This is a genomic window from Bradyrhizobium sp. AUGA SZCCT0182, from assembly GCF_018130185.1.
In the GTDB taxonomy this organism is placed as follows: domain Bacteria; phylum Pseudomonadota; class Alphaproteobacteria; order Rhizobiales; family Xanthobacteraceae; genus Bradyrhizobium.
Genome location: NZ_JAFCLY010000061.1, coordinates 1 through 51,680, shown reverse-complemented (window position 1 = coordinate 51,680; position 51,680 = coordinate 1). Strand labels below are relative to the sequence as shown.

Here is a 51,680-nt window from a genome sequence, read left to right as displayed (position 1 = left end):
CTTCAAGACGGGACGGCGAGTGAGAAAGGGAAGGGCAACAAGTTCCAGAACTGCGACCCGATGTCCGCTTTGGGTCATCAACGGACCAGAAGGTCCCGAAATCCGACTTCTGTTCTACCCCCACGAGCGGACATGCCCGTGAACGGCAGCTTTGCGCCAAAAGCTGCCTATCGAAAAACACGGCCGCAGTTTTTCGGTCGTTCGTTCATAAAGCGTATTCGAAGCCTCTTAAAATGAGGGAGGATTCCCGCTTCTTCGACGCGCAATCCAAGGTGATCAAAACCTTCCTGCCAGTGTCAGCCGCACGGCTAACGGCTCCGCCGGATGCACATGGCGATCGGCAACACCGCCGATCGGCTCACCCGGCAGCCGCGACAGATAATAATATTCGATCTGGTTGGTCTGCGCGTCGAACAGGTTGAGCACGTCGAGCTGCAGCCGTAGCCCATTGTCGAATTTGTAGCCGGCCCGCGCATTGAAGATCAGCGATCCCTGCGAACGTGCGCTGTCGTCCTCGATCAGGGGACGCGGCCCGAAATAGCGCGCGCGCAACGCGCCGAACCAGCCGTTGTCGCCGCCGAACGTCACGCCGCCGCTCGCGACCAGCGCCGGCGCACCGGGAATGCGATTGCCGACGGCATCGAAATCGGTGAAGCGGGCGCGGGTGTAAGCGAAATCGAAATCCAGCGTCATCCACGGCAGTATCTTGTACTGGTTGGTCCATTCGACACCGACGCGCCGGCTGGGGCGGCTCGGCTCGGTGGTGCCGGCGTCGCCGACGAACAGCAATTCCGAATTGAAATCCAGCACGAACACCGCCAGCGAACTGGTGAGGCCTTCGATCGCCTTGGTCCGAAACCCGATCTCGGCACCCTTCGACCGCACCAGCAGCGGCACCCGATCCAGCGGCGTCACCTTGTCGTTGGGATCGACCGTAATCGTCGCGCCCCTGATATCGTTGGAGTGCAGGCCGTAACCGGCATTGCCGTAGAATTCGGTCTTGAACCAGGGACCGAGAACGATGCCTGCTTTTGGGCTGGTCATTGACGCCTGCGCGCTCCCGGAATTGGCCGGCGCGTCGCTGACGACGCGGCCGGCGAAATAATCCTCGCGGATGCCGACCGTGGTGCGCAGCCAGTCGGTCCACCGCGCCGTTGTATCGGCCCACAGGCCGACATTGCCTTGCCTGACATTGTCTTCGCGTACGGTCGAGAGCAGCTCACGCTGCAACGTTTTGAACAGCCCGACCTGAATGTCGTCGCCACGCGTCTGCAGGCCGACGCGGGTCTGGGTCTCGATCCCGGCAAGGCGGACATCGAAAGCGTGGCTGGCGTTGAGCCCATAGACGGTGCGCTTATCGAGCTGGCTGAACTGGTCGCCATTGACGGGATCATCGAGGAAGTAGGTGAAATTATTGAACAGGGTGAGCTGCGAGCGGATCACATGGGCATTGATCTTGCTCTGGCCGTACGCGCTCGATTGCGCCCAATTGCCCGAGAGCGACAAACGGCTCGACGTTCCGCCATCGGTCGGATCGAGCGAGCCGAGCCGACCGATGACGCCCTGATCGATGGCGCGCTGCGCCACCTGATCTGTTGAATTCCAGCCGTTGGAATAGGCCATCCCCGACAGCGTAAAGCCGTCCGTGGCGGTGCCCTGGCTGTAGCGCAGCACGCCATTCAGCTTGCGGACATGATCAGGCACATCCCACGGCCCGTTATACTTGTTGGCCTCGACGGCCGCGAGCAGCGTGCCCTCGCCGACCGCGGTCGATCCTGCCGCGAGCCCGCGCCGGTAGCCGTAACTGCCGACGGTGATTTCGGCGAGATTCTTCGGCAGCTTGTTGAGATAGTCGATCCCGACAGCGCCGGCGGAGGCAAAATCGCCCTGGTCGGCGAAATACGGTCCCTTGCGGACGTTGACCGACTGCACCAGTTCCGGAATCAGAAAATTGATATCGGCGTAGCCCTGTCCGTGGCCGTGGGTCGGCATGTTGACCGGCATGCCGTCGACGGAGATCGCCAGATCCGTGCCGTGATCAAGATTAAAACCGCGCAAAAAATACTGGTTGGCTTTGCCCTCGCCGGAATGCTGGGTCACGATCAGCCCAGGCACGATTTCCAGCAATTCGCCGACCCGCGACGCCGGCCGCGCGTTGAACTGCTCGCCGGTAACGCGAATTTCGCTGGCGGCGGTGGGCTGAAGGTCCGCCGAACCCAAGGTCGCAGACCCGGACGTTACGCTGGCAGGCGGCGGCGCAGGCTGGCTATTTTGAACGGTTGAACCGTTTCGCGCGTCCCGCTCGCGCGGCGGCTGCCTGACCCGCTTTTGGGATCTCGTTTCCGGCGCTGTAACTGTCACCGGCGGAAGCTGGCCCGGCGGAAGGGCTGCCAGGCTCTGTGCCTCCGCAGCTTCAGTCAGAATCAGGAGCGATACGACGGCAAGCCCGAGACACCGGCGATGCCCTTCCGCAATACGCGAACCTCGCCGCGCGGCAGCGGAATTCCTCCCTGATGGATCTATCGGCCTTCCGTTACGCATCGGTCGCTTTCACCGCAATTCGAAAATTCCGCGATGCCCAGAAAGGGACGTCACTAAAATCAGCCCGACCTGACGGCGACGCCGTAATCTTTCTTCACTTCATACAAAAAAAGCGGAGGTCCTTTCGATCAGCCAATAGGCGGCAATTGAACCGATCACGTAAGTCGCGCACATGTCGAGGCCACTTGTAATTCGTTGTACTCGAGCGGGCTCGAACCGGACGGCCGCGGCCCAGTGGAGCACCAAGCCTGCTGCCAACACCGCACCAACAAAAGCTAATTGTCCAATTTCCACGCCCAGATTGAAGAACAGAAGCGCGATCGGAATGGCGTGATGCGGCAATCCCACCTCTGCCAAAGCTCCGGCAAAGCCGAAGCCGTGCAATAACCCGAAGCAAAATGCGACCAGCCAAGGCCATCGCGCCGCAAACGACGGAGTTCCGCGCCGATCATTGATGATCTCGACGGCAACCAGCACGATGCTCAGCGCAATCGCGGCTTCAATAGGCGGACCGGGTACGCTCACGAAGCCCAGTGTTGCCGCCGCAAGCGTGAGGCTGTGTGCCAACGTAAATGCAGTGACGGTCAGGAAGACACGGCGCCAGTCGCGAACCAGAATCACCAGCGCCAGTACAAACAGCAAGTGATCGAAGCCGAAAAGAATGTGCTCGACGCCCAGCACCAGATACGTCGCGGCCACTTCTCCCGGACCCGGCACGGCTTGAAGCACGAACGACGTTTTTGTCGGAGAAAGCCGTTCGGTCTGGATTGCGCCTTCGAGGGTTTCGACCCGAACGAGCACATCCGTCGATGTTGCCGACAGGCCCTCAATCGATATTGCCTGCCCGGCGAGTCCGGCTTCCCGCCGAATGCTACGACGTTCGATATAGGCCCCGTCGCTGAACGACGCTCGCGGCAGTCCTACGTCTTGAGTACCTTCCGGCAGTTTGACGTAGATCGCGAGCCGCAAATCTTCTCCCCGCGCGGGGATTTTGAAAAGCAGATTATAGGCGCTGGGGCTAGTCTGGCGCATCTCAAGATAGCCCGGCCGAAGCTCGTCCGAGACCGCGGGTTGCGCCAGTAACACCGCCAAAACAACGAAAAACCAGCGGAAACGATTCATTGACCGGCGGCCTCCGCCGCCTTTGCCCGAGGCGCCTCTACGACAATATCGTAACGCTCCCGAAGCGAGGCGTAGAGTTTCTGTTCCGCCTCCCGGCGGCGAGCGTTCTCCCACTCCCGGCGAACGGCTGGCCGGACGTCATCGAGCGGCGGCAGATTTCCAGAATTTAGTTCGCTGACGAAGACGAAATGCTGCCCGAAGCCAGAAGAAATCGGTCCCTGCCATTTGCCTTGCGCCATGCCGGAAATCTGTTTTGCGAAGCTTTCACCAAATATACTCGATAGCTTGCTTGGCGAAACGCGGCGGAACTCTTCCCCAAGCAGGAACGGATCGCCGAGCGCTGCGGTCGGCACGTTGCTATCGGCGCGAGCAAGAACATTCGCAATCTGTCTGCTGTCGCTCTCGATGGTGTTCGCGCGCCGCGTGGCGCTCAAGAAGACCTGATGGAATGTGATTTGATCTTCGATACGAAATTGCTCCGGATTGGAAGCGAGATAAGAAGAAAGCTGCTCGTCAGTCGGCTCTGGTGCGGACATTGCCTCAGCCAGAAATTCCATCTTCTGCCGCACACGCCGGCGTATGATGACGTCGTCGCGGTCCAAGCCGGCCGCTCTGCCCTCACGGTAGAACACTTCGTCTCGAACATAGTCCTCGATCAGGCCCTGCAATTCCTGCTCGCTCGGAGGCCGCTGCCACGTCCGCGCGAATCCCTCACCCAGGTTGGCGATCCGCGAAGCGGAAACCACGATTTTCTCGGGGGCTTCCGCGCTGCGCTTTCCGACGAGCCCGTGAAGCGCGAACAGGATCGTACCAAGGGCTAGAAACTGGAGTAACGGCTCTCTGAGCAACCGCGAGATCAAGGTGTGTACCAGATCGGTGAGGTATACGCGCGTTCAGTGGTCGTCATCGTGACTTCCGCCGGCATCTTGATGTCAAAGTATTTTGCATCGTATGCCGTCCAGCGCGGCGTCGGGATTTCAATCACGCGACCGTAGTAGAATGCGCGCAACGCTGGATCGAAATCAGGGTCCTTCCACACACTGATCAGTTCGGGTGATCCAATTGTATTGGTCCAGTTGGCATTGGCTACATCGACCGAGCTGCCGACTGACGGCAGCTTTCCGTCAGTTCCCGGTTTGCGGTCGCCCGACCATGCGACGTCGTAAACCTTTTCGTTCAGTTTACCATCTGCTGAGATCCAGCCCTTGACGATTTGATAGCGATCCAGGTTAGCCCCGATTGGGTCCTTGAGCGCGGCGACCAGAAAGGTAGGGACCTTGCCGGCTGGCGCGCTACGTAGATCACCACCCATCGGCACTCCACGCGTGTACCCCGTCACCGCGGGGCTCCGCGTCTGAGCATCCTTGGCCTCGAATTCCCATCCACCAAAGAAGCGAACGATCATGCGCGGTCCCGTGGTTCCGTAGGTCTCCTTGCGTTGCATGGCATCGAACAGCGCCTCGCGGGTGTTGTCGGTCGCCCAGACAGCCGCGTATCCAGAGGCTGTCATTTCCCAAGCCGTCAGTTTTCCCGCTTTGCCACTCAGGAAGGCGTGCTCCCAGCGCGATTTGTTGGGTTCATAAGGTGTGGCCTTGCCGAAGAAATTGTCGTCATCGGCGGTTGCAAGTCCCGTATGTGAATCGGTACTTCCCACCATTCCAAATTTATATGGATTTACGCCGAGTTCCTTCTCTAGCTTGAGGCCGTTCTTCAAGGCTGAACGCGCATACTCGAATTCGAGCATCTCCGGCCGTTTGGCCTCGCTCATGTCTAGATTACCTTTGTCCCACCGTTCGAAGCGCGAAAATTCGTCGGTAGGCGACAGCACTGGATGCGCTTCGCCATCGCCCTTCATTTGCGTTGCTTCGTAAAGAACTTCCCATTTAGCGCGCTGCTCGGAATATTCGCGATCGACAGGGCGCCCATTGAACGACTCAATGATTGGAAACATCGTTCCATTTGATAGATTGCCGTTATGCGCTATCGCGAGCAAGCTGCCGCCCGTCTTGTCCTCGTAAGCGGCCATCCACTTCCAAAGATCCCGGGGATTTGGGCTACCGAGGGGAGGAACGGTGGTATACGGCTCAATTCGCAGAGCCTTGTCACCACCATCGCGGAAGATCACATTGCGATGCAGGTTATTGCCTTTATCAAGTGACGTCCATTCAAAGCCGATAAACGCGGTGAACCGACCGGGTTCGTTAGCCTCCTCGGCCGCTTTCACGATCTGTTGCCAAGTCGAACGATAACCCGGCGTGCCAGGCAGATAAGTTAGCGCTTTTGGAAACTTCCCTTGCGAGAAAGTGCCAATTAGCTCCAGAGCCGCGTCACCGGCTTTGCCAGCCTGAATCATGTCGTACCATTTTCGGCCCAGCGGGTCTGCGAGGATGTTTGGCTTTCCTGCGAACAGATCGGTCACAAACCCCATATTGTCGGAATGGTCCGCGACAACCAAAAAATCCAGCGGTCGCGACAGCTTGGCCGGCTGTCCGCTGGAGGCCATCACTTCCTCGCCACGTGCAAAACGATAGGCTTCTCTCGGGCCGACCCGAGCACCGGCTGCACCGGCATCGAAAGAGAGTGACGTGTGCAGGTGCGTGTCGCCGAAGAACGGTCGCGTAGGGAAGGTGCGCCCGGCATACGGCGAGTACGCCCTCTTAGGCATAACCCGATCGGCCGTGGCCTTGTCCATGACGCCAATATCGGTGTGAACCGCATCCTGCGCCAGCGCGAAGCTGGAAAGTCCCGCCGTCAGCAACGCAGCAAGCGCAAATCTGGAGACAGGGGCGTTACTAGAAGTGTTCATGGTCGCTCCTCCAGCGGGGATGCATCAGAAAGCGGCTACAACCTTGCCGCCGCCTCATAACGAGGTTGTCATGGTTTAGGCCAACTACTCTATCCTCACGCCCGCGCGTCATGAATGTAGTCGACGTCAGGGAGTGTACCAAATCGGAGAGGTATAAGCGCGTTCGGTAGTCGTCATCCTGACTTCCGCCGGCAACTTGATGCCGAAGTATTTTGCGTCATACGCCGTCCAGCGCGGCGTCGGAATTTCGATCACGCGTACATAGTAGAAGGCGCGCAACGCCGGATCGAATTCGGGGTCTTTCCAGACCGTGATCATCTCGCCCGCGCCGATCGTGTTCGTCCATGTCGCATTCGTGACATCGACGGTGCTGCCGACCGAGGTTCGGCTGCGGCCGTCGGCGTCAATCTTGCGGTCTCCAGATACTGCGACGTCGTAAACTCGTTCCTGCGCCTGGCCATCTTTTCCGACCCAGCCTTTGATGACCTGGATCCGGTCCAAGTTCGCGCCGATCGGATCCTTCAAGGCGGCGACAAGAAATGAAGGCGACTTTCCGTTTGGCGCGTTGCTCAAGTCTCCGCCCATCGGCACGCCCTTGGCATAGCCAATTCGGGCCGGCGTGCGGTTGTTAGCGTCGACAGCCTCAAAATCCCAGCCGCCGAAGAAGCGAACGGCCATGCGCGGGCCGGTGGTTGCGTAGGTCTCGCGCCGCTTCATGGCGTCGAAGATCGCCTCGCGGGTGTTTTCCGTTGCCCATACCGCGGCGTAGCCGGCCGCCGTCGTCTCCCAGCCCATGAATACCGCCTTGTCAGTCTTGACGAAAGGATGCATCGCGCGACCGGCATTTGGTTCGGAAGAAGATGTCTTGCCGAAAAAATTGTCCTCCTCGACCGCCGAGAGTCCGGTATGCGAATCGGTACTGCCGACCAGGCCGAACTTGTAGGGATTTACGCCGAGTTCGGCCTCCATCTTGAGGCCGTTCTTGTATGCCGAACGGACGTACTCGAATTCAAGCATCTCCGGCTTTTTCACCACTGTTAGATCAAGGTTGCCTTTGTCCCAGCGCTCATGGTTCGCGAACTCGTCGTTGGGCGAAAGAAATGGGTGGGTCTCGCCGTCGCCTTTGATCTGGGTTGCCTCATAAAGCGGCTCCCATCTCATGCGGTTCTCCGCATATTCGCGGTCGATCCGCTTGCCGTTGAACGACTCGATGATCGGAAACATGCGGCCGTTGCTTAAATTGCCGTTGTGCGCAAGCGCAAGAATTTCTGCGCCAGTTTTTTCCTCAACCATCGCCATCCACTTCCAGAGATCTCGAGGATTTGGACTGCCCAACGGCGGCAACGTGGTGTAGGGCTCAACGAGACTGGCCTTTGCTCCACTATCTCGCCAAATGATATTGCGATGAAGATTGTTGCCGCCCTCACCCGAGGTCCACTCATAGCCAATGAAAGCAGTGAAGCGGCCGGGATCGTTGGCTTCCTCCGCCGCCTTGATCGTTTCGCGCCAGGCGCTGCGATAGGCCGGCGTTCCCGGCGTGGGGAAGCCCTTGGGCATTAGCCCTTTGCCGAAGCTGGTGATGATATCAATGGCGGCCGCCGCGCCTTTGCCGGAATTGATCTCATCGTACCACTTCCGGCCCTGTGTCGTCGCGAGCAGGCCAGGATCGCCTCCCATCAGTTGCGGGAAAAAGCCCATGCCATCCGAATGGTCCGAGACCACCAGGAAATCCAGGGGACGTGAAAGTTTGGCGCGTTGCCCACTGGAAGCGATAACTTCCTCGCCCTTGGCGAAACGATAGGCGTCCTTCGGGCCGAGCCTGGCACCGAACGCGCCGGCGTCCATCGAGTAAGAGGTGTGGAGGTGCGTGTCGCCGAAAAGCGGCCGTGTCGGGAAATTGCGACCGGCATATGGCGAGTACGCCGGCTTGGTGGGGAACGCCTTATCGGCGGTCTCCTTGTCGAGCGTGCCTATGTCCGTGGTTTGGTCTTCCGCAGCGACGACGGTGGCAAACACGCAAGCACAAACGCCGGCGAGCGCGGCAGCGGAAATGTAAGACAGACGAATCATCATTTGACACCTGTGACGTCAGTAAAGAATATAGTAAGCTCAGAGTTGTGGTGATGTTAGGCTTCCTCGAAACGGCTTGGAAGACCACAGCGCAAAATCGAATTCGACAGCCCCGCTCCCCTTTTTAATCGTGCCGTATGTCGTAGCAGGCGTACCTCGTCTCTTAACGCACGCTCAGAAAATCGCACTCTTTTGATAGCGTCACTTCGTCGCGATTCGACGCGTTGGCGCCACGGTGCTGGCGGGCGCCATCGGCGAGATGGAGAATGTCAGCCAGGTATTCCATCCCGATGGCCGATTGGCGGCCTCGAATTCGCCGTAGCCCTTGAGATTGAGATAACCCTGCATGTCGCCTACCGGAAACAAGAATCCAATCTGCGGCCCGATTCCCAGAACACGCGACCGGAATCCACCCAGAAGGGGGTGTTGACCGAAGTCGTCGGTGATTTGTTGATATCCGTACCCAACAAGTCCGACGAACACCTGCTTCGACAGAAACTTGGAAGCACCCCAGTCGATGTGGAAATCGATGCCGTTCTGATAGTTCGTATCCTTGTTCTTGAAATTATAGGTAAAGCCCGCGACCGCCGAGAATTCGTGCCCGGTTGCCGGATTGAAGTAGGTGTAGCCGCCGCCGCCATCGATCGCGGCATGGCCGATGCCGAGGTTGGCGAGGCGGCTGGAATCGTAGGCGCCAACGGGAATGTCACCGGTCACATAGGTCATGAAGTTGTGCACGCCGGCGTTCCACTTCAACGTCGCCTGCGGATAGAGGTCGCCGACGGAAGTGATTGAATCTCCCAGGAAGCCTGTGCGGGTTACCGCAAAGGAGCCAACCGCCGCCGTCAGCGTCCCGTCAATACTGGCGCTCGACCGTCCAAACAGGCCGGTCACCCCAATGGCGAGCTGTCCACCGAGCACAGGCGTCGCGAAAGTATAGGTGGGATTGAGCAAGATGAGATCAGCCTGCGCATTCAGATTAAGGTTCAAGCTAACGTTGACTGACGCCGGAATCCTGCCGATTTGAATTTCTCTCGCCGCCGCTGTAGCGCCCGACGCCGCTAGGGTGGTGTGATAATACACCTCGGCCATGGACCAGCCCGGGACGGTGGGTGCGGCTGCGAGGCTGCCGAAGCGGCCGGGGAGCCAGTACGATACGCCGGCTTCGTCGGCATGAACCGGCCCGGACAGCATGCCGAACGCAAGCACAGTGACGCTAATGCTGGCCTGAACGAGCCGGCAACCATTCCTTCGTTTAGAGATAGCGCGCCTCATTCCCGCCCCCCCGATATCGTCGACCCTCGGTACATCTGAGAGCAACGCAAAAGCAAGCTTGCGGGAAAAATCTCACTTTGCTGTTGCACTAAGGCCTCAAAGCCGTGGCTCAAAACGATCCATGCCATGATCACTTTTTCATCTTGATTCCCTGATCGCTCCGGTAATCCTTGAAAACGACATCGATCGCCTCAATGACCTTCTTGCCCGGATTGGCTTTGCAATGAACGATGACCTCGTGTTGCAACGCTTTGGCGCGGGAAACCTGCATCATGTGCTTCTTGGCAAGGCCGTTGTACCAACCGCTATACCAGGCGGCGAGATAATCTGCGTCTTCCTGAAATGTGCCTGCCAATTGTGCGCAGGTCAGCTTCTGGACGTCGAGATAGCCATCACGGTTCGCATAGGTCTTGAGTTCGACCTGGGCAAAGGCCGGTCCCGCAATCATAATACCGGCGCAACAGAATATGAGTTTCTTTACAGACATTTGATTTTCTCCATGAATATCTGACCCCTGAGGCGCGCGACCGCTCGGCGCGCCCTGATCGCCTCACACCTATTTAAAACGGACCGTTACGCCGCCCACTGCTGCCGACACTTCAGCGCCGACTTTCGGGCCGCTGAGCTGCAGGATCACGCCATTGGCATTCTGCAACTGAACGCCTGCAGCCCCGGCCGCAATCGCACCGCCGGCTCCGATCGCGCTGTAACTGCCTTCAAACGAAGCCGGACTATTCAGATTGACGGCCCGTCCGACCAGCTTGGTTGTCGAGGCTCCGATCGTGAAGCCGATATTCATGCCCGAAACGGTAAATGGATAGCGCTTGCCTTTGAAGGTAAGCACACCTTCACCACCGCCGACCCCGACGATGAATCCGCCTTTCGTGAACACGACGGCAACCTGACCGGTTTCGGCTCGCGATGGCGTGCTATAACCAGCTACACCTGCGAGCAAAGCAACCAGAGCGAAGCTTATGCCGAACTTTTTCATGACTTTTTCCCTAATGAGACGCAATGAGACGCCAACCTGTTTTCAAGCATGGCGTCTTACCTGAAGATCAGCGTCGGCCTACGCGATTGACGGGACCGCCGCGATTCATCGGCGTTCCCACCCGACCGACGCCGGGGGCCACCACGGCGCGCGCGACCGGCCGCGCCACCAGCCGCACGCCGGGTCTTACAACGCAACCGGCCGGATAAGAGATGTACTGGCAGTAGACCACGGCACTGGCCGGTTCACTGCTTGCGACCGTGAACCCTGCGATTAGCAGCGCTGACAATGAAATCGATAGCTTCATCTTTGCCTCCTCCGTTCGGAAACTCGGAATGTTTTCCGTTGAGCCGAATGCTGGTCAGGAAGCCGCAGCGCTCCGGAGCGTTGCGGCTTCTGTCTCATCGTTTAGAAAACGTCTTACCGGCAGACTGTGACGATCCGTCCGTAAGCATCAGCGACTTGCGTGCATGCGGGCGCAACCACCATCGGTGCTGCCACGACCGCTGCTCCACCTACTGCCACCGCGCCGACCGCCACGGCCCGGCGCGTGGTCCGCCGCGCAACGCCGGCGTAACTCATTGGCGTTAGCGGACGGCCGATCCTGGCTTCGGCGGACGACACCATCGATGACTGTCCGTCGAGGGGCAGTTGACCTCCCCATAAAAGGGCGCCGGCGCCGAGGACGGTTGCGAACGACAGACGGAATAATGTTGTTCGGATCATTTCTTGTCTCCTGTCTTGGTGGTGCCCTGCGGGACTTCGTCGATATCGGAGAGATCGCCGAGCGCGATCTTCTTGAAGGATGGATCCGCCTTGAACGCAAAGGCGTCGGCCGCCACGTCGGTCTTCCATTCCTTGATCCGCAGGGTGTATTGCGGCGCTTCGCCGATGCCCTTGCTGGTAATCACGTACTTGCGCGGGATCGGCTTGGCACCGGATTCAATCCATATTTGCCAGTCTGTTTCTACGCTACGGAATGCGAGGTGGTCGCACTCTACGCCGTCGATGACCCCTTTGCCGATGACTGCGGCCTCAATCACGTCAGTCATCATGACATTGAAGACGTTGGTAAGGAGCAGGTCGGCGCCGGGCGCGACGACACCATGCTTTTCCCGGAGCACATCAATCAATTCCTCGGCGGTGCCGGCGGCCTCGATCTGGGCGTAATCCTTGCCGTCCTTGTTGTTGACGGTCAGCATCTTACCGTCGAACACGATCTCAACGTCGCGGTAGCCGCCCGTGCGGGTGGCCCGAAGCTTGTCCGGGCGGCTCAATTGCACCTGCCCAGAGCTAGTAAACTGGATTTTCTGCAGTTTTGACGTAATAACCTCGATATCGGAGTCGTACGTCACCGCGAGCGTTTTTTGGCTGGAAACATAGTCCGCCATACCCTTGAGCAGCTTTTCGGCGTCGCCGTTCTGTGCATTCGCAGCGGGGTTCAAGGAAACGGTCATCATGAGCGCTGCTCCGATCAAAATGCCGCATCGTGGTATTACTCGCTTCATCGCTTTCTCCCTTGGATACGTCAGCATCGGTGGCATTCATTATCGACAGTAGTCGGCGCCTTACGTCTACGCCAGTGATGTCACAGCGGGCGATGCGACTATCCGAATTCTGCAAAACGACCGACGAACTATCCGCTTTCTGCAAAATCTCGTGTAAGCTGGGTCCATACTTCAAGGTATTTGCATCATGTCGATTTCCCCCCCAAGGCCAACCTCCGGGCCTCAATTCGTCCGAGGGCGTTTCGATGATATCGACGCAATGGCGGCGAGCCCGCTCGCATGGAATCTGGAATACGAGCAGATTGGGCGTGGCCGCTTTCAGGGACAATTGACTCAACTGCTGATGGACCAGTTGCAATTGGCCCGTATCAGCTGGTCGCCCGGAGTACTGCAGAGCGGCAGTGCGCCCGCGGGTACTTGGGTTTTCGGACTGCCAATTTCAGCCGGGGGCTCATTGCACGTCAGACGCCGACCGGCGCGCGCTGGTGAACTTCTGGCTGCAACATCGCGCGACGATGTCGGCTTCACCGCAACGGGTCCAACCGAGATGATGGTCATCGTGCTGCCGACGCCGATGATTGATCGCTGGATCCAGACTCGGCGGGGAATCGACAGGTTCGATGTCAATCTTCCTTCGCCAAGGTGGCAAGTGACTGCTGCTGAGATGACCCGACGCGCGGGTTCGCTTGCCAGTCTCTTGCAAAGACTCCAGATGCAGCCGAACAGCTATCTTGGCGGACAAGGGTTGTCCCACGTAGAGTCTTGTATTCTTGACGTTGTCCTCAACATGATTCCGTCGGCGGAAATCATTGAGCCCTTGCACAGTCGCGCTCGCGTCGCGAGAGCGGTCCTCAAAATTTTTCATGAGCGGCTCGACGATCCGCCGACTATCACCGAACTTTGCCTGGCAGTCGGTTCAAAGGAGCGGACGCTTCATTTAAGTTGCGCGGAGGCTTTCGGGCGCCCGCCTGCAGCGTTGCTGGCCGAACTTCGGCTCAACGCCGCCCACCGCGCTTTATCGCGTCCAGGACAAGAGACAAACGTAACTGATGTGGCGGGGCTTTATGGCTTCACGCATCTCGGCCGGTTCGCGGAAATCTATCGCCGTCAATTCGCAGAGCTGCCCTCCGCAACACTATCCAGGACGCGAGGTGTCTAACCACGTCGCTTTGGGCCATTCGCGTCGTTTTGGCCGCCCGCAGATTAGTACCGGTCCAGCCTGTAGACATTTTCGGACTCGGTCGGCATGTCGCAAGCGTGCCGAACCGGACCTTGCCGGCCTCGGCTCGGGCTCAATCGTGGTTTGCGGCACGACCGCTTCGGTACAGCGTTCTTTTTCAGCCCGGCATCGCTTGTTCTCGGACATAAATCGCCCCCATTCCGGCAGGCCGCCCCCGATGGGAAAGCGGCCCGAAGTTTTGCGAAGAACCGCTAGTTAGATCTGGAGGTGCAGGGATATCCTGATACAAGCGAGGCTCGTCGATAAATGTCTTCGCCAATTGAAGGGTCACGCTGATGGGTACGAATGCCGGTGTCGGGATGAGCCATCATCGAAATCCGAAGGTAGCCGGACGCGAGGCCGCCGAGAGAGCATTGGCGGCGGCCGGGATCGACCGGCCCGACTTCGTCTTCATGTTTGCTTCCGTCGGATATGAACAGCGCGCACTCTTAGACGCCGTCCGCGCCGCCACCGGTAGTGCTCCACTCGCCGGCGGGTCCGGCGGGGGAGTCATCGCAGGTGTCGAAGCCGACGAGTCGAACTTCTCAGTAGCCGTGATGACCATCAGCTCCGATGAATTAAGTTTCAAAAACGCAATCGCCTCCGGCCTCAAGACCGATTCGGAAGCCGCGGGAAGGACCATCGCCCAGAACTTGGCTTGCGAGGTGCAGCCTGACACGCTTGGGCTGATCATGCTCGGAGACGGCTTGACCCTAAATTTTGACCGGTTCGCTGCAGGCCTAAAGAGTGAATTGCAGCTTGATCGTCACCTGCCTTTGTTTGGAGGTACGTCGGCCGATAACATGGAGTTTAAACAAACTTATCAATACTGCGACGATCAGATCACATCCGATGGTGTCGTGTGCGTTCTGCTGTCGGGATCAGCCCGGCTTGCTTGGTCGGTTAACCACGGCTGCCTCCCCATCGGCGGCGAACGTAAGGTGACTCGCTGCTCCGGCAACGTCATCTACGAGATCGACGGTATGCCAGTTCTCGACGTCCTAAAGGAATATCTCGTCGGTGATGAGATCGACAACTGGAGCAAGGCGGTCCTCAGTCTCTGCATGGCATTCAAAGCGCCCGAACAAATCAAGGGCTACGACGACTATTTGATCCGCTTCATGCCGACAAAAGATGACAAGGCGGGGTCAATCACAATTCCGACCGAAGTTGAAGAGGGTACGAGCATCTGGATGAGCCGGCGCGACCACGAAAAGATATCGGCTGGCGTCGAACGCATTGGCGAAGAAATCAAGTCGACTTTAGGAAATAGCGCGGCGAAAATGGTGTTTCAGTTCGACTGCATAGGCCGCGGGAAAGCCGTGTTCCGCGACCAGCAAAAAAGCCAAATACTGGAAAAGCTTCAGCAAAAAATTGGGCCCACCGTGCCATGGATAGGTCTCTACACCTATGGAGAGATTGGTCCGATAGGAGGACACGACTATTTCCACAACTACACCGCCGTAGTATTAGCAGTGTACTGAGTAGCCAATGTCCAGTACCGCTATAACTCCCGCGTCTCATGGAAAAACCGGTAGCGTGAGTGAGATTGATCGGCTCCGGATTGAAAACCAGCGCCTCTCTGATGAGGTCAAGCGCTTGGTGACAACCGAGGTTCAGCTCTACGAAGTGCAAGAGCATCTCGACGGTCAGATGAGCGCGTATCGCCAGCTCTACGAGCTTGGAAAGAAATTCAACTCAACCGTCGACCTTACTACGATCCTGCAGCTGGCCGCTCAATTCGTTTTATACGAACTAAATTTCGAGCGATGCCTCTTTCTTCTGAAGCAATCCGACGCGAACATCTTCTCCATCGAGACGATAGATGGATACTATGACGATGCAGAGAGTACCAGCATTGCCAAGCTGATACTCCCCACCGCCTCATTGGCGCTCGCACCACTTTATGCCGGCGTTGATCGGGTACTGTGTTTGCCCGATTGCCGCCGCAGCGAGCTGACCTCGCTGCGACGTCTCATCGGTATGGACGAGTACGTCGTCTTGCCGTTGGGCGGGGAACCGAAGAACCCAATTCGCTTGCTGGTCGCGGGAAATACGGCGGGGCAAGCGCCTTATCAGTGCCGGGTTGTCCAAGACGGTGAGGCCCTACTCGGACTAGCCAACCTAGTAAGCCAGACCTCTACCGCAATCAACAACGCGAGCTTCTACCAAGCGCTTGAATGGGAACGGGAGTCTCTCGAAGAGAAAGTCCGCGAACGTACGCGGGAACTCTCGCGATCGCTGGACGAATTGCGCACTGCGCAGGATCGGCTAATCCAAACCGAAAAGCTTGCCTCGCTAGGCCAACTCACCGCTGGCATCGCCCACGAAATCAAGAACCCGCTTAATTTCATCAATAATTTCTCCGCCTTGTCGGCGGAGCTGGTCGATGAACTAGGCGAGGTCCTCAAGCCCGCGCCATTGAACGACCTGATGCGCCAAGAAACTGACGAAATCGCAAAGCTGCTGAAGGGCAATCTTGAAAAAGTAGTGCAGCACGGCAAGCGCGCCGACTCTATCGTTAGGAATATGCTCATGCACTCGCGCGATGGCTCGGGTGAGCGGCGCGCTGTCGACATCAATACGCTTGTTGGCGAGAGCCTCAACCTCGCCTACCACGGCGCCCGCGTCGAGAAGCAGGGTTTTCAGATCAGGCTGGAAAAGGATTTCGATCCGGCCGCCGGCGAAGCCGAGCTGCTGTCGCAGGAGATCACGCGCGTGCTGCTCAACCTGATCTCGAACGGTTTCTATGCGGCAATGAAACGCAAGGCGGAAGATGGCGTCGCTTATGAGCCTGCGATTACCGCCGCGACCAGAAGCCTCGGTGACAGCGTCGAAATCCGGATTCGCGACAACGGCGCGGGCATTCCACCCGAGGTGAGGGAGAAAATGTTCAACCCATTCTTCACTACCAAACCGCCGGGCGAAGGCACCGGTCTCGGGCTGTCGTTGAGCTTCGACATCGTTGTCAAGCAACATGCCGGATTGATTGAGGTTGACACTCAACTCGGCAAATTCACGGAATTCAGGGTCGTCCTTCCGCGCTCCGCCCCCGCGGGCAAAGCTGAGGCTCATACGTGAATCCCGTTATACTCGTGGTCGATGATGAACCCGACGTCGAAGACCTGTTTCGCCAGCAATTTAGGCGCGACATCCGTGCCGGCCGCTTTACAATGGAGTTTGTGGGGTCGGGAGATAGCGCCCTTCAAAAAATCCGTGATGCCAATGCGGTGCCTTTGATCCTGATTTTGTCCGACATCAATATGCCCGGTATGAGCGGGCTTGAACTCCTGCCAAAAGCGAGAGCGTCACGACCGGATGTCCCGGTGATCATGATCACCGCCTACGGCGATAGCGACACCAGACGAAGAGCCTTGGAAGGAGGTGCAGAGGCCTTATTGACCAAACCAATCGACTTTACTGCGCTCCGTAGCGAAATAGATGGCCGTCTCAAGTCTGAACAGTAGTTCGATGTCCGCTTTGGGCGGGTCAAAAACGAAAGTATTCCCTCTCGAGCCGCATGTCCGTTCGACTCTCAGAGCAGGCATCGTCCAGGCTATACGCCCAGGTCTAGTTCGTGCCGTTAAAGCTTCGTGGTTGCAACCCGGCGCCTGAACGGCCGCTTTGCGCCAAAACGGAAAAACTGCGGCTGCTTCCTAAATAACTCCCCAGCTGCTCCCCGAAAGAACCTCGAAGGCAGTTTGCGCAGCAATTCAACAACTGTTTATGTGCGGGCTTAAACTTGAGAGGGTTCTCACCATTCGATGCGCTCGCGAGACCGACAGCCGGGCAAAAAACCGTACGGCCATCTTAAGCCAATTATTCCACTACCTTGGATAAATCACTTACCCGAACCAGGCCATCTTGGCTGGTGAATGTCAGCGTTTGGTCGGTGCTTTGTGCTTGGGCGATGCCGAAGATGCGATGGCTGCCGGTATCATAAATCTGGACGCGGCCATTATCGTTGATCACCAGTCGCCTATGAAACACGGCGTACCTTAAATCATTTTGTCCGCCGACTGCACTAGGCGTTCCCATACCTGCAGGCCACCAATCTGAATGCTTAGACCGGTAACTAGCCTCTACGGCTTCGCGGTTCCGGCCCCGAGACGCGGATGGTGCCTCTGCCACGACATAGGCCGCCAATTCCGTGCAGACGGCATCAAGCTTTGATTTGAGGGCATTGTTGAACATGTCGCCCACCATCGTCATACCGGGCGACCACTGCGACATACCGCCAAAGTCTGAATGTGAAAATTGCGCCATGCTGCCGCCGCTTGAACGAAGAGCGCGCAGGATTGTTCTGACGGCATCCGGCGAGATTGAGTGCCGGAGGGTAACTCGTGAGACAAAACTGTCTTCGTTCAACGACACGGCGGTTTCCTAAGTCCAACTCAAAGAATTAAGGCCATAAGGGCGTTACACCGGATGGCCTTCATTGGGACTGCCGGGGGTTCGATGCCGTCACCACGAAACTAATGCACCTAACCAATCGCGCGTTCCGGCTGTCCGCAAATATTTCAAGATGGTTGTCGCGTGTGTCAGCATCATTGGCCGAGAAAGCCACTGGCAAAGTGGTATTCTGAGAAACGACCGAGCCTGAATGTGCAAAGCGCAAGAAATTCGCTCTCTCAGGTGGGCAACTTGGGCTCTCGTGGCCGCTAACCCGCGGAAGTCGCGCGAGAAAACTTGATACGAAGTTTTCTCTCGTAATATCAATGACTTGCTGGCGGAGGAAGGGGGATTCGAACTTTTGATAGGGAAGTGAATTCGTGCCCCGCCGAGCAACTATCTTGCTCAGAATTGACTGGCTTTCGGCCGCGATCGGAGCGTTGCTGTGGCGACTTGGAGCGGCTCAGGCGCGCTTCGGGGTCTTGCCCTGCCGGCGGTTAGCTTAGGTGGGGCTGAGGTGGTGCGGCCCATGGCGTCGCGCAAACCTCGGAGGATCCCATGACGAAAGCCAAATCCAAGCCCAAAGCTGTTACCCGGTCGGCTGCGCGTAAAACCGCCAAGTCCAAGATGCGCGCCCGAGCCCCCGCCGCGCCTCCCAAGGCTGCAGGCCGGCCTGACACCAAGCACGCGCGCATCATCGCGATGCTGCGGGCACCCGCTGGTGCGACGATTGCTGCCATAGTGGCTACGACCGATTGGCAGCCGCATTCGGTGCGCGGCTTTCTCGCGGGTATTGTTCGCAAAAAGCTGCTCCTCAATCTGGTTGCCGAACAGACCGACAAAGGCCGGGTCTACCGCATCAAGGATGGAAAGGCTTCGTCCGTGGCTGCCGAGCGCGCGAAGCAGGCGGCGTGACTCAATGGGAGTGAATCGTCACAACGGTCGTACCTCGACCAAGGTTTCCATTGAAGACGAGATCGCGCATCTGCGCGGTCTCGATCTCAAAGTGCTCCGTTTACGGTGGCTAAGCGAATTTCAGAGACCGGCGGCCACACATCTGCCGCGGCATTTGCTTTTTACGATCATCGCTTATCGCATTCAGGTCGCTCGCCTCGGCGATCTAGATTCCGCAACCAAACAAGTGCTGGATCGGACCGAGCCGAAGGAGAGCGGAGCCGTTATGTCTGCGCGCCTTGTCAGTTTCGATCAAAAGCGGACCGAACTTACACCGGGTACCGTATTGACCCGGGAATGGGATCGTCGGTCGCAGCGGGTAATGGTGATGGCTGACGGTTTTGCCTGGAATGGTCAGACCTATGACAGTCTTTCCAAGGTGGCCTTCGCGATCACCGGGACAAGATGGAATGGTCCGCGTTTTTTTGGCTTAAGGGATAAAGAAGATCGGACGGCCGTAGGGGCTCGATCATGAAGTCTCCTTCGGTCAAGCCTGTCCGTTGTGCCATTTACACCCGCGTGTCCACGGAACAGGGACTGGATCAGGAGTTTAATTCGCTGGACGCTCAATACGAGGCGGCGTCAGCCTATATAGAAAGCCAAGCCCATGCGGGCTGGACTCTAATCCGGTCACGCTACGACGACGGCGGATATTCCGGTGGCTCGACCGATCGCCCCGACCTGCAACGGCTGCTGGACGATATTCGATCTCGGAAGGTCGACGTGATCGTCGTCTACAAGGTGGATCGCTTAACGAGGTCACTGGCGGACTTCGCGAAGCTGGTCGAACTGTTTGACGTGCACGGGGTGTCATTCGTCTCGGTTACTCAGCAATTCAACACCACAACTTCGATGGGTCGATTGACGCTCAACGTGCTTCTGTCCTTTGCCCAGTTCGAGCGAGAAGTCACGTCCGAACGCATCCGCGACAAGATCGCCGCCTCCAAACGAAAGGGGCTTTGGGTAGGTGGTCCCCTCCCCCTCGGCTACCAGATGAAAGATGGTAAGATCGCAGTCGTCGAGGACGAGGCTGAACGGGTCCGACTGATCTTCCGGCGTTACCTGGAACTCGGCGGTGTCAATGCCTTGGTGCGGGACCTTCGGGAGCGGAATATCCGCACGAAAACCCGCCTCCTGGCAACAGGCGCAACTCGTGGCGGCGTCCTCTTCGGCCGCGGCTCCCTGTTTTATCTACTGCGCAATCGCTTTTATGTCGGCGAGGTCAAATACAAGGATGAGATCCTGCCGGGCGAGCAGCCAGCAATCATGGACCACGCACTATTCGATGCGGTTCAGCAGAAGCTCACGGATCAATGGAGCACTCGATCTAAGATCCGGAACGCAAGCGATCATCTATTGACCGGCGTGCTGTTCGACGACGCTGGTCACCGTATGGTCCCAACCCACGCGACCAAGGCCGGCATCCGTTATCGTTACTACGCGTCATTGCCTCTCCTCCATGGCGAGTCGAAGACCGCATCGGTGGGATCGGTCTCACGCATTTCGGCCACCGGCATTGAAGCCATCATCGTCAAATCTCTCAACGAGCATCTCATCGCTCAAAAAGAGAAGCCGTCCACAAGCCCCACGAAGGTTGGAGATCGCTATGTCATCCTGGAACATGTCGCGCGCATCAACGTACATGAGAATCATCTGACGGTTCGATTGAGGCCAGGCGATGGAGAGGAAACACCCGACTTGGCAGACGGACGGTCGCTTTCAATTCCTTGGCAGAAACCGCCGTCCAGAAAGTCCCGGCAGATCCTTGTTCCACACGGTGTAGCTCCAAATGAAGTTCGTCCGACCCGGATCGAGCGACGCGCACGGCTTGTCAACGCTATCGCACGAGGCCGTCGTTGGCTTGACGAGATCGTGTCGGGCTCGGTGACCGACGTTCAGCAGATCGCAGCACGTCAAAAATGCAGCGTGCGTCAGGTCAATATGACGATCTCGCTCGCGTTCCTCGCGCCGAATCTCGTCAAGGCAGCGGTCGAAGGCCGTTTGCCGCGCGGCGTCGGGGTCGAGCGCCTTCGCGATGCCCCCGCCGAGTGGCGCCGGCAATTTCAGGTCCTCGGACTGAATCCAGGATAATCAGGCACCGGGGTCGCTTCGCATCCACCATAAAAGCTTAGTGTTGACCAATCGCAGAAGCATCGTACACTTCGTAAAAACAAGACCGGCCTTCGGCAAGCTTTAAAGCGCTTTGTAGCTTTCATCATCTGATTGGGAGATCACAAATGCCTTATCGAGTCGACCAAATTGATCCTAGCAAGACTGCGATGATCGTCGTCGACATGCAGAACGACTTCGTTGCTGAGGGGGCTGCGCTTAGGTCCGCGCAGGCAGCGGCAATGGTGCCTAGACTTGCCGCAACGCTGAAGTTCTGCCGTGAGAAGGGAATCCGTGTCGTCTATACCGCACACGTTCACCGGCGTGACGGCAGCGATATGGGGATGTACGACGACCTGTATCCGCCCATCGCGGATCGGTCTTGCCTGGTCGACGGAACGAAGGGCGTTGAGATTTTTGGCGACCTGGCGCCTGCGCCGGGCGAACACGTCATCAAGAAGCACCGCTACAGCGCCTTCTTCGCCACGGATCTCGACCTCGTCCTCCGGGAATGGGGAATCAAGACCGTTATCATTTCGGGTACGACTACCGAAAATTGCTGTCACGCTACTGCGCGCGACGCGATGTTCAACAATTATCAGGTCGTCTTCCTATCGGACGTGACCGGAACGTTCGATTATCCAGATGTAGGGCAGGGATCGCTGTCCGCAGAGGAAGTCCACCGTAGCACTTTGACCGTGCTGGCTTTCTCGACAGCCCATGTCATGACTGCTGACGAGTTCAAATCCCGCGTCACCGTTGTGGCCAATGCGGCCGCGAACAAGGCGGCTTGACCTGACGGCGCGGCGGAAAGAAGTACGGCCTCCATAAGCACACGCCACTTTGGTACAGCATCCAGAAAGAGCTACGGGCCGGCGCTTTCGCGTCCAAAAGACTCCAGTATTCCGCGGACAACGAGCGCATTGGCCCGTGGAAATCCCGCCGCCGGGAACGGAATTTTTGAACGCGGAGACTGGACTCTACAATAGGCCCATGAGACCGCCAGTTTCTCCGGAGACCGAAAAAACCAAACAATGCCGTCAAAAATTCCGGCAGAAACCGACTCTTTCCGAGCGAGGACGGTTTCGCCGGTTTAGGACGACTGAATGGTGGGCGCGACAGGGATCGAACCTGTGACCCCTACCATGTCAAGGTAGTGCTCTCCCGCTGAGCTACGCGCCCTAGATTGGGATGACCATCCCGCTCCAGCTTTGATCGTATTGGGTGCGGTCCGTATATCGGCTCCAAAGCGCCCCCGCAAGGACGCTTCTGGGTAATTTCCGGTGTGATTTCGAGCTAAATAGTCCGAATCAGGCCGCCAGCATCTTGTTCACTTCGCTGACCAATTCGCGAAGATGGACCGGTTTGGACAGCACCTTGGCGTTTTTCGGGGCTTCCGAATCGGAATTCAGCGCAACGGCCGCGAAGCCGGTGATGAACATGATCTTGATATCAGGGTCGAGTTCCGAGGCGCGGCGCGCCAGTTCGATGCCGTCCATTTCGGGCATCACGATATCGGTCAGCAGCATCTCGAACGGCTCCTCGCGCAGCCGCTGATAGGCGGACAGGCCGTTATCATGGGGCGAGACCTGAAATCCGGCGTTTTCCAGCGCCTTGACCAGGAAGCGGCGCATGTCGTTGTCGTCTTCGGCGAGGAGGATTTTGTGCATGGCGCTGTCGTCGAATCCGGCTTGGAGGGTCAGTCCGCACACTAAGCCCGACAGACGGTAAAGATCGGGTGAAAGGCAGCAGTGTGCAGCTCACGGAGAGCGGCGCTATTTCTGTACCGGAACGCGCCAGAGATCAATCAAGGCAGGCGTTTTCCGCATTTGAGATGTGTTCCAGCACCATTGCGGCTTTTTTCACTTGGCAGAATGATTGTGATTACCGACAATGCGTTCTCATAAAATCTCTGGTTTTCCGGCAGAATCGGTTGCTCTATCGATTGTCTTGATCGACTGCTTGGGAAGCACGGATCCAAGGGACGGCGCCCGACGATGACCCAGTTTGATGGCGAACTGTCGCCTCCGTTCGAGATCGTGGAGCCGGCCAGCTGGCGGGCGCCGATCATCTTCAATTCCCCGCATTCCGGCTCGGTCTATCCGCTGGAATTCCTCAACGCCTCCCGGATCGATCTGGCAGCATTGCGCCGCTCCGAGGATTCGTTCATGGACGAACTGATCGTCGATTTGAGCGATCGCGGTTTTCCGACGGTGCGGGTCAATTTTCCGCGCTCCTATGTCGACGTGAACCGCGAGCCCTATGAGCTCGATCCGCGCATGTTCACCGGCCGGCTGCCGAGCTTTGCCAATACCCGCTCGATGCGGGTCGCCGGCGGCCTCGGCACCATCCCGCGCGTGGTCGGCGACGGGCAGGAGATTTACCGCGAGCGGCTCAATGTCGATGAGGCGCTGGGCCGGATCGAGGCGCTCTACAAGCCCTACCACCGCGCATTGCGGCGGCTGATCAACAAGGCGCATCAGGCGTTCGGCACCGTGACCCTGGTGGATTGCCACTCGATGCCGTCGATCGGCGTGTCGCGCGACGAGCCGCGGCGGCCCGATATCGTGATCGGCGACCGCTACGGCACCAGCTGCGCCGCACTGCTGCCCGACGTCGTCGAGGACGTCATGAGCGGGCTCGGCTATTCGATCGGCCGCAACAAGCCTTATGCCGGCGGATTCATCACCGAGCATTACGGCAACCCGGCAAGCGGATTGCACACCGTGCAGCTCGAACTCAACCGCGCGATCTATATGGATGAACGCCGCCGCGAGCGCTCACCGCGCTTTGCGCAGGTGGCGGCCGATTTCTCTGTTCTGGCCGACGCGCTGGCCACCGTGCCGCTCGGCGACCTCGGGCCGTTCCAGGCCGCGGCGGAGTAATCCATCTCTCCGTCATTCCGGGGCGCGAAGCGAACCCGGAATCTCGAGCTTCCGGGTTCACGCTTCGCACGCCCTCAGATGCGCAACTGCGCATCGGGGAATGACGGCAAGAAAAAAGGGCCGCTTGAATGAACAAGCGGCCCAAGTCTAGGGAGGAAACGCCCAAGGAGGGCAGCGATAGGGCGAGGCCCTACCGCACCGCAACAATATGCGGCCGCGCTGCACAAAACGCAAGTCCTTTCGAAACTTTCCCAGCGTAATCCCGGCGAGGCTGGCCGTTATGCAACAGGTCAGTTAAATACTATTTTTCTTCTTATATTCAATGTCTTACGGAGAAACTTCCGTGGGAACCCGGTGTTACGGAGCGGCCACAATTCACAAATCTCGATGTTGTGAATAGCCGTGTCACCAAAAATGCATGCCTAAACGAAGCCGATTCGAAACCCCAAAGGGGGCCCTGAGTCGGATGAGATGGGAATAACATTCCGTTAATCGTGCGCCCATCGCAGGATTGAGCTAGGCAAGAACGCGAACGCTTGAACACCCCTCCGCCCTTTCAAGGAACTGCCGTGACGGTCATCGATTTCACAGCCTTTATCGGCCGCCTTGCAACCGCCTCCGGCGAAACCATTCTGCCGTTCTTTCGGACCTCGCTTTCGATCGACAACAAGAGCGCCAAGGATTTCGATCCCGTCACCGAGGCCGACCGCGCCGCCGAGGCTGTCATGCGCCGGCTGATCAAGGGCAACTTTCCCCAGCACGGCATCGTCGGCGAGGAATTCGGCAACGAGCAGGAAAACGCCGAATATGTCTGGGTGCTCGATCCCATCGACGGCACCAAATCCTTCATCGCGGGTTTTCCGATCTGGGGCACGCTGATCGCCCTGATGCACCGCGGCACGCCGGTGTTCGGGATGATGCACCAGCCATATATCGGCGAGCGTTTTTCCGGCGACAGCGGCTCGGCGCATTATTCCGGCCCCTCCGGCGAACGGAAGCTGTCCGTGCGGCGCTGCGCCTCGCTGGCGGACGCGACTTCCTACACGACAAGCCCGCTATTGATGAACGCCGCCGACCGGGCCGCCTTCGGCCGGGTCGAAGAGGCGGTGAAGCTGACGCGCTATGGCGGCGATTGCTATTCCTACTGCATGCTGGCGGCCGGTCATCTCGACCTCGTGGTCGAGACCGAGCTGAAGCCCTATGACATCGCGGCCCTGATCCCGATCATCACCGGCGCCGGCGGCATCGTTACCACCTGGGACGGCAAGCCCGCCCAAAGCGGCGGCCGCATCATCGCCGCCGGCGACGCCCGCGTGCATGAAGCGGCGATGAAACTACTCAACAGCTAGCGCATTCTTTAAAAGACGATCTTCGGGCAAACGCCTGGTGTTGACCCCGGGAAAACCGGTTCCACCCCGCATCAAGTGCGGGGCAGGTTCTTTCCTCGGGACAAACCGTTTGCCCGGCGATCATGCTCCCGGCCACGGAAGGCATCGCATGGACGCACTGCTGATCGTGGACATGCAGGTCGGGCTGCGGAGCGGCGATCCCAAGCACGATCTGCCAGGGGTCATCGACCGCATCAACCGCCTTGCCGCCAGCGTGCGCGCGCAGTCCGGCATGGTCATCTTCATTCAGCACTGCGGCGACAGCGGCGACGATTTCGAACCGCAATCGCCGGGCTGGGCGCTGCTTCCCGAACTTGTCAGGGATCCCGCCGATGTCGTCGTTCAGAAGAGCATGAACGACCCCTTCGCCGGCGCCGAGCTGCAGGCCCGCCTCGGCAGGATCGCGCCCGACCGCGTACTGGTGACCGGCTGGGCCACCGATCTGTGCGTCGATGCCACCGTCCGATCCGCCGTCTCGAACCAGCACAACGTCGTCGTAGTGACCGATGCCCACACCTTGAGCGACCGCCCCCACCTCGATGCAGCCAGCGTCATGCGGCATCATCATTGGGTCTGGTGCAATCTCATTTCCCAAAAGCCCGTCCGCCTCGCGGCCACCGACGAACTCGTGCCTTGACCGCAGCGATGTCTTAACCCGCCGGACAAAAAATCTGCTATAAGCACGCAACGCGACAGACGCTTTAGACATCTGCGCAGGGAGGCTTGCATGAGGATTTGGGGCGCGCTGGCGGCCGGATTGTCGCTACTGCTATTGCCGGCCGCGGGCACGGCACAGGATTTTCCAACCAAACCAATCAAACTGATCGTGCCGTTCCCACCTGGCGGGCCGAACGACATCATCGCCCGCGTGGTCGGCCAGCGCATGTCGGAACTGGTCAAGCAGCCGATCGTGATTGAAAATCGCAGCGGACAGGCCGGGGTGCTGGGCACCGACGCGGTCGCGAAAGCCGCACCCGACGGCTACACCATCGGCATCACCAGCGCGAGCTCGCTCGTCATCAACCCGTCGCTGGAAAAAATGCCCTACGACGTGCGGAAGGACCTCGCACCGGTCACGCTTGTGGTGACCGTGCCGGAAATGCTGGTCGTGGCCAGCAACGTTCCCGCCAACAACATGGCCGAACTCATTGCCCTCGCCAAGGCGCAGCCCGGCAAGCTCAATTTTGCCTCCGCCGGCGTCGGCGGCCTGCCGCATCTGGCCGGCGAGCTGTTCAAGCTGACCGCAAAACTCGACATCGTGCATGTGCCCTATCGCGGCGCGGCGCCGGCCATCAACGACCTGCTCGGCCAGCAGGTGCAGATGACGTTCCTCGACCTGCCGGTGATCCTGCCGCATATCAAGGCGGGCTCCCTGAAGCCAATTGCACTGGGCTCCCCCACGCGCGCGCCGACCGCGCCCGATGTGCCGACGACGGCGGAAGTCGGCATGCCCGATCTGTTGATCGAAAACTGGTACGGCATGATCGCGCCAGGAGGCACGCCCGAGAAGATCGTCGCCGAGTTGAACCGCATCGCCAACGAGGCGATGGCCGATCCCAGCGTCAAGGCAAAACTGGCCGATCAGGGCCTCACGGTTGCCGGCGACACGCCGGAGCATTTCCGCGGCTTCATCGACTCAGAAATCAAGAAGTGGTCGAAGGTAATCAAGGACGCGGGCCTCGAGACGGCGAAGTAATTCTCTCCAGGCGCAATTCTCTTCAAGAACGGCGCTGTGCTCACGCCTTGCGGCCCCTTTCGCTTCCGCGCGGGAGGGCCAAAATGACGCCGCAACGAAATCCTCGTGGTGCCTCCGCCAACACGGGGCGTAGCGGCTAGTATCGCGCGCGGATCAGACAGCTGCTCACCTGCCGGTCGCAGTAGAGCATGCATTTGTTCTGATGCCCTCGCCAGTCACCGCCCCCACCGGTGGGGTTGGCACATCTGCCAACGCAATTTGCGGCTCGATCCTCACATCGCGAGGCTGTCAGTGCTTCTGCCTGTGCATTGAGGAGCATTCCGGTGCCTATGAGGGTGATCGCAAAGAAAAGGTGCCGTGTCATGGTCTGACCTCCTGAGAAAGGCATGAGACGCTCGCCAGCCTACTCCTTTCGAGAATGTCGTCTATTGGCCATTGCGTCATCCCCGCTGCAATGCGGAATTGGCGTCGCGCTTGCAGCGTGCGACAGCAACGCGGACAATGCCGGTGCTTTTGCGGTATGGTTCTGCATTGAGGCCTCCAACCCGAATGTCGAGGACGTGCCATGGTGTCGCAAACGATCGGCGGGCTGGACTCCAAAGCGCGCCTGGCATCGGACCCGATCGAATCCACACCGCTGGTGCGCACGTTCCACCAGATCCTGCTCTGGCCGCTCCAACTGCTGCCGCTGAAGGAAGGCTCGCAAATCCATCATCACTGGGAGCTCCTCGAGAAGGGGGCCGGCGGGGTCTGGAAGGAAGTGGATGATGAATTCTGCGCCGATCCCGACGCCTTCCAGGAACGGCACTATCGCGAATTCGTGACATTCCTGCCCTATGTGCAGCGTCTTCTCTACGGCGAAGGCGCAAAACGCCGCTCCATGGCCGCCTACGGTGAATCCCCGATAAAGGCTTATCGCCGGACCGACGTGGCAGCGGTGCGGATCCTTTTCCCCGACCGGGTCACACCTGTTGTCTTCGATGTCCGGCATGTCGATCTTTACTTCTTCTATGACGTCGACCTTGTCATTCTGGCCGTCGAAGTGTCCGGCTCCGACCTGCCGCTCGACGTGGTGCAGGACACCCTGCACCGGTTCGGCCGCGCCTATCCTGCGGGCTGGACCGCAGAGGGAGACGGCATCAACTGCCCCCGCAAGGTGGAATGGCTGGCGGCAGACGGGCGCGTGCTCGCGGTGTCGGACTACGAGGACCGAAAGCAGTATCTGGCATCGGTGTGTCGCGAGCGGGCGCCGCCGCTCGCGGCGCACTGGCAATATCTGCTCAACCCGATGGCGGCCCATCACTCCGATCAGGCGGGAGCGCTGCGGTTCCGCCACCTCGAATATTATCGCATGCCTTTGATGGCTTATCTCGCCGTCGAACATCCGGAGCAGCTGACGCGGGCGGACTTCGCCCGGCTTGCGTACGCGAACGCGCCCGGCGACCGGCACGCGCTGCCCTACTCCGAGAAATATCTGGCGAGCTTCGAAGAAAACCATTGCTACGACAGGTACTATGACGAATCGCAATCCGACGCCCGGCTGCGCACGCGCGTGATGTGTTGCGATCACGCGTTCCTCATCGTCGGCGACGCCGCGAGGCCCGTATTCCTGGATGCGGAGCGCGGCGTTCTTGGCCAGTTCCGTCATCAGTTCTTTCTGCTGGCGCTGATCGCGCACATGCACAAGGGCGCGTTGCTGATGATGTCCGACCGCCTGGTGCACGCTGTCACGCGCCTCAATATCGAGCAGCAGGAAACCGTGCGACGATTCCGCGCCGAGATCAGGGGCCTGCTCGAAATATTCCATCGCTTCACCCACCGCTACTGGTTTCACGATGTATCGGAGCACGTGCAGACGCGCGAGGTGTTCCATGCCCTCGTCAAACATCTCGGCACCGATCGCCTGTACATCGAGATTCGGGAAGAGTTGAAGGACATGGGCGCCTATCTCGACAGCGATCTGCTGCGTCGCCAGTCGAACATCTTCCTCAGGCTGACCGTCGTGACCATGATCGGCCTGATCGGCACCACCACGACAGGCTTCCTCGGCATGAGCAGCCTGATCGCCGCAACCGACCATCATCTCGCGGCAAAGGCAATTTACGTAGCCGTAACGGCAGCCGCTTTCGCCGCGCTCACGCTCTATACGCTGGCAAAGTCGCAACGCATTGCGGGTTTCCTCGATGCGCTGACCAACGAACGATTGCCGCTGCGAACGAAGGCCGAAGCACTGCTGGATATCTGGCGCAGGAAGTGATGACGGTTGCCAGGTTCGCTACGCCAGGTTGGGCGCCGCAGATCAATTGCCACCGACTCGGGCGGGCCACGAACTCGTATCAGAGCCATCGAGCGCGTTTGAAACGCACATAAAGCACCGCGCAAAGCAGGGCGATAACGCCGACGACGACAAAGTAGCCGTATTGCGTCTTCAACTCGGGCATGTTTTCGAAATTCATGCCGTAGATCCCGGCGATCGCGGTGGGCACGGCCAAGATCGCGGCCCACGCGGCCAACTGCCGCGTAATCGCGCTCTGACGCTGCTGCTCCAATAGATTGCTCACTTCGAAAACCGAAGTCAGCACGTCTCGCAACGAGTTCACCATCGCTTCGACCCGCCGCACGTGGTCCAGGACGTCCTGGAAATAGGGACGGGCGTTGGCATCGAGGCACGGTGTCTCAAGGTGTACGAGCCGGCCGCAGACCTCCATCATGGGGCCGATAATTCGCTGAAAGCGGATCAGTTCCTGGCGCAGCCCAAAGAGCCGTTTGACGTCTGCGCGACTGAGGAAGCTGTCGAGCGCGCTCTGCTCCATCTTGAGAACGTGTTCCTCGATCGTCTCGATCACCGGCAGGTATCCATCAACGATAAAGTCGAGGATGGCGTGCAAGACATAATCCGGACCATGGTCCAGCAAGCTGGGAGCCGCTTCGAGTTGGGCGCGCAGTTCGCTGTGCGCCCGAGCCGAGCCATGCCGAACTGTAATGATAAAATTCTTTCCGACAAAAATCGCTGTTTCGCCATGGGCGATGTGATCCTGCTCAAGATGAGCCGTGCGCGTCATGACAAACAGCTGGTCGCCGTAGACGTCAACTTTCGGCAGTTGGTTTGCCTTGAACGCATCCTCGATCGCGAGCGGATGAAGCCCGTAGTTCTTCTCGAGTTGCTCAAGCTCTCGTTTCGAAGGCTCGAATAGCCCGATCCAGACAAACTCGGACTTGCCCTTGCAATCGATGGGCTCATCCAGCGAAACGGCTTTGACATTCTTGCCATGACGGTACAGGTGGGCTGCCACAACGCTCACAACGAGCTTCCTCCGAACATGATGAGCGGGTGCACACCCTACCACATAAATTGCCCGGACAATTCTTGTGGCAGCATAGCTGCGCCTGCATCACGCCCTCGGATTGGCTCGCGGGCCGAGCGTTAAATTTATGAGTACAGCCCATCAATAATCCAGCCGCCCGAACAATTCGCCGAACGGAATCATGATGTGGGTCCGGTACGCCTCGCGCGCTTGCAGCGTGCGGTACCAGCGCTCGACCTGCGGCAATGGCGGGCGGTCGATTTCCAGTTCGAAGTAACGATAGAGCGACGTCCCGGCCGTGATGTCCGCGAGCGACAAGGTCTCGCCGAGCAGGAAGCTGCGTCCCTCCAGCAACCGGTCGAGTTTTTCGAAATCCCTGGCGCATCGCGCCAGCGCCGCGTTGATCGCCGGCCAGTTCCGCTTTGCTTCCGGCGTCCGGTAAAATCCCCAGAACACCCCGGTGAGGAAATCCGGCTGCAGCGCGGTTTGTGACCAGTCCATCCAGCCGTCGACGGCGGCACGGACGACGGGATCGTCTGACCAGAATCGCCCAGCGCCGTGGCGCGTGGCCAGATATCGGAGAATCGCATGCGATTCCCACACCACAGCGTCACCGTCCTTAATCACGGGAATGCGGCCGTGCGGGTTCATCGCGAGAAAAGCCGGCGCATCGAGCCCGCCGGCCGAGCCGCCGGCGTCGATGTGCTCATGGGCAAGATCGAGTTCGCCGATCAGCCACATGACTTTCTGGACGTTGAACGAACTTCGGCGTCCCCAGACCTTGAGCATTTTCTTTCTCCAAATTACTTCGGCGCCATCTTGCGCAGATGTTCTACCAGTTGCTGCGCCGGCTTCGGCAGCGACTTGAAACTGCGGGCGCAGATCGCAAGCCTGCGGTTGGCCCAGGGATCCCTGATCCTGACGACATTGATCTTCATCGAGCGCGCGCAGCGCTTGGCCGCCACTTCCGGCATCACGGCGACGCCGATGCCGGCAGAGACCATCTGCCCGATCGCATCGAAATTGTTGAGCCGGGCGCGGAACCGCAAGCGCGCGCCGAGCCGCGCGGCGTGGCCGGTGACATGCGCATGCAGCGCGCTCGAGGTGATCAGGCCGACGAAATCCCGCTCCACCACCTCGCGAAAATCGACCTGCCGCCGGTTCGACAGTTCGTCCTGGCGCGCAGTGACCAGCACCAGGCGGTCTTCGCTGTAGGGGATCCGCTCGATGCCGTCGGGCAGCGCATGTTCGGCGGCGAGCCCGAGATCGGCGGCGCCGCTGGCGATGGCCCGCGCGATGTCGGCGCTTTCGCGCTCCTCGACGTCGATCGAGATATGCGGATGCTGGCTCAGAAACGCGGCCAGCGCCTTCGGCAGATATTCGGACAGGCCGGAGGTGTTGGCGAGGAAGCGGACAGTGGCCTTGACGCCGCGCGAGAACGCGGCGAGATCGCCGCGCAGCGCGTCTACATTGTGCATGACGATGCGGGCATGATCGAGCAGGCTTTCGCCGGCCGGCGTCAATTCGACACCGCGGCGGCCGCGCTGCAGCAGTGAAACGCCAAGCGCGGCTTCCAGGCCCTTGATGCGCGCGCTGGCCGAGGCCAGCGCCAGATGCACGCGGTTCGCGCCATTGGTGATGCTGCGCGTCTCGGCCACGGCGATGAAGAGCTGTAGATCGACCAGATCGAAGCGCATCACAAATTCCGATATCTGCCTTCGGGCTGGCCGAATGCTGTCTCCGTAATCTCCAGATTGTGCCGGATAGCGCGATCGGTCAATGTGGCCGCATGATCGATTCCATGCTCATTCTCATTGCGGCCGCGTTCCTGCTCGCCGGTTTCATCAAGGGCGTCATCGGGCTCGGCCTGCCGACGGTGTCGATGGGCCTGCTCGCGCTGACGATGGCCCCCGGACAGGCGATCGCGATCGTGATCGTTCCGGCGATCGTCACCAATATCTGGCAGACCTTCGGCGGCCCTTACTTGCGCGACATCATGCGGCGGCTGTGGCCACTGATGGTCGGCACCGTGATCGGCATCTGGCTCAACGGCGGGCTCCTGACCGGGCCCTATGCGGCCTATGGCACCGTCATCCTCGGCGTGCTGCTGGTGATCTATGCCATCGTGGGCCTGTGCAAATTCAGCTTCAAGGTCGCGCACCGCGACGAGAAGTGGATCGGCGGCATCGTCGGCCTTGTCACCGGCGTGATCTCGGCCGCGACCGGCGTTCAGGTCATCCCGTCAATGCCGTTCATGCAGGCGATCGGCATGCAGAAGGACGAACTGGTGCAGGCGCTCGGCGTGTTCTTCACGGTCGCTACCGTGGCGCTCGCCTTCAACATCACCGGGGCGGGTCTGCTGACGGCCGCAACCGCGCTGCCGGGCGCGGTGGCGATGGCGGCGTCGTTTGCCGGCATGTTCATCGGCCAGGCGGTGCGCACGCGGATGCATCCGGACGTGTTCCGCCGCTGGTTCCTGATCGCGATGATTTTCCTCGGGCTCTATCTCGCCGTCGGCGGGTTTCTGAAAATTCACGGCTAGAACCCGGTTCTGGCTGGATCAGAACCAGATTCCAGGTCTTTTGCTTTGACGCGTTTTCCTGACGCTAACTGGCTTGAAAAACGCCTCACCTAAATGGGGTAGATCAGCGGGTCTGCAGCATCGCCACGCGAAACCCGAGATAGACGAACATCCCGCCGAGCACGCGGTTGATCCAGGCGATCACGCGCTCGGAGTGCCGGATGCGGGCGGCGGCCTTCGACGCGAACGCCGCAACACCGAGGCACCACAGCGTGCCGTTGAAGATGAAGATCAGGCCGAGGGCCAGGAAGGCCGCCGTCTTGTGCGGCGAATCAGCGGCCACGAATTGCGGCAGGAACGCCAGGAAGAACAGCGCCACCTTGGGATTGAGCGCGTTGGTCAAGGCCCCCTGCCAGAACACCCGGCGTAGCGGGGTGGCATCGTCCTGCACGGCTATGTCGGCGACCGGACTCTGGCGCGACAGCAGCATCTGGATGCCGGTGAACACCAGGTAGGCCGCGCCAACCAGCTTCAGGACGGTGAATGCGGCCGCCGACGTCAGCAACAGCGCCGACAGCCCAATCGCGGCGCCGAACACGTGAACCAGGCAGCCGCAGCTGATGCCGAGCGCGGCCGCCGCCCCGCCGCGCCACCCCAACTGGATGCTGCGGCCGATGATGTAGGCGGTATCAGGCCCCGGCGTGACGTTGAGCAGCACCCCCGAGAGGATGAACAACCAGAGTTCGTTTATGCCGAGCAGCTCGCCCATGATTTTGACCAGTTCCCTCGTGACAATCCATTGGTCCAGCGCATGCCAATCACAATTGGATTGCGTTACTATCACTTCTGGATCGGCCTTCCGCCAGATACAGCGTATTTAATAATCATTGGAATCGCTTGGCCAACCACATAGTGGTATGCAAGTGCGGGAGTTTTGGGGATACATGGAAAGACGGCTAGCCGCCATCGTTTGCGCTGATGTCGCCGGCTATTCCCGCATGATGGGAGCCGACGAGGCGGGTACGCACGCCACTTTCAAGGCTCACCGGACCGCGATCTACCCGATCATCCTCAATCATGGCGGCCGTCTGGTGAAGAACACCGGCGATGGCTTCCTGCTGGAGTTTCCCAGCATCGTCGGCGCCATCGAGGCCGCGGTCGCGATGCAGATGATGATGGCCGAACGAAACCATCATTTGCCCACCGACCGCGTGATGCAATTCCGTATGGGCATCCATATGGGTGACGTGATGGCCGACGAGGACGAGGTGTTCGGCGACGACGTGAACATCGCCGTCCGGCTCGAATCGGTGGCCGCCCCGGGCGGCGTGGCGGTGTCGGGCAAGGCCTATGGCGAGGCCGGCAAGCGTCTCAGCGTTCCCCTGGTCGATGCCGGTCCGCATCGCTTCAAGAACATCGAGGAGCCGGTCAGCGTCTGGACCTGGGAGCCCGAAGGCGCGGACCACCGCAGCCGGGAGGCGAGGGATCCTGCGAACCTGCCTGCGCAATACCGGACCGCGATCGTCGGCGTGCTGCCGTTTGCCAATTTGAGCGAGAGCGCCGACGAGTATTTCTCCGACGGCCTCACCGAGGACCTGATCCACGCATTGTCGCTGCAATCGTTCTACCGGGTCCTGAGCCGCAATTCGACGTTCTCCTTCAAGGGCAAGAACCTGAGCACCCGCCTGATCGCCCGCGAGATCGACGCGAGTTACCTGATCCAGGGCTCGGTGCGCCGCGCCGCCAGCAAGATCCGCGTCACCGCCGAGCTGATCGCGCCCGAGAACGGCGAGCAATTATGGACCGGCCGCTACGACCGTGACATGGGCGACCTGTTCGCGATGCAGGACGAGATCACCACCAGCCTGTCGGCGGCGATCGCGGCCGAGATCTACCGGGCCGAGGCTTCCGCCCCTCCCCGGCCGTCGTCGAACGACCTGACCGCATGGGACCGCTTCCTCAAAGGGCTTTCCTATTATTACCTGCAGACCAAGGCCGATTTCGAAACCTCGATCGGCCTGTTCAGGGAGGCGATCGCGCTCGATCCGACGCTGTCGATCGCCCGCGCCTATCTCGCCACCATCATGATGCAGAGCATCCAGTTCGGATGGATCAAGAGCACGCGCGAATTGTGGACCACGGCGATGGATCTCGCCGAGAGCAGCGTCAGGCTTGATCCGCGCTCGTCCTTTGCCTTCCAGATTGTCGCTTATCTGCACGCCCTGGAAGGACATCACGAGGTCTCCATGGATGCCGCGAACCGGGCGGTCGGGCTGAACCCCTACGACATGGGCGCCCGCGGCGTTCTTGGCTTTTGTTATTTTTACGCGGGCGAACATCGGAAGGCCATCGAACTGATCTCAATGGCGGCGCAGCGCGGCAATTCCGACCCCCGATATCAATGGGCGGGCGTGAATGCGTTCAGCCATTACCTTATCGGGCAATATGACGCCTCGCTGTCCTGGGCGCGCGAACAGCTGTATCTCAATCCCAATCATCTTCAGGCGCTCGCGATCCGGGCGGCCTCGCTCGCCCAGCTCGGGCGCGCCGAGGAAGCAGCCAACGCCACCGAGGTCCTGCTGCACAATTATCCGACCTTTACCGTCGAACGCCATTTGAGCAATTTCCATTGGAAACGGCCTGACGACATCGCCCATTACCGTGACGGCCTGCTGAAGGCCGGCGTTCCCTCCACCAGATTGACGCTCGTCGAGTCCGCGCCGAAGCTTGCCGCCGATTCCTGAAGAGGCCGCGTACCTTTGCGCCAAATTGTCATCCCGGCCGGCCACGTCTTCGGCCTCTGGTTGACACGGCTTCGAATCCGGCGAAAATCGTTTGCAGCCTGAAGTAGTACACGACCGGCGGATTCGCTTTTCGAATCCATCCCCCTTTCAGACCAAGGCCGATTGTCTTTTTCATATTCGCTGCCTTTTCAGGATTGGATCCATGCCAGACCAAGCACCGGCCACGCAGATCGCCGTCTCTCCGAATAATCCCTGCCCGTTCCTGCGCGCGCTGGTCGCGAACGGCTATGTCGACGGCCACATCGTGCCGCTCGGCACGCTGACCGAAGACATCGGGCTGGCGAGCGGCAAAACGGGAATGGGTTTGATCCGGGCGAAGGTGCTCACCTACGGAATTGCGATGATCGCAAACGGCCACCCCTTGAGGAGCGTGACATCAGGCGCAATTCTCGATGAATTGCGCAACGGCCCGCTCGACAAGCATGGCGCCGGCTCTCGCATCCTCGAAGTGGATGGACAGGTCAATCTGGAGCAGATCGAACGCTTCGCGAGCTTCGGCCAGGAATACCGTAATCCCGATGGCGGCACCGAGCCCGGGCTGAACGCCAAGCAGATCGAGACCTTCATGGCGGACAATCTGAAGCGCGACGGCGATAAGGCGCGCTGGACCTATCCGATCATGATGAAGGGCGAATGGCCGGTCCTGCTCGACATTCTCGGCAAGGGTGACGGCGAGGCGCGCTACCTCAGCGTCGCCGACGTCCGCACGTTGTTCGTCGAGCGGAAGCTACCCAAGCGCATCACCGACCGGCTGCCGGCGCCAGCCGGCCAGGCCGTGCAGTCATAGAATTGATCACGTCGTCGTCAGTTGCCAGGATGCTGGCCCCTCGCATGCCATGCGGCAAGCACTTCCCTTTCTTCATCGACGGTTAAGCCGACGACTGTGCCGTTGGTGGTGCACAGCCAGCCAAGCGTGTCACGCGCGGTCTCTGCAAGAGGCCGCAAGGTGAGGCCGGCATGACGCGCCGGCGTCGTGTCGCGCGTAGCAAAGCCGGCAAAGTCCGGCAAAGGGAGCCACAAAGGGAGTGATCGAGGACCCGCCCAACGTCTGACGTCGTGCTGCTCCAGGAAGGCACGATTTACCCACGTAAACGTACAGGATGAACCCAGTGCCGCCGCGCACTCAGCCAGCAGTTCGCCGCGGGTGCGCGTTGGCCCAATTCCGTCATAGATACCAATCAGGCGGGCTTCCGCGGCATGAACGATCCATTGGGCAAGGTCGCGCACGTCGATGAACTGAACGGTGTCCTCCGGTGTCCCGGGCGCAAGCACTTCGCCTCCGCGGGCAAGCCGCGCTGGCCAATAAGTGAAACGACCCGTCGGATCCTCCGGCCCGACAATAAGACCCGCCCGACAAATGAAGGCGCTTTCGCCTACGGCCTGCTCGCATGCGACTTTCGCAGCACCATAGATTTCTTCACTACTATACTCGACCTCCGGGGCGGTGGGTGCCCGCAGTGAGGCGGTGTCCGCCCGCTGCCCGGGAGTGCGATTGTCCGCATAAACGCTTACTGTCGAGACGAAGGTCCAGTGCCCGGTCTGCTGCTTGAGTGCGGCGACCGCGCGGCGCACCTGGCCCGGATGACGTGATACATCCACGACAGCATCGAACTCCTGGCGCGCAAGCGGCTCAAGACCATTTGAAACGTCGCGGTCGACGGCAACAAATTTCGCGCCGGGCGCAATCGGACCCGCAAGCCCCCGTGCGGCGCACGTCACGTCATGTCCGGCAGCGCAAGCATGAGCCGCAATCGCGCGCCCAAGAAACTGGCTCCCGCCCAGAATCAACAGACGCATGAAACTGCCTCCCCTATCGCCAACGCGATCACATCCCTCCGGCGCGACTTAACGGAGACGTAATCGGGACTTGAGCCTACCACACCTGGTAGTTGGGACCGCACTTTCGACCGAGCCGATTTGGTCATCCTCGATGCCATCGCTATCGAGAACCTTTCAAACTCGCATCTATTCGGATTTGATCACTTGAACAGCGGCGTGCCCGGTACGAAGGCGTCGAACGCGGCCCAGAATTGCGAGCGGTAGCGGTCCTGCTCCTGCAGGATCTCGTGCTTGGACCCGGCGATTACCAAATGCGAGCCGGCGCGCAAATGATAGGCGAATTCCTCGATTGCCGCGGTCGAGACGATGGTGTCGCTGCTGGCGGCCAGCATCAGGATCGGCTGGCGGATTTCGGAAGGGTAGTTCGACGCGCGAAAACCGTGCATCGCGCGAAACGCCGTGTCGGCCCAGGCCACCGTCGGCGAGCCGATGCCCAGCGTCGGGTCTTCTTCCAGGATCGCGGCGTTGCGGGCAAAGCGCACGGGATCGCTGGTGAAGGGATTGTTGATGAAGGATTCGGTGCCGGTCAGCGCGTCGCTGCCTCCAGGCACGTAACGGCCGCCCTGACCTGCGAGCCGCAGCACCCGCAGCATTGTGCGCGCCGCAAATGAGGTCCGGCTTCCCGGCAGATCGATCATCGGCGCCGACAGCACCATGCGGTCGAACCAGCGTTTTCCCGCATGCGCGACGCGCAGCATCACGGCACCGCCCATCGAATGCGCCAGCGCGAAATAGGGCGGCGGGCAATCGGGCAGCACCACCTGCTGCACGAAGGTTTCGACGTCGATTTCGAAATCGGAGAAATCGCGGACATAACCCTTGCGTGGATCGCGCAAGCGCCGCGAGGAATGACCCTGGCCGCGCCAGTCGATCATCGCCACGGCAAAGCCGCGATCGCGCAGGTCGCGCACCGTCTCGAAATATTTCTCGATCTGCTCGCTGCGGCCGGTGAAGACGCAGACGGTACCCTTGCGGCCCGCCGGCGGTGCCCAGCGCGCAAAGCGCAGTTCGGCGCCGTCAGGCGTCTTGATGGTGCCGCTGACGACATCCTCCGGAACCGGATTGGCAGGGATCGAGACGAGCGTCATGGACAGGGAACCGGCTAGGTGAAACGGGCTGGAAATCAAGGCGGGTATCAAAAAAGGGACCTGGTTTGGCCCCTCTTGAACGATGTTCAGCCCCTCCCATATCACTTCTGTGCAGGCCGCTACCAGTGTTTCGGAATCGAATACCCCTGTGTTTCGGAGTCGAAATCTGAGGCTGCACATGGACGAAAGCCCGGCCCGATGGCGGGCGGGTTAACTGCAACAGTCGCTCAATGGAGGACTACCCTATGCGTACCTACGATCTCGCCCCGTTTTATCGTTCCACCGTCGGCTTCGACCGCTTCTTCTCCCTGCTCGACCAGGCAGCGTCAGACGGCAGCCCCGGTTATCCCCCCTACAACATCGAGCGCACCGGTGAGAACGCCTACCGCATCAGCGTTGCGGTCTCCGGCTTCTCGCAAGGCGAGCTTTCGATCGTCGCCAAGGAAAACACGCTGACGATCAAGGGCGAGAAATCCGCCAACGAGAACGGCCAGGACAAATCCGAAGTGCTATACCGCGGCATCGCGGCGCGCGCCTTCGAGCGTGCCTTCCAGCTTGCCGATTTCGTGCAGGTCAAGAACGCCTCGCTCGAGCACGGTCTGCTCCACGTCGATCTCGTCCGCGAGATTCCCGAGGCCAAGAAGCCGCGCAGCATTCCGATCAGCAACGGCTCCCAGACCCCGCGGGTCGTCGACAGCTCGGCGGTCGCGGCCTAGAGCATTTTCGGTTCTGATCGGATCAGAACCGAAGCTCTAGATTCTCGTTTTGACGCGTTTTCTTCACGCGAACCGGTGTCCACTTCGCTCGAAAACGCTATGAGCGCGATCAGGCTTTCAGCAGATATTGGCTGAACGCGAGAACGCCCCGGGAAACCGGGGCGTTTTTTGTGCGCGATGTTCGTGATTTCACACTGCCGTGAGCACCGTAACGTCACGCCCCGCGCATCGAAACTCCAATCATGGGCAGCGCATCACGCTGAAAAAATCACGGAGCAGGTTCGATGAAGATGGTTCAACTGGTAACGGCGCTCGCGGTCACGGCATTTGCGGGATCGCTTGGCACACTCCCGGCGCAGGCCGAGGCGGCGGCGCCGGTGGCGCGCAATGTCGTGCTGGTGCACGGGGCGTGGGCGGACGGCTCGAGCTGGTCGGAAGTCATCCCCTATCTGCAGGCCGCGGGGCTGAAGGTCACCGCCGTACAGAATCCGCTGACGTCGCTTGCCGATTCCGTCGCCGCGACCCGCCGCGCGCTGGCGCTGCAGGACGGACCGACCGTGCTGGTCGCGCATTCCTGGGGCGGCACCGTGATCAGCGAGACCGGAACGGATCCGAAAGTATCGGCGCTGGTCTATGTCGCCGCGCGCGGCCCCGATGCGGGCGAGGATTTTGTCGCGCTCTCCGGAAAATTCCCGGCCGGGCCGGTGCGCGCCGGGATCCGGGAACATGACGGCTTCACCAAATTGTCGGAGGATTCGTTCCTGAAATATTTCGCCAACGGCGTGGCGCCGAAAAAGGCCGAGGTGCTCTACGCGGTGCAGGAGCCGACCGCCGTTTCCCTGTTTGCGGGACGCACCACCGTGGCCGCCTGGCACTCCAAGCCGTCATGGTATGCGGTCTCCAAGCAGGACCAGACCATCAATCCCGACCTCGAGCGGTTTCTGGCCAAGCGCATGAACGCGACCACGGTCGAACTGGACGCGGGTCACCTGTCGCTGGTGTCGCATCCGAAGGAGATCGCCGACCTGATCCTCGCGGCGGCGGGTCATAAGGAATAGGTGCCGGGGCTGTTGTTGCTCCCCCGACTCCTTGGTCATTCCGGGATGCGCCTCTTGGCGCAGGCCCGGAATCCATACTCCCGATCGTGGTTATGGATTCCGGGCTCGAGGCTTCGCCTCGCCCCGGAATGACAGCTTCTTTACTCCAGCCCCTGCACGTTGGGCATCTCCTGGGTCGGAGCGATCTGCGGTACCGGCTTGGCCTGGACCACACCTGTCGTCATGGCCGCGGCCGGCGTTGTTTGCGCTTCGGCCGATTTAGGCTGAGCTGCCGCCGATTGCTGCACCGGTTCCGCCGCGGCTGCGGGTTTGGCCGCAGGCTCGGCGGCGGCCGGCCTGGCCGCCACGGCTTTGGCTGCCGGTTCGGCGGTAGCCTGCTTGGCGGCGGCGAGCGGGCTCGGCTTCGGCACCGGCACAGTGTGGCTCGCGACCTGCGGCGCCGGCTTCGGCGGCCGCGGCGCGCCCCTGGCATGGGTCGGCGGCAGCGATCCGGGCGGGCCGTAATTCATGGTCAGATCGTCGTTGAAATTATCGCCCATCCGGTGCGCCGGTATGAAGCGGATGATCCGGCCGGTGCGGGCGTCGATGATCAGGCGGCCGTCGTCGCCGCCGCGGTCGATCACCGAAATCGTGTAAACGAAGCCGCGTTGCTGCGGGATGCCGAGCGGCGAAAATCCGCTCTCGCGCACCACCGTGTAGACCTCGGTCGGCGGCAGCAGCATCGGCCCCTGCCCGTAGCCGTAGCGCGGCCCGGGATAGGCCGGCGGCGGCGCATAACGGGGCGGCGCATAATAGGGGTCGCCAATGTCGGATACCGAATAATAGGGCGAGCGTCCGGCCTCGTAAGGCGCCGGTACCTGCGCCTGGGCGGCCGTTGTGGCGAGAACCGTCCCCGCCGCAAAAACCCATCCTGTGAAGAACTTCATCATCCATTGCTCCTGTTAGCCCCTGCCTGGAGCGTGTTCGCTCTCTTGCCCGGCCGTCCCGGAACCGAACTTCATTGTGAAATTCGGCGGTCCTTGGGCCGGATCGCGGCGCGTTTGCCCCAAATCCGGGGCAGTATGTTTCGGCAAGCCGGGACAGTGTGTTTCGACGGCTACAGGCACGGATCAGTCATGCAGGCAGGGACTTTCACGCGCTTGTGTGATAGAGAAAAATTTGGCATGGTCGGGAGTTAGGACAGCATCACTGTCTCAATTGTGGGCATTCCCGGCACGGGGATTGCAACGAAAGCTGGCGGCTTCGAGCTCCAGGCAAGTACAGGCAAGGCCGTTCCTCAGGGACGTTGAACGCCCAAGCCTGAATTTAGGAAATTTCGGCTCGCGGCGGACGAGCGGTGGCCCGGTGGGTGCCGCAAGCGCCCAAGGTGCGCCGGTGACAGTTAAGGCCCTTGACCTGATTGAGAGGACTAAGATGAGCGGGTCGGAATTCGAGCGCGAAAACATCGTGACAGAAACGCTGTCGGCGACCGCTATCTCGAAACCGGACGACGCGTATCATACCGAGCCTCAGCGCGAGTGGAGTTGGCGTCCGCCGGCTGAAGGGCTCTACGATCCGAGCCTCGAAAAAGATTCCTGCGGCGTCGGCTTCATCGCCAACATCAAGGGCCGGAAGTCGCATCAGATCGTCGACGACGCGATCAACATTCTCTGCAACCTCGAACATCGCGGCGCTGTCGGCGCCGACCCGCGCGCCGGCGACGGCGCCGGCATCCTGGTGCAGATCCCGCACGCGTTCTTCACGCGCAAAGCGGCCGAGATCGGCTTCAAGCTGCCGAAGCCCGGCGAGTACGCCATCGGTGCGCTGTTCCTGCCGAAGGAGACCGCGTGGCGCAAAGTCATCCAGAGCATCATCGCCGACCAGATCAAGGACGAAGGCCTGAAGCTGCTCGGCTGGCGCGACGTGCCGACCGACAATTCCTCGCTCGGCGAAACCGTCAAGCCGACCGAGCCATCCTGCATGCAGGTGTTCATCGGCCGCAACGGCGCGACCAAGACCGAGGATGATTTCGAGCGCCGGCTCTATATCCTGCGCAAGTCGATCTCGCAGGCGATCTATCAGCGCCGCGATCGCGGCCTTGCCGGCTATTACCCGGTCTCGATGTCGTGCCGGACCGTGATCTACAAGGGCATGTTCCTCGCCGACCAGCTCGGCAAGTATTATCCCGATCTGCACGAGCCGGATTTCGAGAGCGCGCTGGCGCTGGTGCATCAGCGCTTCTCGACCAACACCTTCCCGGCCTGGTCGCTGGCGCATCCCTACCGGATGATCGCCCATAACGGCGAAATCAACACGCTGCGCGGCAACGTCAACTGGATGGCGGCGCGGCAGGCCTCGGTGCACTCGGAACTGTACGGCAAGGACATCTCCAGGCTGTGGCCGATTTCTTATGAGGGCCAGTCCGACACCGCCTGTTTCGACAACGCGCTCGAATTCCTGGTGCAGGGCGGCTACTCGCTGCCGCACGCCGTGATGATGATGATTCCGGAAGCGTGGGCCGGCAATCCCCTGATGGATGAGACGCGCCGCGCCTTCTACGAATATCACGCCGCGATGATGGAGCCGTGGGACGGCCCGGCCGCGATCGCCTTCACCGACGGCCGCCAGATCGGCGCAACGCTGGACCGCAACGGCCTGCGGCCGGCGCGCTATCTTGTTACCAAGGACGATCGCATCGTGATGGCGTCCGAAATGGGCGTGCTCAAGATCCCCGAGGACCAGATCATCACCAAGTGGCGGCTGCAGCCCGGCAAGATGCTGCTGGTCGACCTCGAACAGGGCCGCCTCATTCCCGACGACGAGATCAAGGCTGATCTGGCCAAGAGCCATCCCTACAGCGACTGGCTGCATCGCACCCAGATCCAGCTCGAGGAATTGCCCGACGCCTCGAGCAAGGGCATGCGCTCCAACCTGCCGCTGCTCGACCGGCAGCAGGCGTTCGGCTATTCGCAGGAAGACGTCACCATCCTGATGACGCCGATGGCTTCGACCGGCGAAGAGGCCGCGGGCTCGATGGGCAACGACACGCCGATCTCGGCGCTGTCGGACCGGCCGAAGCCGCTGTTCACCTACTTCAAGCAGAACTTCGCGCAAGTCACCAACCCGCCGATCGATCCGATCCGCGAAGAACTGGTGATGAGCCTGGTCTCGATCATCGGGCCGCGGCCGAACCTGTTCGACCTGCAGGGCCTCGCTTCGACCAAGCGTCTCGAAGTGCGCCAGCCGATCCTGACCGACGCGGATCTGGAAAAGATCCGCTCGATTTCCAGCGTTGCCGACAGCCATTTCAAGTCGCGCACGCTCGACACGACGTTCCATGCCGGCTTCGGCGCGGCGGGCCTCGAACAGGTGCTCGACGAACTCTGCGCGCGCGCCGAAGGCGCGGTGCGCGAAGGCGTCAACATCATCATCCTGTCCGACCGCATGGCGGGCTCGGACCGGATTCCAATCCCCTCGCTGCTGGCCTGCGCCGCCGTGCATCATCATCTGATCCGCACCGGCCTGCGCACCTCGGTCGGCCTCGTGGTCGAATCCGGTGAACCGCGCGAAGTGCATCACTTTGCGTGCCTCGCCGGCTACGGCGCCGAAGCGATCAACCCGTATCTGGCGTTCGAGACCATCATCGCGATGAAGGACCGCCTGCCCGGCTCGCTCGACGATTACGAGATCGTCAAGCGCTACATCAAGTCGATCGGCAAGGGCCTGCTCAAGGTGATGTCCAAGATGGGCATCTCGACCTACCAGTCCTATTGCGGCGCGCAGATTTTCGACGCCGTCGGCCTGAAGGCAGAATTTATCGCCAAGTATTTCGCCGGCACCCACACCCGGGTCGAAGGCGTGGGTCTTGCCGAAATCGCCGAGGAGACCTGCCGCCGTCACAGCGATGCGTTCGGCGACGCGCAGGTCTACAAGACCGCGCTCGATGTCGGCGGCGAATATGCCTACCGCACCCGCGGCGAGGACCACGCCTGGACCGCTGAATCGGTCTCGATGCTGCAGCATGCCGCGCGCGGCAATTCACTGGAGCGCTACAAGGCGTTCGCCAAAATCCTCAACGAGCAATCCGAGCGGCTATTGACGCTGCGCGGCCTGTTCCGGATCAAGTCCGCCGAGGACGAGAAGCGCAAGCCGATCAAGCTCGACCAGGTCGAGCCCGCCAAGGACATCGTCAAGCGCTTCGCCACCGGCGCGATGAGCTTCGGCTCGATCTCGCGCGAGGCGCACACGACATTGGCGATCGCGATGAACCGGATCGGCGGCAAGTCCAACACCGGCGAAGGCGGCGAAGAGGCCGATCGCTTCAAGCCGATGCCGAACGGCGATTCGATGCGTTCTGCGATCAAGCAGGTCGCCTCCGGCCGGTTCGGCGTGACGACGGAGTACCTCGTCAACTCCGACATGATGCAGATCAAGATGGCGCAGGGCGCCAAGCCCGGCGAAGGCGGCCAGTTGCCCGGCCACAAGGTCGACGCCGTGATCGCGCGCGTCCGGCATTCGACGCCGGGCGTCGGCCTGATCTCGCCGCCGCCGCACCACGACATCTATTCGATCGAGGATCTGGCGCAGCTGATCTACGACCTCAAGAACGTCAATCCGGACGGTCAGGTCTCGGTCAAGCTGGTCTCCGAAATCGGCGTCGGCACCGTGGCCGCGGGCGTCGCCAAGGCACGCGCCGACCATGTGACGATCGCAGGTTTTGAGGGCGGCACCGGCGCATCGCCGCTGACCTCGATCAAGCACGCAGGCTCTCCGTGGGAAATCGGCCTTGCCGAAACCCACCAGACGCTGGTGCGCGAGCGGCTGCGCAGCCGCATCGTGGTCCAGGTCGACGGCGGCTTCCGCACCGGACGTGACGTCGTGATCGGCGCGCTGCTCGGTGCCGACGAATTCGGCTTTGCCACCGCGCCCTTGATCGCGGCCGGTTGCATCATGATGCGCAAGTGTCATCTCAACACCTGCCCGGTCGGCGTCGCGACGCAGGATCCGGTGCTGCGCAAGCGCTTCACCGGCCAGCCCGAGCACGTCATCAACTACTTCTTCTTCGTCGCCGAGGAAGTCCGCGAGATCATGGCCCACCTCGGCTACCGCACCTTCAACGAGATGGTCGGCCAGACCCAGATGCTCGACCAGTCGACGCTGGTGGCGCACTGGAAGGCCAAGGGCCTCGACTTCTCAAAACTGTTCGTGCGCCAGAAGGAACAGCCCGGCCAGAAGATCTATCACGCCGAGAGGCAGGACCATCATCTGGAAGCCGTTCTCGACCGGCGCCTGATCGAAAAGGCGCAGGCCGCGATCGACCGCGGCGCGCCGGTGAAGATCGACGAGGAGATCAACAACACCGACCGCTCGGCCGGTGCGATGCTGTCGGGCACGCTGGCCAAGATCTACGGTCATGCCGGCCTGCCGCTCGACACTATCCAGGTCAGCCTCAAGGGCACCGCGGGCCAGGCGTTCGGCGCCTGGCTGACGCGCGGCGTCACCTTCGAGCTCGAAGGCGAAGGCAACGACTATGTCGGCAAGGGCCTGTCGGGCGGTCGCATCATCGTCAAGCCGCCGCGCAATTCCGGCATCGTGCCGGAAGAGTCCATCATCGTCGGCAACACCGTGATGTATGGCGCGATCGAGGGTGAATGCTATTTCCGCGGCATCGCAGGCGAGCGCTTCGCGGTGCGCAACTCCGGCGCGGTCGCGGTCGTCGAAGGCGCCGGCGACCATTGCTGCGAATACATGACCGGCGGCATCGTCGTGGTGCTGGGCAAGACCGGGCGCAACTTCGCGGCCGGCATGTCCGGCGGCATCGCCTATGTGCTGGACGAGGCCGGCGACTTCGCCAAGCTGTGCAACATGGCGATGGTCGAGCTTGAACCGGTGCTCTCGGAAGAAATGATCAACCAGAACACCTATCACCACACCGGCGATCTCGAAGCGCATGGCAGGGTCGACGTGTTCCAGAACCTGCTCGACTCCGACGTCGAGCGGCTGCACGTCCTGATCACGCGCCACGCCAAGCTGACCGGCTCGAAGCGGGCCGAAGAGATCCTCGCCGACTGGAAGACCTGGCTGCCGAAATTCCGTAAGGTGATGCCGGTGGAATACCGCCGCGCGCTGAAGGAATTGAAGGCTAACGCCGACGCCGAGCCGAAAATCGCGATCGGGGCGTAGACTGGGCGACGCCGTCGTCCCGAGGTGCCCGAGCAAAGCTCGGGCCTCGAAGGACGGCTGGGACGACAATTCATCCTTCGAGGCGCGCAAGAGCGCGCACCCTGGGGATGACGAGCACGATGAAGACGACGAAGCTTAAGTTGCAGGAACGTTGGGTTTAATGGGCAAGATCACAGGTTTTCTGGAAATCGACCGGCACGACCGCAAATATGCGCCCGTCGCCGACCGCTTGCAGCACTATCGCGAATTCGTCATTCCGCTGAGCGAGAAAGACGCCCGCGACCAGGCCGCGCGCTGCATGAATTGCGGCATTCCCTATTGCCACGGCACCGGCTCGGTTCAGCCGGGTACGCCGGGCTGCCCGGTCAACAACCAGATCCCTGATTTCAACGACCTCGTCTATCAGGACAATTGGGAAGAAGCCTCGCGCAATCTGCACTCCACGAACAATTTCCCGGAGTTCACCGGCCGCATCTGCCCGGCGCCGTGCGAGGCCTCCTGCACGCTCAACATCGACGACAACCCGGTCACCATCAAGACCATCGAATGCGCGATCGTCGACCGCGCATGGGACAATGGCTGGCTGAAGCCGGAAATCGCCCCCAGCAAGACCGGCAAGAAGGTCGCGATCGTTGGTTCGGGGCCTGCGGGCCTTGCCGCCGCGCAGCAGCTCGCGCGCGCCGGCCATGACGTCCATGTCTACGAGAAATTCGCCAAGGCCGGCGGCCTGCTCCGCTACGGCATTCCCGATTTCAAGATGGAAAAGCACGTCATCGACCGCCGCGTGGCGCAGATGGAAGCCGAGGGCGTCACCTTCCACTACGGTGTCCATGTCGGCGGCACTTCGCAAGGAAATGGTCAAACCGCGATCGATCCGCGCGAGTTGCACCGGCAATACGACGCGGTGGCCCTGACCGGCGGCGCCGAAGCCGGCCGCGATCTGCCGATCCCGGGCCGCGACCTCGACGGCATCCACTTCGCGATGGATTTCCTGCCGCAACAAAATCGCCGCGTCTCGTCCGAGCCGCTCGGGGCGGCCGCGGACATCCTCGCCGGCGGCAAGCATGTGGTCGTGATCGGCGGTGGCGACACCGGTTCGGACTGTATCGGCACGTCGTTCCGGCAGGGCGCGAAGTCCGTGACCCAGCTCGAAATCATGCCGGCGCCGCCCGAGCACGAAGACAAGGGCCTGACCTGGCCGAACTGGCCGTTGAAAATGCGGACCTCGTCGAGCCAGGCCGAAGGCGCCCGCCGCGAATTCGCGGTGCTGACGCAGAAATTCTCAGGCCACGACGGCAAGGTGCAGAAGCTGCATTGCGTGCAGGTCAACGAAAAATTCCAGCCGATCGCCGGCACCGAATTCGAACTCGACGCGCAACTGGTGCTGCTGGCGATGGGTTTTGTGCATCCGGTCCATGACGGCATGCTGAAGACGCTCGGCGTCGATCTCGACCAGCGCGGCAACGTCCGCGCCAACCTGACCGACTACCAGACGTCAGTGCCGAACGTGTTCTCCGCCGGCGACATGCGCCGTGGCCAGTCGCTGGTGGTATGGGCGATCCGCGAGGGCCGCCTCTGCGCCCGCGCCATCGACCAGTATCTGATGGGATCGACCACGCTGCCGCGGTAAGCGGGGCGGTCGCAATTGAACGGCAAAACAAAAATGGTGCAGGGCGCCGGAGCGCACTGCACCATTCTTGTAGATATCAGTCCTGCGGAACGCTGGACTTACGGACAGATCCGCACGGGACCAGCCCAGTAGCAGGAAGGCGCGTAGTAGCCGCCGCCATAACCGTAGCCGCGACCATAGCCGCGTCCGCCACCGCGGTAATAACCGCCGCCGCGGCCAACACCACGACCGACGCCACGGCCGCGTCCGCCGCCGCGACCGCCGCCACCACGGCCTCCGCCGCCACGACCACCGCGCTGCGCGTACGCCGCCGTTGTCGATCCTCCAACCATCAGCGCCGTCACACCGACGATGCTGAAACAATAGATGCCAACGAGAATAATCGTAGCCAAAGTACGTGATAAAATGCTGCGAGAGGCAGTTTTGCCCTGGGCCATTGAAACTCCTTCTGTAAGGAGCGCCAGATTGGGGCCGCTTTGGTCCGCGGTCAAGCAATAGTGGGTGTGATACCCGTCACGTACCCGTTTAGGGGTGTGTCACAATTCCCTCACCTTACCTTCAGCACACAAGCGAGGCGATGAAGGTTCAGTGCTGCAGGCGCACGCCGAGCATGACGACGGTGGCGGCGGTGCTGTTGCCGGGGAGGTTTGAATCCAGCCAATCGCGGCGGACCGTGCCCTTGACCCAGAGATTGCGGTTCATCTTGTAGATGAGGTCACCAGACACCGTGTAGATCTTGTCCTTGCGGTTGTCGCCCTGGTAGTCGAGCGTGCCCCAGGTGAACTTGCCGATCGCGGTCAGCCAGCGGCGGAAATCATGATCGACTTCAACGGTGTAGATGTGCGTCAGCACGCCGGATACGCCGGGCAGCGTGGTCTCGGTGATCGTGGTGTCGGAATAGAATTTGGCCGTGGTCAGCGGTGTCGCCGTCCAGGTCAATGAAGCCGAGGTCAAGAGGCCTTCGAGGCGGTTGAGGCGGCTGTCGACATAATCGCGCGCGGCGTAGCCGACCGCGATTTCGCCGGTCAGCAGCCGCGAGAATTCGAAGCTGGTGCCGCCCTTGACGTAGCCGCCGGTGGAATCGCGCGCGAAGCCGCTGCGGTCCAGCCTCAGATCGTGCACGCGGCTGTCGGCCTGCGCTTCCACGAACGGCTTCAAGCCCGGCATCAGATCGTAGCTGACGCGGCCGACGCCGCCGAACTGGTTGAAGTTGCGGTCGTCGTTGCTGGTCGAGGTGCCGTCGGTGAGCTTGGAATAGGTATAGGCGGTGCGGTCGACGGTGGCGCCGCCGGAAACCTGCAGGCGGTTGAAATTCTGGTCGAAGCCGAAGGTGCCGCCGAACGTCGCATAGACCGGGTACCTTTGCAGGCCGGCCTGGATGTTCGGGCTGCCCGGATTGTCGGTGGCGAGACGCAGCCGCGCCTGCGCGAGCAGCCGCGTGTCGCGCGAGACGTCGAGACGGCCGTCGACATGACCGGTGAAATCCGGCCGATCGATCACGACCGGCGCCGGCGAAATCGTGCCGTCGGTCGGCGGCGGAAAGGTGTTGCCATAGCCGGTGAAGGATCCGCGCAGATCCGCGACCACCGCGTGGCGTTCCCAGTCGGACATGACGAGCAGTTCCGGCGCGATCATATAGAACGGCGAGCCCTTCTCATCGACGGTGCGGCGCGGGTTGGTGTTATAGCCGCCCGAGAGTTCGACCGCCGATTTGATCAGGAAGCTGCCGGCGTAATCGCCGACCGCGCCGAACGGATCGTCATCGACCTTCAGGCGCTTGCGTGCGGGTTGCCCCACCACCGTGCCGGCCATCGCCGGCGGGATCGGGGCCTTGTTCGCGGTCTGCGACGGCGGAATCGAAAGCCGCAGCGGCGTGTTCGACAGCAGCGGCGGCCGGCTGCCCGGTCCCGGCGGCGGCTTCGGCCGGACCTGTCCCGGATAATATTTCGGCTTCTGAAGCTTGCGGTTGAGCGAGTCGTAACCGGAGCTGGAAGCGCCGCTTGCGGCGGGCAGGCCATAGCGCGGGATCGCCCCGATGCGCGACGGCGCGGGCTTCTCCTTGTCGCGAACCCGAGCGTCGTTGGCGTCGTCGCTGGTTTTATCGTTGGCCTCGGCATTGGTCCGGCGCAGCGGCGAATCCACCGGCATCAGCTGGCTGCTGCGGGTCGGGCTGAACAGGTCGGGCGTGACGGTCTGGGCCTGCGCAATGGTGCCGGTCAGGACGATCAGCGCAAGGCATGGCAATACCGCGCGGAAAGCTGTCGCGCGCCTGCTTTGGCCCCTTACTGGACCTGCCATCACGATCAAAATACTCCAACAACGTCAGATACTTATTCGACGCACTCCGAGCGCGCGGGGAAAACGTCGTTAATGGAGTTAAAACAATTATGGTTAATGACCCGTTGAGAGCCGGCGGCCCGCGTCGCTTCGCCGGTTGGGCCATGCTAAGGAGGGGTCCGGGGCTTTGCCCCTCCTCCCTGGACTTGAGACATGGCCAAGCCGAAACCGCTGATGGCAAAATCATCCGGCACCGATCATGCCAACGCCGCCATCGAGTCGGCCCTGCGCACGCTCGATGTTGAGGCCGGCGGCATCGCCGCCATCACGGCGGCGCTGCAGTCCGACCTCCGCGCGCCGTTCGCTGCGGCCGTCGATCGCATCGGCAACGCCAAGGGGCGGCTGATCGTGACCGGGCTCGGCAAGTCGGGCCATATCGGCCGCAAGATCGCGGCGACCTTTGCCTCCACCGGCACACCGGCATTCTTCGTCCATGCCGCGGAGGCCAGCCACGGCGATCTCGGCATGATCACCGCCGACGACGTCATCCTGGCGCTGTCATGGTCCGGCGAGCAGCCGGAGATGAAGAATCTCATCACCTACGCCACCCGGTTCAGCATTCCCCTGATCGCGATGACCGCGGACCGGGAATCGACGCTGAGCAAGGCCGCCGACGTCGCGCTGACCTTGCCGAAGGCGCGCGAGGCCTGCCCGCATAATCTGGCGCCGACCACCTCCTCGCTGATGATGCTGGCGCTCGGCGACGCGCTGGCGATCGCGCTGCTCGAAGGCCGTGGCTTCACCTCGGTCGATTTCAGCGTGCTGCATCCCGGCGGCAAGCTGGGCGCGCTGTTGAAATACACCCGCGACCTCATGCATTCAGGCGACGCGGTGCCGCTGAAGCCGCTCGGCACCAAAATGTCGGATGCGCTGGTCGAGATGTCGTCGAAGGGCTTTGGCTGCGTTGGTATCACTGATGCCCGCGGCCACATTGTCGGCATCGTCACCGACGGCGATCTGCGCCGCCACATGCGCCCCGATTTGATGACCGCCACCGTCGACGAGGTGATGACGAAGAATCCGAAGACCATCGGCCGCGACCTGCTCGCAGGCGAGGCGCTGGAGATCCTCAATTCCTCGAAGATCACCGCATTGATCGTGACCGATGCCAGCAAGCCGGTCGGCATCGTGCATCTGCATGATTTGCTGCGCGCGGGCGTGGCTTGATCTGTCGTCCCGGCCTTGAGCCGGGATCTACCGTGTTAGCTGTCAAGAGGCGTTAGCGCCTTTCCAAGGCTGTCCGGACCTGATTACGGCATTGGCG

At 60.8% G+C, this 51,680-nt stretch carries 41 protein-coding genes, 1 tRNA gene and 2 pseudogenes; 21 read left to right on the top strand and 23 right to left on the bottom strand.

What is annotated here, in order from left to right:
* Positions 1–276: 276 nt before the first annotated feature.
* From JQ611_RS38010 to JQ611_RS37960, 11 genes are all read right to left on the bottom strand, one after another.
* Positions 277–2,541 (bottom strand): TonB-dependent receptor domain-containing protein, encoded by a 2,265-nt coding sequence (locus JQ611_RS38010; RefSeq protein ID WP_212468345.1) that lies wholly within the window; start codon positions 2,539–2,541, stop codon positions 277–279.
* Between the two features lie 99 nt (positions 2,542–2,640).
* Entirely contained in the window at positions 2,641–3,663 is a 1,023-nt protein-coding gene (locus tag JQ611_RS38005) for a HupE/UreJ family protein (RefSeq protein WP_212468344.1), read from the bottom strand.
* A complete protein-coding gene (locus tag JQ611_RS38000; protein ID WP_249133785.1) occupies positions 3,660–4,523 on the bottom strand; it encodes a peptidyl-prolyl cis-trans isomerase in 864 nt (287 codons plus the stop codon). Before JQ611_RS38000 ends, JQ611_RS38005 begins: the two co-directional genes overlap by 4 nt.
* A complete protein-coding gene (locus tag JQ611_RS37995) occupies positions 4,520–6,469 on the bottom strand; it encodes a DUF3604 domain-containing protein (RefSeq protein ID WP_212468343.1) in 1,950 nt (649 codons plus the stop codon). The genes JQ611_RS38000 and JQ611_RS37995 overlap by 4 nt, the downstream gene beginning before the upstream one ends.
* Positions 6,470–6,595: 126 nt before the next feature.
* Positions 6,596–8,542: a DUF3604 domain-containing protein gene (locus JQ611_RS37990; protein ID WP_249133784.1), complete on the bottom strand. Its 1,947-nt coding sequence runs from the start codon at positions 8,540–8,542 to the stop codon at positions 6,596–6,598.
* 198 nt (positions 8,543–8,740) lie between these two features.
* Complete coding sequence (locus JQ611_RS37985) at positions 8,741–9,733, bottom strand: transporter (RefSeq protein WP_249133790.1); 993 nt, start codon at positions 9,731–9,733, stop codon at positions 8,741–8,743.
* Between the two features lie 211 nt (positions 9,734–9,944).
* Positions 9,945–10,301 carry an HdeA/HdeB family chaperone gene (locus JQ611_RS37980; protein WP_212038878.1) on the bottom strand — a complete coding sequence of 119 codons (357 nt, stop codon included), beginning with the start codon at positions 10,299–10,301 and terminating at the stop codon, positions 9,945–9,947.
* Positions 10,302–10,370: 69 nt separating this feature from the next.
* On the bottom strand, positions 10,371–10,805 hold the full coding sequence (locus JQ611_RS37975) for a hypothetical protein (RefSeq protein ID WP_212038879.1): 435 nt from the start codon (positions 10,803–10,805) through the stop codon (positions 10,371–10,373).
* A gap of 67 nt (positions 10,806–10,872) precedes the next feature.
* Positions 10,873–11,112 carry a hypothetical protein gene (locus JQ611_RS37970; protein ID WP_212038880.1) on the bottom strand — a complete coding sequence of 80 codons (240 nt, stop codon included), beginning with the start codon at positions 11,110–11,112 and terminating at the stop codon, positions 10,873–10,875.
* A gap of 113 nt (positions 11,113–11,225) precedes the next feature.
* Positions 11,226–11,531, bottom strand: a complete 306-nt coding sequence (locus JQ611_RS37965) for a hypothetical protein (RefSeq protein ID WP_212038881.1) — start codon at positions 11,529–11,531, stop codon at positions 11,226–11,228.
* Positions 11,528–12,265, bottom strand: a complete 738-nt coding sequence (locus tag JQ611_RS37960; RefSeq protein WP_249133783.1) for a DUF2092 domain-containing protein — start codon at positions 12,263–12,265, stop codon at positions 11,528–11,530. Before JQ611_RS37960 ends, JQ611_RS37965 begins: the two co-directional genes overlap by 4 nt.
* 307 nt (positions 12,266–12,572) lie before the next feature.
* Between JQ611_RS37960 and JQ611_RS37955 the strand changes: the two genes are divergently transcribed.
* The 4 genes and pseudogenes from JQ611_RS37955 to JQ611_RS37940 all read left to right on the top strand — a co-directional run bounded on the left by JQ611_RS37955 (position 12,573) and on the right by JQ611_RS37940 (position 16,999).
* A complete protein-coding gene (locus JQ611_RS37955) occupies positions 12,573–13,472 on the top strand; it encodes a helix-turn-helix domain-containing protein (RefSeq protein ID WP_212468341.1) in 900 nt (299 codons plus the stop codon).
* 356 nt (positions 13,473–13,828) lie between these two features.
* Positions 13,829–15,016, top strand: coding sequence for an FIST signal transduction protein (locus JQ611_RS37950; RefSeq protein ID WP_212038884.1), 1,188 nt, complete (start codon positions 13,829–13,831; stop codon positions 15,014–15,016).
* A gap of 712 nt (positions 15,017–15,728) precedes the next feature.
* Positions 15,729–16,613: pseudogene (locus JQ611_RS43200) on the top strand (sensor histidine kinase); the annotation flags it as partial.
* Positions 16,610–16,999 carry a response regulator gene (locus tag JQ611_RS37940; RefSeq protein ID WP_212038886.1) on the top strand — a complete coding sequence of 130 codons (390 nt, stop codon included), beginning with the start codon at positions 16,610–16,612 and terminating at the stop codon, positions 16,997–16,999. The pseudogene JQ611_RS43200 and the gene JQ611_RS37940, both read left to right, overlap by 4 nt.
* Before the next feature lie 352 nt (positions 17,000–17,351).
* Here the strand turns inward: JQ611_RS37940 and JQ611_RS37935 are convergent, their stop codons facing one another.
* Positions 17,352–17,906 carry a hypothetical protein gene (locus JQ611_RS37935; protein ID WP_212038887.1) on the bottom strand — a complete coding sequence of 185 codons (555 nt, stop codon included), beginning with the start codon at positions 17,904–17,906 and terminating at the stop codon, positions 17,352–17,354.
* A gap of 576 nt (positions 17,907–18,482) precedes the next feature.
* Between JQ611_RS37935 and JQ611_RS37930 the strand changes: the two genes are divergently transcribed.
* From JQ611_RS37930 to JQ611_RS37915, 4 genes are all read left to right on the top strand, one after another.
* Positions 18,483–18,839: a DUF3489 domain-containing protein gene (locus JQ611_RS37930; protein ID WP_212038888.1), complete on the top strand. Its 357-nt coding sequence runs from the start codon at positions 18,483–18,485 to the stop codon at positions 18,837–18,839.
* Positions 18,840–18,843: 4 nt separating this feature from the next.
* Complete coding sequence (locus JQ611_RS37925) at positions 18,844–19,353, top strand: DUF2924 domain-containing protein (RefSeq protein WP_212468340.1); 510 nt, start codon at positions 18,844–18,846, stop codon at positions 19,351–19,353.
* A complete protein-coding gene (locus JQ611_RS37920; protein ID WP_212468339.1) occupies positions 19,350–20,969 on the top strand; it encodes a recombinase family protein in 1,620 nt (539 codons plus the stop codon). Before JQ611_RS37925 ends, JQ611_RS37920 begins: the two co-directional genes overlap by 4 nt.
* A 146-nt stretch (positions 20,970–21,115) precedes the next feature.
* On the top strand, positions 21,116–21,781 hold the full coding sequence (locus JQ611_RS37915; protein WP_212038891.1) for an isochorismatase family protein: 666 nt from the start codon (positions 21,116–21,118) through the stop codon (positions 21,779–21,781).
* A 313-nt stretch (positions 21,782–22,094) separates the two neighbouring features.
* Here the strand turns inward: JQ611_RS37915 and JQ611_RS37910 are convergent.
* Together JQ611_RS37910 and cpdR are read right to left on the bottom strand one after the other, a co-directional pair.
* Positions 22,095–22,169, bottom strand: a tRNA-Val gene (locus JQ611_RS37910).
* Positions 22,170–22,297: 128 nt separating this feature from the next.
* Entirely contained in the window at positions 22,298–22,657 is a 360-nt protein-coding gene (gene cpdR / locus JQ611_RS37905; RefSeq protein ID WP_079542506.1) for a cell cycle two-component system response regulator CpdR, read from the bottom strand.
* A 327-nt stretch (positions 22,658–22,984) separates the two neighbouring features.
* On the opposite strand from cpdR, the gene JQ611_RS37900 reads away from it, so the two are divergent.
* From JQ611_RS37900 to JQ611_RS37880, 5 genes are all read left to right on the top strand, one after another.
* Entirely contained in the window at positions 22,985–23,872 is an 888-nt protein-coding gene (locus JQ611_RS37900) for an N-formylglutamate amidohydrolase (protein WP_212468338.1), read from the top strand.
* Between the two features lie 569 nt (positions 23,873–24,441).
* Complete coding sequence (hisN, locus tag JQ611_RS37895; RefSeq protein WP_212269974.1) at positions 24,442–25,221, top strand: histidinol-phosphatase; 780 nt, start codon at positions 24,442–24,444, stop codon at positions 25,219–25,221.
* Positions 25,222–25,369: 148 nt separating this feature from the next.
* Positions 25,370–25,897 carry an isochorismatase family protein gene (locus tag JQ611_RS37890; protein WP_212468337.1) on the top strand — a complete coding sequence of 176 codons (528 nt, stop codon included), beginning with the start codon at positions 25,370–25,372 and terminating at the stop codon, positions 25,895–25,897.
* Between the two features lie 90 nt (positions 25,898–25,987).
* Positions 25,988–26,956 (top strand): tripartite tricarboxylate transporter substrate binding protein, encoded by a 969-nt coding sequence (locus JQ611_RS37885; RefSeq protein WP_212468336.1) that lies wholly within the window; start codon positions 25,988–25,990, stop codon positions 26,954–26,956.
* A gap of 565 nt (positions 26,957–27,521) precedes the next feature.
* Positions 27,522–29,213: a hypothetical protein gene (locus JQ611_RS37880; protein ID WP_212468335.1), complete on the top strand. Its 1,692-nt coding sequence runs from the start codon at positions 27,522–27,524 to the stop codon at positions 29,211–29,213.
* A gap of 79 nt (positions 29,214–29,292) precedes the next feature.
* Here JQ611_RS37880 and corA read toward each other — a convergent pair whose 3' ends face one another.
* The 3 genes from corA to JQ611_RS37865 form a co-directional block, all read right to left on the bottom strand.
* Complete coding sequence (gene corA / locus JQ611_RS37875) at positions 29,293–30,258, bottom strand: magnesium/cobalt transporter CorA (RefSeq protein ID WP_212269978.1); 966 nt, start codon at positions 30,256–30,258, stop codon at positions 29,293–29,295.
* A gap of 144 nt (positions 30,259–30,402) precedes the next feature.
* Entirely contained in the window at positions 30,403–31,050 is a 648-nt protein-coding gene (locus JQ611_RS37870) for a glutathione S-transferase family protein (RefSeq protein ID WP_212468334.1), read from the bottom strand.
* A gap of 14 nt (positions 31,051–31,064) precedes the next feature.
* Positions 31,065–31,958: a LysR substrate-binding domain-containing protein gene (locus tag JQ611_RS37865; protein ID WP_212468333.1), complete on the bottom strand. Its 894-nt coding sequence runs from the start codon at positions 31,956–31,958 to the stop codon at positions 31,065–31,067.
* A gap of 92 nt (positions 31,959–32,050) precedes the next feature.
* On the opposite strand from JQ611_RS37865, the gene JQ611_RS37860 reads away from it, so the two are divergent.
* Entirely contained in the window at positions 32,051–32,803 is a 753-nt protein-coding gene (locus JQ611_RS37860) for a sulfite exporter TauE/SafE family protein (RefSeq protein ID WP_212468332.1), read from the top strand.
* Positions 32,804–32,906: 103 nt separating this feature from the next.
* Here JQ611_RS37860 and JQ611_RS37855 read toward each other — a convergent pair whose 3' ends face one another.
* Positions 32,907–33,542 (bottom strand): LysE family translocator, encoded by a 636-nt coding sequence (locus JQ611_RS37855; RefSeq protein WP_212270000.1) that lies wholly within the window; start codon positions 33,540–33,542, stop codon positions 32,907–32,909.
* Between the two features lie 184 nt (positions 33,543–33,726).
* Here JQ611_RS37855 and JQ611_RS37850 point away from each other — a divergent pair, with 184 nt between their 5' ends.
* Both JQ611_RS37850 and JQ611_RS37845 read left to right on the top strand, forming a co-directional pair.
* A complete protein-coding gene (locus tag JQ611_RS37850; RefSeq protein WP_212269982.1) occupies positions 33,727–35,526 on the top strand; it encodes an adenylate/guanylate cyclase domain-containing protein in 1,800 nt (599 codons plus the stop codon).
* 202 nt (positions 35,527–35,728) lie between these two features.
* Positions 35,729–36,349, top strand: a pseudogene (locus JQ611_RS37845) (cytochrome C); the annotation flags it as partial.
* A 41-nt stretch (positions 36,350–36,390) separates the two neighbouring features.
* Here JQ611_RS37845 and JQ611_RS37840 read toward each other — a convergent pair.
* Both JQ611_RS37840 and JQ611_RS37835 read right to left on the bottom strand, forming a co-directional pair.
* Positions 36,391–37,383 carry an NAD-dependent epimerase/dehydratase family protein gene (locus tag JQ611_RS37840; RefSeq protein WP_212468331.1) on the bottom strand — a complete coding sequence of 331 codons (993 nt, stop codon included), beginning with the start codon at positions 37,381–37,383 and terminating at the stop codon, positions 36,391–36,393.
* Between the two features lie 182 nt (positions 37,384–37,565).
* Positions 37,566–38,513 carry an alpha/beta fold hydrolase gene (locus tag JQ611_RS37835; RefSeq protein WP_212468330.1) on the bottom strand — a complete coding sequence of 316 codons (948 nt, stop codon included), beginning with the start codon at positions 38,511–38,513 and terminating at the stop codon, positions 37,566–37,568.
* Between the two features lie 245 nt (positions 38,514–38,758).
* On the opposite strand from JQ611_RS37835, the gene JQ611_RS37830 reads away from it, so the two are divergent.
* On the top strand, positions 38,759–39,229 hold the full coding sequence (locus JQ611_RS37830; RefSeq protein ID WP_212211474.1) for an Hsp20 family protein: 471 nt from the start codon (positions 38,759–38,761) through the stop codon (positions 39,227–39,229).
* A 284-nt stretch (positions 39,230–39,513) separates the two neighbouring features.
* On the top strand, positions 39,514–40,287 hold the full coding sequence (locus JQ611_RS37825; RefSeq protein WP_212390882.1) for an alpha/beta fold hydrolase: 774 nt from the start codon (positions 39,514–39,516) through the stop codon (positions 40,285–40,287).
* 140 nt (positions 40,288–40,427) lie between these two features.
* Here the strand turns inward: JQ611_RS37825 and JQ611_RS37820 are convergent, their stop codons facing one another.
* Complete coding sequence (locus JQ611_RS37820) at positions 40,428–41,216, bottom strand: hypothetical protein (RefSeq protein WP_312012371.1); 789 nt, start codon at positions 41,214–41,216, stop codon at positions 40,428–40,430.
* A 484-nt stretch (positions 41,217–41,700) separates the two neighbouring features.
* On the opposite strand from JQ611_RS37820, the gene gltB reads away from it, so the two are divergent.
* A complete protein-coding gene (gltB, locus tag JQ611_RS37815; protein ID WP_212269988.1) occupies positions 41,701–46,449 on the top strand; it encodes a glutamate synthase large subunit in 4,749 nt (1,582 codons plus the stop codon).
* 160 nt (positions 46,450–46,609) lie between these two features.
* Complete coding sequence (locus JQ611_RS37810) at positions 46,610–48,079, top strand: glutamate synthase subunit beta (protein ID WP_212269989.1); 1,470 nt, start codon at positions 46,610–46,612, stop codon at positions 48,077–48,079.
* Positions 48,080–48,177: 98 nt separating this feature from the next.
* On the opposite strand, the gene JQ611_RS37805 is transcribed toward JQ611_RS37810, so the two are convergent.
* Together JQ611_RS37805 and JQ611_RS37800 are read right to left on the bottom strand one after the other, a co-directional pair.
* Entirely contained in the window at positions 48,178–48,516 is a 339-nt protein-coding gene (locus JQ611_RS37805) for a hypothetical protein (RefSeq protein WP_212269990.1), read from the bottom strand.
* A gap of 148 nt (positions 48,517–48,664) precedes the next feature.
* Entirely contained in the window at positions 48,665–50,377 is a 1,713-nt protein-coding gene (locus tag JQ611_RS37800; protein WP_212269991.1) for an outer membrane beta-barrel protein, read from the bottom strand.
* A 192-nt stretch (positions 50,378–50,569) separates the two neighbouring features.
* Between JQ611_RS37800 and JQ611_RS37795 the strand changes: the two genes are divergently transcribed.
* On the top strand, positions 50,570–51,583 hold the full coding sequence (locus JQ611_RS37795) for an SIS domain-containing protein (RefSeq protein ID WP_212269992.1): 1,014 nt from the start codon (positions 50,570–50,572) through the stop codon (positions 51,581–51,583).
* Positions 51,584–51,680: the final 97 nt, after the last annotated feature.

Bases quoted from the DNA above. Each gene is read 5' to 3' on its own strand.
- JQ611_RS37925 (WP_212468340.1), top strand. From the start codon at position 18,844: ATGGGAGTGAATCGTCACAACGGTCGTACCTCGACCAAGGTTTCCATT.
- JQ611_RS37810 (WP_212269989.1), top strand. From the start codon at position 46,610: ATGGGCAAGATCACAGGTTTTCTGGAAATCGACCGGCACGACCGCAAA.
- JQ611_RS37795 (WP_212269992.1), top strand. From the start codon at position 50,570: ATGGCCAAGCCGAAACCGCTGATGGCAAAATCATCCGGCACCGATCAT.
- JQ611_RS37880 (WP_212468335.1), top strand. From the start codon at position 27,522: ATGGTGTCGCAAACGATCGGCGGGCTGGACTCCAAAGCGCGCCTGGCA.
- JQ611_RS37980 (WP_212038878.1), bottom strand. From the start codon at position 10,301: ATGTCTGTAAAGAAACTCATATTCTGTTGCGCCGGTATTATGATTGCG.
- JQ611_RS37820 (WP_312012371.1), bottom strand. From the start codon at position 41,216: ATGATGAAGTTCTTCACAGGATGGGTTTTTGCGGCGGGGACGGTTCTC.
- JQ611_RS37920 (WP_212468339.1), top strand. From the start codon at position 19,350: ATGAAGTCTCCTTCGGTCAAGCCTGTCCGTTGTGCCATTTACACCCGC.
- JQ611_RS37900 (WP_212468338.1), top strand. From the start codon at position 22,985: ATGACCCAGTTTGATGGCGAACTGTCGCCTCCGTTCGAGATCGTGGAG.
- JQ611_RS37825 (WP_212390882.1), top strand. From the start codon at position 39,514: ATGAAGATGGTTCAACTGGTAACGGCGCTCGCGGTCACGGCATTTGCG.
- JQ611_RS37835 (WP_212468330.1), bottom strand. From the start codon at position 38,513: ATGACGCTCGTCTCGATCCCTGCCAATCCGGTTCCGGAGGATGTCGTC.
- JQ611_RS37990 (WP_249133784.1), bottom strand. From the start codon at position 8,542: ATGATGATTCGTCTGTCTTACATTTCCGCTGCCGCGCTCGCCGGCGTT.
- JQ611_RS38005 (WP_212468344.1), bottom strand. From the start codon at position 3,663: ATGAATCGTTTCCGCTGGTTTTTCGTTGTTTTGGCGGTGTTACTGGCG.
- JQ611_RS37955 (WP_212468341.1), top strand. From the start codon at position 12,573: ATGGCGGCGAGCCCGCTCGCATGGAATCTGGAATACGAGCAGATTGGG.
- JQ611_RS37800 (WP_212269991.1), bottom strand. From the start codon at position 50,377: ATGGCAGGTCCAGTAAGGGGCCAAAGCAGGCGCGCGACAGCTTTCCGC.
- JQ611_RS37965 (WP_212038881.1), bottom strand. From the start codon at position 11,531: ATGATCCGAACAACATTATTCCGTCTGTCGTTCGCAACCGTCCTCGGC.
- JQ611_RS37885 (WP_212468336.1), top strand. From the start codon at position 25,988: ATGAGGATTTGGGGCGCGCTGGCGGCCGGATTGTCGCTACTGCTATTG.
- JQ611_RS37805 (WP_212269990.1), bottom strand. From the start codon at position 48,516: ATGGCCCAGGGCAAAACTGCCTCTCGCAGCATTTTATCACGTACTTTG.
- JQ611_RS37975 (WP_212038879.1), bottom strand. From the start codon at position 10,805: ATGAAAAAGTTCGGCATAAGCTTCGCTCTGGTTGCTTTGCTCGCAGGT.
- JQ611_RS37890 (WP_212468337.1), top strand. From the start codon at position 25,370: ATGGACGCACTGCTGATCGTGGACATGCAGGTCGGGCTGCGGAGCGGC.
- JQ611_RS37860 (WP_212468332.1), top strand. From the start codon at position 32,051: ATGATCGATTCCATGCTCATTCTCATTGCGGCCGCGTTCCTGCTCGCC.
- gltB (WP_212269988.1), top strand. From the start codon at position 41,701: ATGAGCGGGTCGGAATTCGAGCGCGAAAACATCGTGACAGAAACGCTG.
- JQ611_RS37915 (WP_212038891.1), top strand. From the start codon at position 21,116: ATGCCTTATCGAGTCGACCAAATTGATCCTAGCAAGACTGCGATGATC.
- JQ611_RS37985 (WP_249133790.1), bottom strand. From the start codon at position 9,733: ATGCTGTCCGGGCCGGTTCATGCCGACGAAGCCGGCGTATCGTACTGG.
- JQ611_RS38010 (WP_212468345.1), bottom strand. From the start codon at position 2,541: ATGCGTAACGGAAGGCCGATAGATCCATCAGGGAGGAATTCCGCTGCC.
- JQ611_RS37830 (WP_212211474.1), top strand. From the start codon at position 38,759: ATGCGTACCTACGATCTCGCCCCGTTTTATCGTTCCACCGTCGGCTTC.
- JQ611_RS37930 (WP_212038888.1), top strand. From the start codon at position 18,483: ATGACGAAAGCCAAATCCAAGCCCAAAGCTGTTACCCGGTCGGCTGCG.
- JQ611_RS37995 (WP_212468343.1), bottom strand. From the start codon at position 6,469: ATGAACACTTCTAGTAACGCCCCTGTCTCCAGATTTGCGCTTGCTGCG.
- JQ611_RS37970 (WP_212038880.1), bottom strand. From the start codon at position 11,112: ATGAAGCTATCGATTTCATTGTCAGCGCTGCTAATCGCAGGGTTCACG.
- JQ611_RS37960 (WP_249133783.1), bottom strand. From the start codon at position 12,265: ATGATGACCGTTTCCTTGAACCCCGCTGCGAATGCACAGAACGGCGAC.
- JQ611_RS37840 (WP_212468331.1), bottom strand. From the start codon at position 37,383: ATGCGTCTGTTGATTCTGGGCGGGAGCCAGTTTCTTGGGCGCGCGATT.
- JQ611_RS37870 (WP_212468334.1), bottom strand. From the start codon at position 31,050: ATGCTCAAGGTCTGGGGACGCCGAAGTTCGTTCAACGTCCAGAAAGTC.
- JQ611_RS37950 (WP_212038884.1), top strand. From the start codon at position 13,829: ATGGGTACGAATGCCGGTGTCGGGATGAGCCATCATCGAAATCCGAAG.
- JQ611_RS37850 (WP_212269982.1), top strand. From the start codon at position 33,727: ATGGAAAGACGGCTAGCCGCCATCGTTTGCGCTGATGTCGCCGGCTAT.
- cpdR (WP_079542506.1), bottom strand. From the start codon at position 22,657: ATGCACAAAATCCTCCTCGCCGAAGACGACAACGACATGCGCCGCTTC.
- JQ611_RS37865 (WP_212468333.1), bottom strand. From the start codon at position 31,958: ATGCGCTTCGATCTGGTCGATCTACAGCTCTTCATCGCCGTGGCCGAG.